Origin of the sequence: Acaryochloris sp. CCMEE 5410 (genome assembly GCF_000238775.2) — a bacterium.
Classification (GTDB): Bacteria; Cyanobacteriota; Cyanobacteriia; order Thermosynechococcales; family Thermosynechococcaceae; genus Acaryochloris.
In genome coordinates, this window is record NZ_AFEJ02000001.1 from 4,149,498 (window position 1) to 4,207,168 (window position 57,671).

Annotated in this window: 49 protein-coding genes and 3 pseudogenes (2 of these 52 cut by a window edge); 38 read left to right on the plus strand and 14 right to left on the minus strand. The window is 46.9% G+C overall.

Going from position 1 to position 57,671, the window contains the following annotated elements:
• From pstC to ON05_RS19145, 3 genes are all read right to left on the minus strand, one after another.
• A protein-coding gene (gene pstC / locus ON05_RS19135) for a phosphate ABC transporter permease subunit PstC (protein ID WP_010476660.1) crosses the window boundary here: on the minus strand, positions 1 to 293 show its 5' end (the start). The gene continues 559 nt to the left of window position 1, outside the view; the window shows 293 of its 852 coding nt (coding positions 1–293); the start codon lies at positions 291 to 293; the stop codon falls past the left edge of the window.
• Entirely contained in the window at positions 274 to 1,134 is an 861-nt protein-coding gene (locus ON05_RS19140; RefSeq protein WP_010476662.1) for a phosphate ABC transporter substrate-binding protein, read from the minus strand. The genes pstC and ON05_RS19140 overlap by 20 nt, the downstream gene beginning before the upstream one ends.
• A gap of 370 nt (positions 1,135 to 1,504) precedes the next feature.
• The gene (locus ON05_RS19145; protein WP_010476663.1) at positions 1,505 to 1,807 is read right to left on the minus strand and encodes a helix-turn-helix transcriptional regulator; all 303 of its coding nucleotides are present in this window, start codon (positions 1,805 to 1,807) and stop codon (positions 1,505 to 1,507) included.
• Positions 1,808 to 2,000: 193 nt separating this feature from the next.
• Here ON05_RS19145 and ON05_RS19150 point away from each other — a divergent pair, with 193 nt between their 5' ends.
• From ON05_RS19150 to ON05_RS19160, 3 genes are all read left to right on the plus strand, one after another.
• A complete protein-coding gene (locus ON05_RS19150; RefSeq protein WP_010476664.1) occupies positions 2,001 to 2,519 on the plus strand; it encodes an exonuclease domain-containing protein in 519 nt (172 codons plus the stop codon).
• 208 nt (positions 2,520 to 2,727) lie between these two features.
• A complete protein-coding gene (locus tag ON05_RS19155; protein ID WP_010476665.1) occupies positions 2,728 to 3,348 on the plus strand; it encodes a hypothetical protein in 621 nt (206 codons plus the stop codon).
• A 5-nt stretch (positions 3,349 to 3,353) separates the two neighbouring features.
• Positions 3,354 to 3,746 carry a hypothetical protein gene (locus tag ON05_RS19160; protein ID WP_010476666.1) on the plus strand — a complete coding sequence of 131 codons (393 nt, stop codon included), beginning with the start codon at positions 3,354 to 3,356 and terminating at the stop codon, positions 3,744 to 3,746.
• Between the two features lie 105 nt (positions 3,747 to 3,851).
• Here ON05_RS19160 and ON05_RS19165 read toward each other — a convergent pair whose 3' ends face one another.
• Positions 3,852 to 4,895: a transposase gene (locus tag ON05_RS19165; protein ID WP_262561514.1), complete on the minus strand. Its 1,044-nt coding sequence runs from the start codon at positions 4,893 to 4,895 to the stop codon at positions 3,852 to 3,854.
• A gap of 371 nt (positions 4,896 to 5,266) precedes the next feature.
• On the opposite strand from ON05_RS19165, the gene ON05_RS19170 reads away from it, so the two are divergent.
• Positions 5,267 to 5,692, plus strand: a complete 426-nt coding sequence (locus ON05_RS19170; protein ID WP_010481400.1) for an endonuclease domain-containing protein — start codon at positions 5,267 to 5,269, stop codon at positions 5,690 to 5,692.
• A 224-nt stretch (positions 5,693 to 5,916) separates the two neighbouring features.
• A complete protein-coding gene (locus ON05_RS19175; protein WP_262561977.1) occupies positions 5,917 to 7,731 on the plus strand; it encodes a leucine-rich repeat domain-containing protein in 1,815 nt (604 codons plus the stop codon).
• Positions 7,732 to 7,893: 162 nt separating this feature from the next.
• On the opposite strand, the gene ON05_RS19180 is transcribed toward ON05_RS19175, so the two are convergent.
• Positions 7,894 to 13,005, minus strand: coding sequence for a caspase family protein (locus ON05_RS19180; RefSeq protein WP_010481403.1), 5,112 nt, complete (start codon positions 13,003 to 13,005; stop codon positions 7,894 to 7,896).
• A gap of 432 nt (positions 13,006 to 13,437) precedes the next feature.
• On the opposite strand from ON05_RS19180, the gene ON05_RS19185 reads away from it, so the two are divergent.
• Together ON05_RS19185 and ON05_RS19190 are read left to right on the plus strand one after the other, a co-directional pair.
• Positions 13,438 to 14,685, plus strand: a complete 1,248-nt coding sequence (locus tag ON05_RS19185; protein ID WP_010481404.1) for a diguanylate cyclase domain-containing protein — start codon at positions 13,438 to 13,440, stop codon at positions 14,683 to 14,685.
• A 141-nt stretch (positions 14,686 to 14,826) separates the two neighbouring features.
• Positions 14,827 to 15,876 carry a neutral/alkaline non-lysosomal ceramidase N-terminal domain-containing protein gene (locus tag ON05_RS19190; protein ID WP_010481406.1) on the plus strand — a complete coding sequence of 350 codons (1,050 nt, stop codon included), beginning with the start codon at positions 14,827 to 14,829 and terminating at the stop codon, positions 15,874 to 15,876.
• Here the strand turns inward: ON05_RS19190 and ON05_RS19195 are convergent.
• Positions 15,857 to 17,097, minus strand: a pseudogene (locus tag ON05_RS19195) (ISAs1 family transposase). The gene ON05_RS19190 and the pseudogene ON05_RS19195 overlap by 20 nt on opposite strands.
• Positions 17,098 to 17,152: 55 nt before the next feature.
• Here ON05_RS19195 and ON05_RS19200 point away from each other — a divergent pair.
• The 4 genes from ON05_RS19200 (at position 17,153) to ON05_RS19215 (ending at position 21,516) form a co-directional block, all read left to right on the plus strand.
• Complete coding sequence (locus ON05_RS19200; protein WP_039780173.1) at positions 17,153 to 17,767, plus strand: neutral/alkaline non-lysosomal ceramidase N-terminal domain-containing protein; 615 nt, start codon at positions 17,153 to 17,155, stop codon at positions 17,765 to 17,767.
• A 222-nt stretch (positions 17,768 to 17,989) separates the two neighbouring features.
• A complete protein-coding gene (locus ON05_RS19205) occupies positions 17,990 to 18,910 on the plus strand; it encodes a transposase (protein ID WP_262561451.1) in 921 nt (306 codons plus the stop codon).
• Between the two features lie 125 nt (positions 18,911 to 19,035).
• Positions 19,036 to 19,473: a neutral ceramidase gene (locus ON05_RS19210; protein WP_010472519.1), complete on the plus strand. Its 438-nt coding sequence runs from the start codon at positions 19,036 to 19,038 to the stop codon at positions 19,471 to 19,473.
• Between the two features lie 477 nt (positions 19,474 to 19,950).
• Positions 19,951 to 21,516: an alkaline phosphatase gene (locus tag ON05_RS19215; protein WP_010472516.1), complete on the plus strand. Its 1,566-nt coding sequence runs from the start codon at positions 19,951 to 19,953 to the stop codon at positions 21,514 to 21,516.
• A 12-nt stretch (positions 21,517 to 21,528) separates the two neighbouring features.
• On the opposite strand, the gene ON05_RS19220 is transcribed toward ON05_RS19215, so the two are convergent.
• Entirely contained in the window at positions 21,529 to 21,834 is a 306-nt protein-coding gene (locus ON05_RS19220; protein WP_010472514.1) for a DUF962 domain-containing protein, read from the minus strand.
• A gap of 574 nt (positions 21,835 to 22,408) precedes the next feature.
• Between ON05_RS19220 and ON05_RS19225 the strand changes: the two genes are divergently transcribed.
• The 11 genes from ON05_RS19225 (at position 22,409) to ON05_RS19275 (ending at position 35,201) form a co-directional block, all read left to right on the plus strand.
• A complete protein-coding gene (locus ON05_RS19225; protein WP_010472512.1) occupies positions 22,409 to 23,575 on the plus strand; it encodes a hypothetical protein in 1,167 nt (388 codons plus the stop codon).
• Between the two features lie 51 nt (positions 23,576 to 23,626).
• Entirely contained in the window at positions 23,627 to 24,595 is a 969-nt protein-coding gene (locus ON05_RS19230) for a hypothetical protein (RefSeq protein ID WP_010472510.1), read from the plus strand.
• Positions 24,596 to 24,652: 57 nt separating this feature from the next.
• Entirely contained in the window at positions 24,653 to 25,939 is a 1,287-nt protein-coding gene (locus ON05_RS19235) for a hypothetical protein (protein ID WP_010472508.1), read from the plus strand.
• A gap of 37 nt (positions 25,940 to 25,976) precedes the next feature.
• Positions 25,977 to 27,911, plus strand: coding sequence for a hypothetical protein (locus tag ON05_RS19240; protein WP_010472506.1), 1,935 nt, complete (start codon positions 25,977 to 25,979; stop codon positions 27,909 to 27,911).
• An 86-nt stretch (positions 27,912 to 27,997) separates the two neighbouring features.
• Positions 27,998 to 28,519 (plus strand): hypothetical protein, encoded by a 522-nt coding sequence (locus ON05_RS19245; RefSeq protein ID WP_139025700.1) that lies wholly within the window; start codon positions 27,998 to 28,000, stop codon positions 28,517 to 28,519.
• Positions 28,520 to 28,580: 61 nt separating this feature from the next.
• Positions 28,581 to 29,666, plus strand: a complete 1,086-nt coding sequence (locus ON05_RS19250; protein ID WP_010472502.1) for a hypothetical protein — start codon at positions 28,581 to 28,583, stop codon at positions 29,664 to 29,666.
• 34 nt (positions 29,667 to 29,700) lie between these two features.
• Positions 29,701 to 30,669, plus strand: coding sequence for a hypothetical protein (locus tag ON05_RS19255; RefSeq protein ID WP_010472500.1), 969 nt, complete (start codon positions 29,701 to 29,703; stop codon positions 30,667 to 30,669).
• Positions 30,623 to 31,609 carry a DUF4438 domain-containing protein gene (locus ON05_RS19260; protein WP_139025698.1) on the plus strand — a complete coding sequence of 329 codons (987 nt, stop codon included), beginning with the start codon at positions 30,623 to 30,625 and terminating at the stop codon, positions 31,607 to 31,609. The genes ON05_RS19255 and ON05_RS19260 overlap by 47 nt, the downstream gene beginning before the upstream one ends.
• A 723-nt stretch (positions 31,610 to 32,332) precedes the next feature.
• Complete coding sequence (locus ON05_RS19265; RefSeq protein WP_010472495.1) at positions 32,333 to 32,788, plus strand: hypothetical protein; 456 nt, start codon at positions 32,333 to 32,335, stop codon at positions 32,786 to 32,788.
• Between the two features lie 216 nt (positions 32,789 to 33,004).
• Positions 33,005 to 33,871, plus strand: a complete 867-nt coding sequence (locus ON05_RS19270; RefSeq protein WP_010472493.1) for a serine protease — start codon at positions 33,005 to 33,007, stop codon at positions 33,869 to 33,871.
• Between the two features lie 241 nt (positions 33,872 to 34,112).
• Entirely contained in the window at positions 34,113 to 35,201 is a 1,089-nt protein-coding gene (locus tag ON05_RS19275) for an ISAs1 family transposase (RefSeq protein WP_262561039.1), read from the plus strand.
• Between the two features lie 215 nt (positions 35,202 to 35,416).
• Here the strand turns inward: ON05_RS19275 and ON05_RS19280 are convergent.
• Positions 35,417 to 36,246, minus strand: a pseudogene (locus tag ON05_RS19280) (IS1 family transposase).
• Positions 36,247 to 36,300: 54 nt separating this feature from the next.
• Between ON05_RS19280 and ON05_RS19285 the strand changes: the two are divergent.
• From ON05_RS19285 to ON05_RS19300, 4 genes are all read left to right on the plus strand, one after another.
• Complete coding sequence (locus ON05_RS19285; RefSeq protein WP_010481907.1) at positions 36,301 to 37,017, plus strand: hypothetical protein; 717 nt, start codon at positions 36,301 to 36,303, stop codon at positions 37,015 to 37,017.
• Between the two features lie 478 nt (positions 37,018 to 37,495).
• Complete coding sequence (locus tag ON05_RS19290; protein ID WP_010481908.1) at positions 37,496 to 37,978, plus strand: response regulator transcription factor; 483 nt, start codon at positions 37,496 to 37,498, stop codon at positions 37,976 to 37,978.
• A gap of 167 nt (positions 37,979 to 38,145) precedes the next feature.
• Positions 38,146 to 38,637, plus strand: a complete 492-nt coding sequence (locus ON05_RS19295) for a hypothetical protein (protein WP_010481909.1) — start codon at positions 38,146 to 38,148, stop codon at positions 38,635 to 38,637.
• Between the two features lie 230 nt (positions 38,638 to 38,867).
• Positions 38,868 to 39,722 (plus strand): FecR domain-containing protein, encoded by an 855-nt coding sequence (locus ON05_RS19300; protein ID WP_236619198.1) that lies wholly within the window; start codon positions 38,868 to 38,870, stop codon positions 39,720 to 39,722.
• On the opposite strand, the gene ON05_RS19305 is transcribed toward ON05_RS19300, so the two are convergent.
• Positions 39,719 to 40,972: a serine hydrolase gene (locus ON05_RS19305; RefSeq protein WP_010481913.1), complete on the minus strand. Its 1,254-nt coding sequence runs from the start codon at positions 40,970 to 40,972 to the stop codon at positions 39,719 to 39,721. The two genes, ON05_RS19300 and ON05_RS19305, sit on opposite strands and share 4 nt — an antisense overlap.
• A 100-nt stretch (positions 40,973 to 41,072) precedes the next feature.
• Here ON05_RS19305 and ON05_RS19310 point away from each other — a divergent pair, with 100 nt between their 5' ends.
• Positions 41,073 to 41,864: a hypothetical protein gene (locus tag ON05_RS19310; RefSeq protein WP_010481914.1), complete on the plus strand. Its 792-nt coding sequence runs from the start codon at positions 41,073 to 41,075 to the stop codon at positions 41,862 to 41,864.
• A gap of 21 nt (positions 41,865 to 41,885) precedes the next feature.
• On the opposite strand, the gene ON05_RS19315 is transcribed toward ON05_RS19310, so the two are convergent.
• Entirely contained in the window at positions 41,886 to 42,554 is a 669-nt protein-coding gene (locus ON05_RS19315; protein WP_010481916.1) for a hypothetical protein, read from the minus strand.
• Between the two features lie 662 nt (positions 42,555 to 43,216).
• Here ON05_RS19315 and ON05_RS19320 point away from each other — a divergent pair.
• Together ON05_RS19320 and ON05_RS19325 are read left to right on the plus strand one after the other, a co-directional pair.
• Positions 43,217 to 44,266, plus strand: a complete 1,050-nt coding sequence (locus ON05_RS19320; RefSeq protein WP_262561980.1) for a transposase — start codon at positions 43,217 to 43,219, stop codon at positions 44,264 to 44,266.
• Positions 44,267 to 44,718: 452 nt separating this feature from the next.
• Positions 44,719 to 46,419 (plus strand): DUF4157 domain-containing protein, encoded by a 1,701-nt coding sequence (locus ON05_RS19325; RefSeq protein ID WP_262561981.1) that lies wholly within the window; start codon positions 44,719 to 44,721, stop codon positions 46,417 to 46,419.
• Positions 46,420 to 46,498: 79 nt separating this feature from the next.
• Here ON05_RS19325 and ON05_RS19330 read toward each other — a convergent pair.
• Positions 46,499 to 47,510, minus strand: a pseudogene (locus tag ON05_RS19330) (IS630 family transposase).
• Positions 47,511 to 47,923: 413 nt separating this feature from the next.
• On the opposite strand from ON05_RS19330, the gene ON05_RS19335 reads away from it, so the two are divergent.
• From ON05_RS19335 to nrtS, 3 genes are all read left to right on the plus strand, one after another.
• Positions 47,924 to 48,973, plus strand: a complete 1,050-nt coding sequence (locus tag ON05_RS19335; RefSeq protein WP_050857536.1) for a saccharopine dehydrogenase-like oxidoreductase — start codon at positions 47,924 to 47,926, stop codon at positions 48,971 to 48,973.
• Positions 48,974 to 49,575: 602 nt separating this feature from the next.
• The gene (aqpZ, locus tag ON05_RS19340) at positions 49,576 to 50,373 is read left to right on the plus strand and encodes an aquaporin Z (protein ID WP_262561983.1); all 798 of its coding nucleotides are present in this window, start codon (positions 49,576 to 49,578) and stop codon (positions 50,371 to 50,373) included.
• A 63-nt stretch (positions 50,374 to 50,436) separates the two neighbouring features.
• Positions 50,437 to 50,667: a nitrate/nitrite transporter NrtS gene (gene nrtS / locus ON05_RS19345; RefSeq protein ID WP_010479999.1), complete on the plus strand. Its 231-nt coding sequence runs from the start codon at positions 50,437 to 50,439 to the stop codon at positions 50,665 to 50,667.
• Positions 50,668 to 50,672: 5 nt separating this feature from the next.
• Here nrtS and rsmI read toward each other — a convergent pair whose 3' ends face one another.
• From rsmI to ON05_RS19360, 3 genes are all read right to left on the minus strand, one after another.
• Positions 50,673 to 51,530: a 16S rRNA (cytidine(1402)-2'-O)-methyltransferase gene (gene rsmI, locus ON05_RS19350; RefSeq protein WP_010479998.1), complete on the minus strand. Its 858-nt coding sequence runs from the start codon at positions 51,528 to 51,530 to the stop codon at positions 50,673 to 50,675.
• Between the two features lie 267 nt (positions 51,531 to 51,797).
• Positions 51,798 to 52,415 (minus strand): hypothetical protein, encoded by a 618-nt coding sequence (locus ON05_RS19355; protein ID WP_010479993.1) that lies wholly within the window; start codon positions 52,413 to 52,415, stop codon positions 51,798 to 51,800.
• Between the two features lie 336 nt (positions 52,416 to 52,751).
• A complete protein-coding gene (locus ON05_RS19360) occupies positions 52,752 to 53,087 on the minus strand; it encodes a hypothetical protein (RefSeq protein ID WP_010479991.1) in 336 nt (111 codons plus the stop codon).
• Positions 53,088 to 53,231: 144 nt separating this feature from the next.
• Here ON05_RS19360 and ON05_RS19365 point away from each other — a divergent pair, with 144 nt between their 5' ends.
• The 6 genes from ON05_RS19365 to ON05_RS19390 form a co-directional block, all read left to right on the plus strand.
• Positions 53,232 to 53,897 (plus strand): TVP38/TMEM64 family protein, encoded by a 666-nt coding sequence (locus ON05_RS19365; RefSeq protein ID WP_010479989.1) that lies wholly within the window; start codon positions 53,232 to 53,234, stop codon positions 53,895 to 53,897.
• Positions 53,898 to 53,974: 77 nt separating this feature from the next.
• The gene (gene fabD / locus ON05_RS19370) at positions 53,975 to 54,856 is read left to right on the plus strand and encodes an ACP S-malonyltransferase (RefSeq protein WP_010479988.1); all 882 of its coding nucleotides are present in this window, start codon (positions 53,975 to 53,977) and stop codon (positions 54,854 to 54,856) included.
• A 76-nt stretch (positions 54,857 to 54,932) separates the two neighbouring features.
• Positions 54,933 to 55,571, plus strand: coding sequence for a 1-acyl-sn-glycerol-3-phosphate acyltransferase (locus ON05_RS19375; RefSeq protein WP_010479987.1), 639 nt, complete (start codon positions 54,933 to 54,935; stop codon positions 55,569 to 55,571).
• A 4-nt stretch (positions 55,572 to 55,575) separates the two neighbouring features.
• Positions 55,576 to 55,983 (plus strand): hypothetical protein, encoded by a 408-nt coding sequence (locus ON05_RS19380; RefSeq protein ID WP_010479986.1) that lies wholly within the window; start codon positions 55,576 to 55,578, stop codon positions 55,981 to 55,983.
• 84 nt (positions 55,984 to 56,067) lie between these two features.
• A complete protein-coding gene (gene def, locus ON05_RS19385) occupies positions 56,068 to 56,598 on the plus strand; it encodes a peptide deformylase (RefSeq protein WP_010479983.1) in 531 nt (176 codons plus the stop codon).
• A 332-nt stretch (positions 56,599 to 56,930) separates the two neighbouring features.
• Positions 56,931 to 57,671, plus strand: the 5' portion of a protein-coding gene (locus tag ON05_RS19390) for an undecaprenyl-phosphate glucose phosphotransferase (RefSeq protein ID WP_262561988.1). It continues 630 nt past the right edge of the window; the window shows 741 of its 1,371 coding nt (coding positions 1–741); the start codon lies at positions 56,931 to 56,933; its stop codon lies off the right edge, out of view.

Here is a 57,671-nt window from a genome sequence, read left to right on the forward strand (position 1 = left end):
GCCGGGGCATAGTACTGACAAAATACCGCTGATAAAAGACCTAGAGGGGTTGCCACCAATACCGCGCCAACGGTGACTCCCAATGTTCCCATCACCATCGGGGTGAGATTGTAGGCCTGTTCGCTAGGGTGCCAACCTGGATCTCGCCAAAACTGATCGAGAGAAATAGAGCGCAGAATCGGTAGCGTTTCCCAGATAAGAAAGCCCAGAATCAATAGCAAAATTGCCCCGGAACACAGCGCCAGGATTTGCAAGAGAACCCTCCAGCTTGCTTCACTCTTGAACTGGAACAAGGGACTGCTCCTGAACAATATCCTTGACCTGGGAGGATTGAGCAAAATCAATAAATTTTTGCTGTTGAGGATTAAGAGGTCCTTGAGTCACCAAGTTAAGGGGACGTGATAGAGGGAACGAACCATCCCGCACGGTTTGAGCAGTAGCTTTCACACCTTCTAGGGGCAAAACTTTAATGGGCGTGCCCTGCTCGACATTCACCTTCGCTGCACCGACAGAAACATAGCCAATGGCCAGCGGGTTACCTGCCACGGTTTTGATGCCTTGCTCGTTATCGCCAATGACTACATCCGCTTTAATCTGCGAGGACTTGAGCTGGAAGTGCTGGGTAAATACTTCTAATGTGGAGCGACCTTCAGCTTTATTGACGACGGTAATGGCTTGGGATTTACCGCCAGCGTCCTGCCAATTGTTGAGCTTGTCCGTGTAGATGTCGGTAATTTGCTGGCGGGTCAGGCTTTGAATGGGGTTATCCCGATGGACAATCACGACGACGCCATCTTTGGCGATGGTATGGAAGTTGAGGCCCTGGTCTGCTGGCTTAGCGGCTCGGGACACCATGCCAATATCGGCGACCTGTTGGCGCACATCGGCAATGCCGCGAGAAGACCCACCCGTTTGCACGTCAATCCGCACCTGGGGGTTTTGGGCTTCATAACGTTTGGCGATTTCGGAGGCGACGGGGGCAACGGTACTGGACCCAGTAATCACCAGTTTTTGAGGGGCGCTACCGGAGCTAGACGCTTGTAAACTGCTGCAGGCTTGCAACCCTAGGCATAAGCCCAAAAACGCACCTGCGATGGCTCGACCAGACATAACGGTTCCTGCTAATGACTCCATAAAAATTCGGTGACCCCTGGGTGTAAGGGCCGCATAAAAGTTTGAATAGGTCGTAGAGGAACGACCTAGGATAACGAACTTAATAACACCGGAAAATATAGTTGAACATGGCTCTAGCTCCTAACTTCCACAGCCTAAACACCACTGATAGCCCCCTAAATCCCTCACTGGTGAAGGACTTGTCTGCTCGACCCACACAGGATCTGTGACAAAGTTGAACCTCAGCAGATCTAGAGGTCTCACGATCTAGATTCATTAGCCTAGACATAGGCTCAAAGTCCTCCAGAATGGGGGATTTAGGAGGCGAGTGCAAAAGCCGATGTTGCCAAAAGAGATGGCAGAAATCTCGGTATCAATCACTTTTCATTCCCTAAATAGAAAAGGAGGTAAATGAGAATTCGCAACAGCCCAAATTCAATCCTTCTTGGGACACCTGACTTTGGACATCCGGTACCAAGGCATAAAGGACGGCTTTGCCATCGCGAGTGGCTTGCACAAATCCAGCCTGCCGCAGCACTTTTAAATGGTGGGACAGGAGACTTTGCTCGACGTTCAACACGGCATTGATTTCATTGACGTGTTGAGGGCCATTCATCAATAGCTTCAGAATTGAGAGCCGAGTGGCGTCTGCTAAGGTTTTGAGCTTGTTGGCACAAGATTGAGATGTTTTCATGCTCACCTTGCTTCTGGTCAACCTAGGGTGTAGGTATTTATAGTAATTTTTATCTGTGTTGAATATATCTTGATATCAATTTTGATTCATTAATCATAGATTAAAGTTTCCTGAATCTTGCTGATCCTGGAAAAGCTGCGGGTAGAACTTGGATAGGCTATCTTGGACAGGTTTATGGTGAACTGGAACGGTTATGAGTTTTGTGGTGGTCGACGTGGAGTCGGATGGTCCTATCCCCGGCGACTATTCGATGGTTTGTTTTGGGGCTGTGATTGTAGAGCCAACGTTGTCCAAAACGTTTTATGGCCAGTTAAAGCCAAGTTCTGAACAGTGGGTTCCAGAAGCGTTAGCGGTCAGTGGCTTCAGCCGAGAAGATGTCCTTGGCTTTGAGGAACCAGCCATAGTGATGCAGGCGTTTGCGGATTGGATTGCCGAGAATAGTAAGGGGCGTCCGTTTTTTATTTCGGACAATAACGGCTTTGACTGGCAGTTTATCAATTGGTATTTTCACCATTTCCTGGGCAATAATCCCTTTGGCCATACATCTTCCAATCTTGGCTCTCTGTACAAAGGGCTGGTCAAGGACACCTTCACGAATTTCAAGCACTTACGGAAAACGGCGCATACTCACCATCCGGTGGATGACGCTCGGGGTAATGCAGAGGCGCTATTGCTGATGAAGGAACAGGGCTTAAAAATTAGTCTGAGATAAAAAGGTCTTATAGGAATCTAATATCATTTATAAGATTTCGTGAGACTGCAATTCTTGCCAGTTCTAATTCAGCTTAAAGGTGATTCTCATTACTCACTTCAGATTAATGTATATGATTTTTTTAGAGAAAAATTTTTAATTTAGATCGAATGATTGTATGGGGTATCTTGAAGAAGAGCAATAAAAAATTGGGATAGTCGTTACGCAAGTGAACACAGAGCATAATCAAAAGACTCAGGAATTTCGATCTGCTACTGAATTTCCAACATCTATTCAAGAGCTTGATATTAAAGAGGCTGATCGAGTTTATTGCGAAATAAGGCAATATCTTGTCAGCACTAATCGTAGTCAAGGACAACTACGACGTTACAACGAAAGCTACAGACAGGACATAAGTAAATATCGAGATAACATATCTGATCTTCAGAAAACTCGCGATAATCTCCAACTTGCAATTAATCAGCTCACTGCCGAAAAGAAAGAATTACTAAATGACAAATCTGAAGCTATTGAGTTGCTAGAGCAAGAAGTAACAAATTTATCTGGTAATCTTGATACATTATCTGAAGCTTTTGAAGGAATTATCGATTTCGATGATCCGAATGTCCAATGGGCCTCAACAAGCTTTATGACAAGGGTATGGAATTTTCTAAAGTCTGTTCGCCTAATTGTTCGAGGGTGGAATATAGAAGATCAACTTCCCTCTACTGCAGACCATGAGAGTTTACCCCCTAGTCGAGAAAATATTGCTATGGAGGAAAGAGAGAACCCAAGAATGTATACTGACCCTGCTTCTATAAATAGAGCACTGAGAGATGATACAGGCTGATAGTTATGGGTAAAAAGAAAATCAATTCTCTTTTAAAGCGTCTAAAAGAGAATCATCAGAAAGATATAGAGAACTCTGCATATATTTATAGTGTTGCTCAAGGTGCTGTCAATCAAATAGATACAGTAGCTCATAAGCAAAAAAGTGGGATTACACCATCTTGCAAGTTATTGCCATCAATAATTGATAAAGAAGAACTTGTTCGAAGATATAAGAATTATAATGGCTGTAGAAAAGCAGCAAAAACGCTAGGCATAAAGTTTAAGAAAACACCTTCATGGAATAAGTTGATTTGTGCTTTTTCTTATGCGGAGATATTTAAAGAAATCTGCAGGGATTATAGTAACAACAATCCGGATCCATTATTAAGTGGAATAACTATAGAAATACAATTTTGAATCATATTCTAATAACTTATCTATATTTTCCCTGCCTCTGCTAGTTTTCGCTGTATTTCCAGAGATGGAATGCTGACTGCCTGACAGATCTTTGTATTCCATAGCTCATAAAGCTTTGCACTGTAGAGAGCGGATACGAGAGAACCAGATTTTGTTGTAGTGTTTCTTTTGAGCTTTTTTAGAGGCAAAACACGGTTGCGGATCCTTGGTGAATAAGGGGACTGGCATCAACAACTCCCGTCCTTTATGGACCACCCCCTTGAGCCACCGCAATCCAATCTTGAGATAGCTAATGCCTCTGTGCCAATGGGGATCAACCTGTTGGCGTAGCCCTTTAATATGAACAGCCATCCCCTGAGCCGTGCTGTATAGCAGTGCCACAGCAGCAATCAGGTACAGCCTCTCCAGAGCATCAGCACAGCGAATTTTCGACTCTTCAAGCTCAAACACACCAGATTTACTATCGAGGAATAATTCTTCCACCCGAAACCTCAAGGCGTATTGCCACAAGGTTTGTAACGAGGGTGATTCATCTGTAATCACTGCCCATGGTTCTTTTACGCCTCGGATATTCGCCAGTACCAAATTGCACCGATAGAGGCCATCATCCCAAAGCCCGACATTACGGTAGAGGAGAGCTTCTCCTTTGGATGGCCATAACCTACGGACTTCTCTTGGACATTGACGGGGGCCATGGAGAAGGACATCACATGGGATACGCAGACAGTAATGCCAACGGCTCTGCTGTAACCAGCTCATCAGTTGATGGTTCGCGAACCCACGATCTGCTAACAACATGACATCTGGATGCTGCCGTAATAACCAACGGGCCTGACGCAATAGCGGTTGATATTCCTCAAAAGCAACCGCCGCACTCTTGTGCTCTAATACTTTCCATAACAACGGTACTGCTCTGCCACAGCAGACAACGGATACATGAATCATGCAGTATTCATTCCATAAAACCGTGGTATCCATCGCTAGGTAAAGGCGATGGGTTCGCCAGTTCTTAAGCGCTAGAAGGACCAAAGGGACATACAGTTTGTGGACATCAATGAGCGGATTGCACAGAAAGCGTTGCCAGCGACGCTCGACACTTTGGGCTTTTTTGCTCGGCAGGGGACATAGGATTCCCAAGCAGATAAGCATAATCGTTCACTGCAGATTAAGGCGCTCACCATCCATCCCAGGGTCATGAGATGACGCAAATCTCGATAATGGCTGTGTTGACGTAAAAAGGAGAACAGTTGACGATAAATTTGGGTGGAGCCTGACATTTGAGTAACGCTGATTTGTGCTTAAATCTAGCTTCACATGTCGCTCCACTCTTTTCTCAAAGACTATGAAAATAAAGGCTTTGAGATACTTCTGTCAGGCAGTCAGGATGGAATGATATGGCGAACGTTAGAGGCTGTTTTAAAAGCCCAGTTAATTCTGCATTAGCCCCCTAAATTCCCCATTCTGGGGGACTTTGAGGCTTATTATTATTCTAGAGGTGAGACAGAGGTAGGGGTAACAAGATGCGAGAGAAAAGAGCGCAACACCACCGTATTCGTGGTACGACCCCAGCAGTCGTTGCCGCCGCACAACGACTGAGTCTCAATCTGACGCCTGCCGAACAAAAACTGTGGAAAGCACTGCAAAAACGTCAACTCAACGGTCTAAAATTCCGCTGTCAACACGCCATCAGCTCGTTTATTGTCGACTTTTACTGTCCCCAATGTCGATTAGTGATTGAGCTAGACGGCGACATTCACAATCAGCAGGTGGAGTATGATGAAGCCCGTACCGAGCAGCTTCATCAGCTTGGTTACCGAGTGATCCGATGCCAGAACTCAAACGTTATTCACCACCTGGATCATGTACTTCAGCAAATCCGACAGGCGAGTGAGCAAAGCATTGAACTACAGTCAAAGTCCCCCAGGATGGGGGATTTAGGGGGCTAATGTAGCATGATTGAGGCTATTGACTAGAAAGGCATCGGATTTAGTTGTGAGGAGTCATACTCTCCTTACAACCCTGTCCATGGCTAACTTACAAGAGTTTTGTCCTGTACTCAAGGATCAGAGTAATAAAATCAGTCTTTGGGTCCTTTCTCTCTTGGTTTATTATGTCGGTACCAGATTTAATCCATACCCTGGAACAGACAACCCGGAAAAGACTCAAACAAATGTCTGTTGAGGACTTTAATCAAAGCCTGAATGACACCTATCACCATTTGCAGCGTCAGCCCAATGCTTATGCACTGAATGATGAACATCAAATCGTTGGACTGAGTTTGCAAGGAGTGGATGGCCATGAATTAGTGGACGCATCCATCGAGCAATATCCCCATCTCTCCGCCTTGTATTTATTCGATATTGTCTCGCCAGAAATCGTCCCATTTGCCAGTCTCCCAGGGCTCTCCACCATTGCCCTGTCGGGACAAGACGTGACGGCTACCTCCTATCTTCAGCAAGCCACAAATCTCACCACGGTTTATTTAAAAACCACCCATATTTCGGATTACTCCTTCTTGTCGGACCTCAAGAACCTAACCCACCTAGACTTAAGCAACAATCAGATTGCTGATATTTCCTTTATCCAAGACCTTAAACAACTCACTAGCCTCGGCTTAGCAGCAAACAAAATTGTTGATATCTCAGGACTAAAAGACCTGACGACACTGAACAGCCTGAATTTACGCTCCAATGCAATAGACGATTATTCCGTGTTGCTCAATTTCAAAGAACTTAGCCAACTAACGGTTAGCGTTCGCGAAGCAACCGGTCTTGCCTTTCTACAAGATCTTAGGGGTCTTACCTATCTAGATCTCAGTTACAACCACTGGATTTCTGATATTTCGGTTTTACGCCATCTCCCAAAGCTCACCCATCTAGATTTAGGGTCTAATCAGATTTCTGATATTGCAGTTTTGTCAGACCTGCCACAACTCACGCACCTGTCTTTAAGTGCCAATAAAATTTCTGATCTTTCAGTCTTACAAACCCTCCAGGGACTTGAAAGTCTGGATATCAGCGCTAACGAGATTGCTGATATTGCCATCCTACAAAATCTCCAAGGGCTGACCCAACTGGATATCAGCTCCAATGACGTGTCTGACATTTCCGCTTTGCAGGATCTCACGACGCTCACCCAACTGAATGTCAGTTCAAATGAGGTTATTGACTATTCTGTTTTACAAGGTCTAACCGAACTCACCAACCTAGATGTCAGTGATAATCAGCTGTCTGAGATCTCAGACTTACAGGGACTGCACGCACTCACCAGTCTGAACCTCAGCTATAACCAGCTGTCTGATATTTCAGTCTTACAGGACCTCAAGCAACTGGCTACTCTGAACTTAAGCTACAACCCAGTCTCTGATATTGCAGTACTGCAAAACTTCAAGGATCTCACCACCCTGAATTTAAGTTTCACTCAGATTACCGACCTGTCTACTCTGCAAGGCCTTAAAGGGCTAACCAGTTTAGATTTACATAGCAATCAGATTAGGGATATCTCAGCATTACAAGACCTGAAGGGACTCTACCGGCTGAATGTCAGTGATAATCAGCTGTCCGATATTTCTGCATTGAGAAACCTCAAGGGCCTCTTCAGTCTGAATTTAAGCATTAACCAAATTTCAGATATTGCAGCCCTACAAGATCTCACAAGACTAACCAGTTTGAATGCCAGTCATAATCGGCTGTCTGATATTTCAGTTTTGCAGGGACTCACCAGGCTGAACAGTCTAGATTTAGGAGCCAACCAGATTGCTGATATCTCAGTCCTGCAAAATATCCCAGGACTCTTTAGTCTGGATTTGCGATTTTCCGATGTTTCCGTGTTTCAGGACTTCAAGGGACTGACCAGTCTGAATCTCAGTTCTAATCAAATTTCCAGCGTTCCCGAATGGCTGAGTGAACAGGGGCTTCCCATTCAAACGGAGGATGAAGATGCTTTATTCTGCATTAACCTGTGTGGTAATCCCATTCCAAAGTGACCTGGATCAGGGTCAGACCATCCGTGACTTCCCGCCTTTGCGATCCTGGGTTGCCAGGGCGGTTCATTCAGTCAGTGCTGGCCGAACGCTGGCCAGATCGCCGTTGTACGCATCTTGGTGGATTTTCATGGTGTCCTGTGCCTAAACCTTGGGTCAGTGACATCATGGAGAACACTGCCGTTGCGAGGGCAGTCGCTTAGCAGCCGTTGTGAGATAGCTGGCGAGATGACGGCACCCCTTCGCTAATAAAATGTCCAGATCGATATGAGCACTCTGGAGAGTCTCGCCGGTGCTCACCCATATTTGCTTACCCAGCAAATTTATTTGTGCCACAGAGCCTAACCCATCCAGCGTCTTGAGCAGTCTGCCTTGATCTACCTGCCACACCTTAACCGACTGATCCGCACCGCCCGAGACCAAAATCGGCTGATCGGGAAGAAACGCCAAACTTGTCACCCCATTTTGATGGCCCGTCAGGGTTTGCACTAACGTCCCATCTCGCCACAGCTTGATCGTGTTGTCCCAACTGGCCGACGCTAACAGATTGCCTTCAGAATTGAACTGGACTTGGGAGATGGCTAAGCTATGCCCCGTTAGGGTTTTGACTGGGGTGCCGTCCAGCTGCCACAGCTTCACCGTCTCATCATCACTGCCCGACGCTAAATAACGAGGTCCCATGCTAACGCTCGTAATGGGGCCATCGTGAGCTTGGATAGTTTTGACAGGTTTTCCCGTGGTGGCATCCCATAGGCGAAGGGTTTGGTCATCACTACCCGAGACCAGGGTTTTGCCATTCGGACTGAAAGCGAGACTATTAATTTTGCCTGTATGGCCGGAGAGGGTGCGTTGCACTGTCCCCTCATGGATATCCCACACCTGAATGGTTGGGTCATGCCCGGATACTAGCTGTTGGCTATCGGCACTAAATCGGAGGGCATATGTGGGCGTTTCGCTTTTGAGGGTTTTGAACAGGACTTTGCCCATTTGTGGATCGGGTCGCCAGAGCTGAATCACCCCGTCTAGACTGGCCGTAGCTAAGATCTGCTGGTCTGGACTAATGGCCATGGCCAGGATGGGTGATGTGTCTTCAGGAATGGATGGGGTGGCCCAAATTCGGACCTGTTTATCGATACTGGCTGAGATTAAGGTGTTGCCATTGGGATGAAAGGCAGCATCTAGGGTTGGAGCGCCATGTCCTTTCAGCGTGGATAAGAGTTTACCTGTGGCAACTTGCCATAGACGGAGGCTGTGATCGGCATGGGTGGAGACTAAGGTGTTGCCATCCGGGCCAAAGGCAACGCTAGTCACGACAACATTGTCTGTTTCCAACGTATGCAGTAGCTGGCCCGACAGAGACCATAACTGAATCGTACCGTCTTCCATAGAAGCAGCGAGGGTCTGACTATCTGAACTGATAGCGATATCGGTGACGGCGGTAGCCTGTTTGGGCAAAGTACGGAGCGTTTTCCCCTTCGCCACATCCCAAATCCGTACGGTTTTATCTTCACTGGCAGATACAAGTACATTGCCAGCGAATTCAACGGCATTGACCCAACCCTGGTGTCCAGTCAAGGTTTTTACAAGTTGGCTTGTACGGGTATCCCAGATTTTAATTACGGATTCTCGGCCTGCGGTTGCCAACTGATGGCCTTGGGGATGAAAAGCTAAGCCTGTTCCCTGAGGGGAAGCCGCAAAGCTGGAAAGCTGCTTTTCTGTTTTGGGAGACCATCGTTGCACAGTTCCCTGAGTCGTAATCACGGCAATGGACTGGTCATCAGGACTAAAGGCAATATCATTGACTTGCTCGCCAATGTTCAGCGTATAAAGGTGCTGGCCGTTTGCCTGCCAAATCCGCACCGTTTGGTCATCACTACCCGACGCAATCCACTGCCCTGATGAACTGATGCTAACGGAGGTGACCCGTTGGGTATGGCCTTCTAGACGGTTTCGTTCATGGGTGTTTGCGATCGCATCTCCTAACGTCAAGGCAGTTTGGGTGCGGATTGCACCTAACGTATGGCCATCAATCCCCCATCCCCAGAGGTTTTTCATCTGTCTTGCAGCTTGGGTACTGGTGAGAAGCGCTTCGAGTTGTTGATGCGATCGCAACTGAGATTCAGCCAGGGCATTTAAGGCCCGAATCTCACTGAGCTGAGTCTGCTGCCGCTGGAGAAACGCCATGCCTGCCAGTCCCGTCGCCGCTAAACCCAGGACACTAATAACCCCCACTGCTACTCGTGCCCGTCGCAACCGTTGTTGGGCCTGTTTCTGCTCTTGCGCTTGGGCTGATAAACCCGCTTGAACAAAGGCTTGCACCTCCGCCGATAGCTCATCTGTGTACTTCACATACAGTTCCGCTGCGGCATCCAGGCGCACCCCGCGCAGCAAAAAATCGGGAGACCGTTGACTCTGCTGCCAATCCTCCGCCGCTTGCTCGATCTGACGTTGGGTTTGCAGACGGACCCGGTTTTCTTCCAACCACCAGCGCAAGGTGGACCAGTGACGAATCAGAATTTCATGGACGACTTCCACGGTGACATCCTGTTTAATCCACTCCAGCCAGTCGGGTTCAGGGGGTTCGGATGCCTTATCGCCTTTACTGTTTAAGATCTGGGCTGGAGCCAGATCCTCCTCTAAACTGACGATCACTAACTTGGCATCCGTCAGTACTTTGAGCGTTCGCTCCACTAATTCCGCTGGATGCTTGGGCACAATCAAGTCAGACTTTTTGATCCGCCGCCGGGTATCTTCTGTACCATCCCCCAACTGGGTCAAAGCCAGAAAAATCCACTGGGCACAGGCTTGAGCCTCTGTATCCAAACCGTCATATACCGCTTGGGCTTTGCGTTCTAACGCCCCTTTTAAGCCGCCAATTTGCTGCTGATAAATGGCTAAGGTCAGCGCTCCAGGCTGCCGCTGTTCCCAAAGCTGCTCTAGAACAAATTCCAGCAGTGGCAAATCTCCTGCGAGATTACTCAGTTCTTCCAGCAAGACCTCCACCAGTTCGGGTTCAACCGCTAAGCCCACTCGCTCTGCTGGATTGAGAATGACTTGGCGATAATTCTCCGCCGTCAGGGCAGGGGGCACTAGAATATTGGACTCTGGCAACCGCTGGGCTAAGGCAGGGTATTCCAAACAGGGCGCAATAAAATCGCTGCGGAGGGTGATGATCAGCTTAAAGCGATCGTCTGCATGGTCTATAGCTCCAAAGATGAGGTCTAAGAACTGCTGACGATCTTCGGAGGATGCGAGGGTAAATAATTCCTCAAACTGATCGATCACGAGGACAATGGTGGATTGAGGTTGCGATCGCAACCAGTAAACAAACCCCTCAGTCCCCTGATAGAGCATCCCTTCCAACTGCAGCCGCTGGTACTGCTGCTCCTTAGCAGTACCACTTTCGATTAAACGTTCCACGAGCGCTTGGGCTGGTTTGGCCCCTGGTCGGAGGCTTCGCACCCACCATTGGTCACTGTCTGGAATATGCTGTCCCTGCTGGAGCTGGGCCATCAACCCCGCCTGTACCACGGAGGATTTACCGCTGCCGGAAGCGCCCACAACAGCTAGAAAAGACCGCTCTCGCACCGTCTCAATCAGTTGCTGGGTCAAGGTTTCCCGTCCAAAGAAAAACGGGGCATCATCGGGACCAAAGGCCCGCAGCCCCATATAGGGGCAAATGCCTAAGTCAAAATCTGACGTGGTGCTACGCGCTCCCATCCCACCAGGCAAGACTTCAATCACGCCCTGCACCCCTGATAGCCAGGTCTGCAGCTGCACTTCACTTCCTGCTAGCTGCATCTGCAACTGAGCAATCCAGCTAGCGACAGGCATCCCCTCTTGGGTATTGGCTTGCGTTAGGGTCTCGTACAAAACATCTGCAAACTGTTCCGGCTGATCCGCTGGAGCCGCTGAGGCTAACAGACACTGGCCCTGATAATGGGTCTGCAAGTCTTCAATCCAATCCAGCAGATCCGTGGCTCCAGGACAATCCAGAATCACAATTTGCTGGGCCAAAGGCGACCGTCGCAGCATCTGCCGTAACCAGGACCGACTCATCGCCACCCCTTCCGGTAAGACCAGATGAGCCTCGCCCGTTTTCGTCAGTTCCGTTTTGCCCCGCAAGTAGAGGAGGGCGGTCGTCACCGTCGTTGGGACAGGTTGAACTGGATCCGCAACTTGCAAACAGGTTTGAATCGCGTCTCGCACGTCTTGCCAGGTTTGCTCCGCCTGGGGGAAATAGGTCAGCTCAAAGGCCCCCGCCCCGCGCAACACTTTTCCGAAGGCTAGAGCCGTGGGATTATCTGCCAACCCTGCCACCATCAGGGCTTGTCGAGGATAGGCATGGACGGGCAGCTCCGGCTGCAGACCCAACACCAGTTCCCCCACCCCTTCCACAATCCGCTTTGGTGTTTGCTGGGGATATTCGGCATCGAGCTGGGTTTCGCCTCGACCTCGCTTTTGCTGGTTGATCAGTCGAAGCTGCTGGTTGACCTTATCGATATAGCGCAGGGTTTGGTAGTAGACGTACTTATAGAGGGCATCGGCTTCAATCACCCCGTCGTCGTCTGCGGCATCTCCTAATAATCCTTGAATGAGGTAATAGGTAAACACCCCATGCTCTAGCTCGGGAAACTCCCAGGACTGTTGGTTCTGATCACAGGATAGAAGCGCATAAAACCCCTTACTCTGGGCCGCCCGCTGTCGTAACAGGGCCATCAGTTGGGGGGTTGGATTGGGTAATGGGTCTGGGGTTTCATCTTTACTCCCCAGCTGCATACTCATACCGCCGCTATGGCAAGCATCCAGCCACACCAATTGCTGACGAGCAGCACTATTGGCCAGGGTCGTGAGTAATTCCTGCACCGGCAGCCCCGTTTGGGGTAGCTGTTCCTTTTGGGTATCAGCGAGGCATAGAAAGGTTTGCTGAGTCGACGGGTCAACGACGCCATGACCTGAAAAATAAAACAGAAGGGTGTCTGGCGGTTGAGCCTGCTCGACAATTTGCTGCAAGCTCGTCCGAACGCCTGCCAAGTCGGGTGAGGAGTCAGATGCCTGGGGATGATCGTGATGCAAGACGATAGATTTTTGCGGAAATGCCGCTGTGGCAGTATTCAGGGCACCCCCCAATCCCTGACAGTCTAAGGCTGGGTAGGCCAGGTCCGATAGCTGGGCATCAGCATAATGATTGACTCCCACCAACACGACCCATAGCTTGGCTTCTCCCGATTCCAATGCTCGGGTTGATCGACTGGTTTTGACGCTAACAGGGGACATAACGGTGGTGTGCTTCACCCAGTTTTGATGTGTTTAAGGCTAGTGCCGAACTTGGCATGGGCTGCCTTCTCCAACTTATAGGGTTCAGCCTCAAGATTTATGCAAACAGCACGATTTTGATCGCATCGCGGCTGGCACCGGACGGCTGATGCATTGATAATGTTGCCCTAAAACGGTTGCGATCCAATTAGAGACTGCTCGCTAAAAAGGTGTAAAGAAATAAAAATTAGCAGAATCAAATGCTTATCTCACTTTTGGTTAACTTCTTGCAGAGAAATAAGCCTAGACCATTGGAGAATTGTAATTTTTAACTAGAATCATCATCCTTGATATAGAAGTGGACACTCTGAATTATCCCAACTCCATCCTGGTTTAATGATGTCCGGTACATTCCTAAATCGGCTGCTTCAGCGTTTGTACCAGCGGGTGATTATGATTATGATCATCTTGTTCAGTCTGGGGCTGGGAGTCGCTTTTGTGGGGACCTACTATCTCTCCATATATTGGGTAGATAGCCAAGCGGTGCAATATTCAAGCGTTGTTATTCAAACCTTAAATCAGGCCCGGCGGTTCTATAGCGAAGATGTCGTTGATCGCCTAGAGTCTATCAAGGATGTTCAAGTTATCCCTGAATATCATGCTGTCAGTGGCGGCATTCCCAACCCCGCCACCTTTACGATTGAACTGGGCGAATTGCTGAGTAACCAGTCCACAGGGACCATCTTCCGACTCTATAGCAACTTTCCGTTTCCCCATCGACAGGCCACAGGAGGCCCTCAAGATCAATTTGAACGGGCTGCACTGAACTATCTCCAAAAGCATCCCCAGGCCGCTTACTATCGCAAAGAGCGAGTGGGAGATCGTCTTTCATTTCGATATACAGAAGCTGTTTTGATGGAACCCAGTTGTGTCGCATGCCACAATACATTGCCCAGTAGCCCCAAAAAAGACTGGAAGGTTGGTCAGGTTCGAGGGATTGCCGAAATCACACAGCCTCTCGAACAGGGCCTACAAACGGCTCAGGGAGGTTTAAAGACTATCTATCTGGCCCTGACCATCATCATCACGTTGGCCATGATGGGGTTGGGGCTGGCTGTGGGTCGGTTCCGCACCCTTAATCAGGAACTAGAGAAGAAAGTTGCTGAAAGAACAGCTGCCCTTGAGCGATTAGCCACGGTGGATGAGCTGACTCAATTGGCCAACCGACGCCAATTTGATCAGCGTTTAGAGCAGGCCTGGAAAGTCGCTCGGAGACTGCAGCACCCTTTATCTTTAATTTTGTGTGATGTTGATTATTTCAAAAACTACAACGATACCTATGGTCATCCAGCCGGAGATGAATGCTTGCGGTCGATAGCCAAAGTCTTAGACAGGAGCATCAGACGTCCTGGAGAATTTTCTGCCCGGTATGGTGGTGAAGAGTTTGCCATTGTTTTACCCAATGTCAGTCGTATGGATGCCATCCAAATCGCAACGACGATTCAAACGGCCATTCACCAACTCCAAATTCCTCATCGCTCATCGTTAAGCCATGCTTCTGTCACACTAAGTCTGGGCATTGCTACGATGATTCCTAATGCTAATTATTCCCCTGAACAATTAATACAAGCAGCGGATGAAGCCCTATACCAAGCTAAGCATCAAGGGCGAGATCGATATGTTGTCTGGGATAACCCATAAGGGGCATTACCGCAGATGAAATTTATGATGCCGCTTATAGGTGAATCGGTTGAGTGTCTTGCTCAGAGTGTCGGACTCAAACCCTGAACTCTACAATATTGGCTAGACAGTCTGGCTAGCTTTTGCGATCGGATGTAGCTGATGCAACCCCACTTCAACCTCTCTAGACGTCAGTTTCTGAGTGCTGTCAGTATGGCCATGGGCTCAGTGATTCTCGATCACCTTTCTGGAGATCCGGCTCAAGCGGTTGAGTTGCCCGGTACTGAGTATCTCGTTGGCGTGGGCAAAAGCGATATTATCGATCCTGCCATTGGTCTGGGGATGCAAGGGATGGCGGATAAGCATCAGCGTACGACGGGGGTTGAATCCCGGCTCTATGCCAAAGCCTTTATTGTGGTTGATCCAGAGTCTGCGAAGCGGGTTGCGATCGCATCCACAGATCTCTGGTCTGGTACCCATATCGTCAAGCATGAAGTCTTGCAGCGCCTGCAAAAGATTTATGGACCTGACCTTTATCAACTGGATAATCTGCTCATCAGTGGAACCCATACCCACAGCGGACCGGGTGGTTATTCCCACTACTATCTGTACAACCATAGCCTGGGCGGACCCAACCAGATTGGCGGCTTTGATCGTCATAATTTTGAATGTATCGTCTCAGGGATTGTGGCAGCGATTCAGCAAGCCCATGACCAACTAGCCCCTGGCAAAATCTACGTCAACCAAGGACAAATCGAGGATTGCGGCAGACAACGCTCATCCGTAGCCTACCAGCAAAATCCGGAAGCAGAACGCAAACAGTACGGTCGCGACACCGACAATGAGATGCTGCTGCTGAAATTTGTCCATGTGAACGGTACTACCGAGATACCCATAGGTCTCTTGAACTGGTACGCCATCCATCCCACAGATCGTGGACAGTACAACACCCTAGTGACGGGGGATAACAAAGGATATGCGGCAGAGAAATTTGAAGCGGCGTCTCGCGAACCCATCATCGCGGCCTTTGCCAATGCCAACTGTGGTGATGTCTCCGGTAATGTCGCCTATGGCTCTATCCCAACAGGCGTCAACGATCGCGAGCGAATGCAAAAACATGGCCACCAGCAATATCAGCAGGCCCAAGCCTTATTTGATCAAGCCATAGAACCCCAGGGTAAGCGCAAGAAAATTATGTCTCTGAAAGGCTAGACTGTAAAGGAATAGAAGCGCCTAGAACTTTGAGCATATACGCTTCATCCATGCTCGCCCGTTTTAGTTTTTGACGGGTACTTTCTTAAAGGACGTTTCTTGATTCAGGAGGTTGATGCTCCAGCGCTTCAGGATGGCCATGTTTTCCGGCGCATGTCCTGTGCGGATACGGCTGGCATCTTCGCCAAAGGTCACATCTAAGACCCAGTGGAGTTGGTTCTCAATCGACCAATGCTGGCGGATGGCTTTGCCCAACTGCTGAGCAATGGGCGGTAGAGAACTGATGTAAAACATCACCTCATAGGTGGTTTTGTTCCACAAGTGGCGGGTCCGAGCGACCTTGACGATGCTTTGCAAGCCCTTCCACTGCGCCTGCTTGTACAGAGGACCCATTTGTTGAAGGGACACCGCCCAAACTTGTCGTTTCTCGCGACGATGGTGTCCGGCTTCCACCCGCACATCATAGCTGTACTCAATGCCCTTAAACTCATTCGCTTCCGCCGTTTCAAACCATTGCTCAACCTGCTCAAACAGCGTGGGATGATTCTCTTTGAGGGCCAGTACATAGTCTGCGCCTTTGGCCTGAATGCGACAGGCAATCTCGTGCTGAGTCCCCATCGCATCAATGGTGATAATGCACCCGGCAATGTCTAACAGCTCTAAGAGGGCTGGGATCGCCGTAATTTCATTGCTCTTGTCCTCGACTTTGACTTGTCCCAGAAATAACCGATATTCACTGGCCCAAGCACTGACCAGATGCAAGGCGGATTGGTCTTGATTGCGGTCATAGGAGCCCCTGAGTTGTTTGCCATCAATCGGGATCACTTGAGCACCGAGGGTCGTCACGACCTGATCCAACCAGTGATTGAAACTCTGCTCAAAGGCGGTGGGGCAAATACGCTCAAACACCCGTCGATAGGTGTCTGCTGTCGGTATTCCGGACGGTAGGCTCAGAAAACTCGACAACCAATCCTGATGGCTCAGACCATAGGTTTCAATATCTTCCCACCCCTGTGCGCCACCTAAACTTGCCAATAGTCCAATCACGACGATGCTGACAAACGGATGCTGGACACCTTGGCCTCCCCGTGGATCAGTCAACTCCTCAAAACACTCGGTCAGTTGTTGATAAGCCTGATCGCAATCCGTGGTTGGCAGTAGTGACGAGGATGAGTCAGTGGAAGCTGGTGAGGAAGGAGGCTTGCTGAATCCTGTAGCCATGGGGAAACCCTTTTAACAGAATGGAGTTCCATAGCATATTACAGCTTTATTTTTCTTGCGCTGCCCCTGCATAGAACCCCTGCAGGGCAGCATCGACTATCAGCATACATTTATCGATATGTCCCATATTGAGATTGCCGACCAGCCGGGGAAGCGGACCTGGCCCGCAGCGTTAGGACTCTCCTTTGCTGCTGGCAGTAGCGAAGATAGCGATCCACCTTTTCAATTTAGAGAAGGCATCACCGTCAGAACGATTACCAAGGCTGAGTCCGCAATTTTAGCGGCTTCTGGTGTGATTGCTGCGCTTGAGATGCCCGGTGCTGAACTCCCCAGCCACTTGGACCGCAAGCTTACCCGAGATTTTGTTGACGGCCATGCTCCCAAACCCATTGCCTTTGCCCCCGGTTTAGCAGATTCGGAAACGGACTACTACCCCATTACGCCAAAAGAAGTTCCCATTCAAATCCTTAAAATTGGCAATCTGGTTCTAACGGGTATTCCTGGTGAAATCACCACCATGGCTGGACGACGCTTACGGTCAACGGTCCAGGCTGCACTAAAAGCAGACTATCTTGCCCTTGCGACTTACGCTAATGCCTTCTCCCAATACATCACAACGTTTGAAGAGTACCAGGCCCAGCACTACGAAGGCGCATCCCTGACTGCCTGACAGAAGTATCTCAAAGCCTTTATTTTCATAGTCTTTGAGAAAAGAGTGGAGCGACATGTGAAGCTAGATTTAAGCACAAATCAGCGTTACTCAAATGTCAGGCTCCACCCAAATTTATCGTCAACTGTTCTCCTTTTTACGTCAACACAGCCATTATCGAGATTTGCGTCATCTCATGACCCTGGGATGGATGGTGAGCGCCTTAATCTGCAGTGAACGATTATGCTTATCTGCTTGGGAATCCTATGTCCCCTGCCGAGCAAAAAAGCCCAAAGTGTCGAGCGTCGCTGGCAACGCTTTCTGTGCAATCCGCTCATTGATGTCCACAAACTGTATGTCCCTTTGGTCCTTCTAGCGCTTAAGAACTGGCGAACCCATCGCCTTTACCTAGCGATGGATACCACGGTTTTATGGAATGAATACTGCATGATTCATGTATCCGTTGTCTGCTGTGGCAGAGCAGTACCGTTGTTATGGAAAGTATTAGAGCACAAGAGTGCGGCGGTTGCTTTTGAGGAATATCAACCGCTATTGCGTCAGGCCCGTTGGTTATTACGGCAGCATCCAGATGTCATGTTGTTAGCAGATCGTGGGTTCGCGAACCATCAACTGATGAGCTGGTTACAGCAGAGCCGTTGGCATTACTGTCTGCGTATCCCATGTGATGTCCTTCTCCATGGCCCCCGTCAATGTCCAAGAGAAGTCCGTAGGTTATGGCCATCCAAAGGAGAAGCTCTCCTCTACCGTAATGTCGGGCTTTGGGATGATGGCCTCTATCGGTGCAATTTGGTACTGGCGAATATCCGAGGCGTAAAAGAACCATGGGCAGTGATTACAGATGAATCACCCTCGTTACAAACCTTGTGGCAATACGCCTTGAGGTTTCGGGTGGAAGAATTATTCCTCGATAGTAAATCTGGTGTGTTTGAGCTTGAAGAGTCGAAAATTCGCTGTGCTGATGCTCTGGAGAGGCTGTACCTGATTGCTGCTGTGGCACTGCTATACAGCACGGCTCAGGGATGGCTGTTCATATTAAAGGGCTACGCCAACAGGTTGATCCCCATTGGCACAGAGGCATTAGCTATCTCAAGATTGGATTGCGGTGGCTCAAGGGGGTGGTCCATAAAGGACGGGAGTTGTTGATGCCAGTCCCCTTATTCACCAAGGATCCGCAACCGTGTTTTGCCTCTAAAAAAGCTCAAAAGAAACACTACAACAAAATCTGGTTCTCTCGTATCCGCTCTCTACAGTGCAAAGCTTTATGAGCTATGGAATACAAAGATCTGTCAGGCAGTCAGGGCGCATCCACATTATATGGGCCGTATACGTTGATGGCTTATCAGCAAGAGTTTCGCAAGTTGGCGTTAGCCATGAAGCGGGGACAACCTATCTCGCTGGGTTCAGTGCCTCCAGCTCCAGATCCTACAATAATATTGCCGAGAGTGACCTTTAGGAACTTAACCAAAGTGCGCCTCGCTCCAACCTTTCATCAGCATGAAACTTCTCCACCCCTAAAGCTGGCTGCCTTGAAGTTACCCCCAGAAATCGACGTGGCCTGGATGATGCCCAAAGACTATCGACAGACGGGGTTAGTGGTGAAGTTTGATGGGGCTAACGCCAAAATTTCCGTCAATTCCCTGGTGACGATCCATTCCGACCGCAGCATTGAAGTATCGCCTTACCGTCCCTTATGCTTTGGCCTGTAGCTGCTTCATCCAGCCCCGATTCAACCTCTCATTTCCCCCTCATCAAACTTTTAAGTGAGGCTAATAGCGGCTTGAGCAGTCATTTCTACGATAAGAGTTGAACAAAAGCCAAGCTCAATGCAATGCATTTATACTACATTTATATTACATAGCCCAGATGTCACTTATCGCTGTGATAGGTCCATACCTGCATTCAGAGGCTACGGGTTTGCTTTCTCTTACTAACTTTGGAATCTCAAGGCGATCAGGTGCCAAACAAGAACTTTGAGTCGACTTAGCTGAAGCATTATCAACTGAATCTTTGCAACGATTACTCTATGTATCAGTTCACAATGGCTGCGCTGCCAACCTTACCCATTCCAAGGCCCTCCCCTCACAACCCATGGCAGATCGTTTCCCGCATATTTAGAAATCTGAGAATTAGATGTCATGGCCTCCGACCCCAGTCCTGTAGTGCTTAACCCAACCGATATTTAAATGCTCAATCGACGACAATTTTTGTTGACGGTGGGGTCAGTCATGGGTCTTGTCGTTCTCAAGGATCAGTCCCCCCCGATCTTGGCTCAACCCCAATTTTCTGCCTATCCCTTTAGCCTAGGCGTTGCCTCCGGCGATCCTCAACCCAATAGCGTTGTCCTCTGGACACGGTTAGCCCCTAACCCTTTATCAGAGCAACCCATGCCTGCGGTTGCTATTCCTGTTCAGTGGCAGATTGCAACGGATGCCCAGATGACTGAGGTGATTCAACAGGGAACGACCCAGGCTACGCCACAATGGGGACATTCCGTTCATGTGGTGGTATCCAATTTATCTCCAGGCCAGTGGTATTGGTATCAATTCCAGGTGGGGTCAGAAACAAGCCCGATTGGTCGAACCCGAACGATGCCAGCCTTGGACGCAGACCCTGAGCAATTAAAGTTTGCCTTTGTATCTTGCCAGCATTATGAAAAAGGATACTTCACGGCCTATCAACATCTCGTTCAAGAAGATTTAGATCTGGTCTTTCACTTGGGGGACTATATCTACGAAGGCGGTCCCCACGCAGGTCGGCCCAGACAACATATAGGGCCTAACCCCGTCGATCTAGAGACGTATCGTTTACGTTATGCCCTGTACAAAAGTGACCCCCAGTTGCAAGCCGCCCATGCAGCGTTTCCCTTTATCTGCATCTGGGATGACCATGAAGTCGATGAGGATTATGCCCAAGACCAGTCCCAAAACTATGATGACCCCAATGTATTTCGCCAACGTCGATGGGCAGCCTACCAAGCCTATTACGAGCATCTGCCGTTACGGCCCACCGCTCAGCCTCAAAATGGCCAAGTCCAACTGTTTCGTCGCTTCCAGTTTGGCCAATTAGTGGAGTTTCATTGCTTAGATAATCGGCAATATCGGGACGATCAACCTTGCGCCACTGAGGGAATAGGAGGAGGCGCGATAGTCTCAGCCTGCCAAGACCGTCTAGCAGATGACCGCTCCATGCTGGGTAAACCACAAGAGGCATGGCTGATCCAGGGCCTACAAAACTCTTCCGCTCATTGGCAGGTGATTGCCCAACAACAGCTGATGGCAGAACTGAAGTTTGGCCTGGAAACAGTATCTGGGTATTGGACAGATGGCTGGGATGGCTATTATGCTTCACGCCAACGCATCTTGGATGTTGTTGAGCAACGCCCTCTGAAAAATGTGGTTGTGATTGGGGGAGACATCCATGCCTTTGGGGTTGCAGATCTAAAGACAAATTTTCAGGATCCTCAGTCCCCTATCATTGGGACTGAATTTGTGGGTACGTCCATTAGTTCTACGGGGCTACCCCAGGTGCTCTATTCCGTCAGTCAAAAAATCAATCCTCACATCAAATTTTTGGATACCCGCCATCGAGGCTATGTCCTTTGTCAGATCACGCGGGAGGTTTGGACCACCCACTTACGCATCGTTGACTCCGTTGAACAGTCTGAGTCCACTATTCGAACCCTGGCTTCTTTTCAAGTCAAAAATGGCAAACCTGGAGCCATCCCCATAGAAGCCATGGCAAACCCTTGATATGCGGCTCACTTAAAGCTCAATCTGGCCGGTTAGCATATCCTTCACCATGGCAAAATCACCTCGTAGGCTCCACAACGGATAATTGAAGGTGGCTGGCTTGTTCTTCTCAAAAAAGAAATGACCGATCCAGGCACAGCCATAGCCCAGCACGAGGGGCAGGGGTAGATAAAGCCAGTTCCTAAGGCTAATTACCGTCAGCAAGGATATTAGTCCCAAGGTTATACCTAGGAGGTGTAACCTCCGACAGATTAAATTTTGATGTTGAGATAGATAAAAAGGGTAAAACTCTTTAAAATTACAAAATTCTAGTTGCATGATTATTTATACTCTTTCCTGCCTTTGATCAAGGTAATTCTTCATATTGTATGAGAATCTATTTTTTGTTGCTTAACTATCACTTTTTCACCATTTACTTTAAGTGTTAACAAGGTTGATGATTATTTTCTTGACTAAGAATTATAAAGCGCGAATTTAGAGTCTAGGTATGAACTGTTATGCCGATTTCTGCAAAGAAATGAGTATGCCTGAAATGAGTAGATAGTCCAGTATTGCTTGAATCACAGATATCAAACATCTAAGAGTCAAGGTACTTCATTTAAGCTACTCTCTTTGAGATACGCAAGATATGTCACCAGAATAATGTGACTTGCTCCAATTTTTAACAGCACCTAGTGTTGATCTCAAGCAGATCGCTATTGATTACATTTTTTTAAAAGAGTCTGTAAATTTTAATACCTAAAGAGCTGAGAATTTATCCAGACAGTCGCTCAGTCAAAAAGTGTAGTGAGTTGGCTCGAAAGCTGACTTTCTCAGAAGTTCTTAGTGCTAACGATTAAAGGCATAGCAGTTATTGAGCCCTTGATTCCTATTCTTTGAAGGTAGGTACTCCATGAAACGATCATCTAAACGTCGTAAAGTTGTGGACGTTCCCACAGCAGAAATTCCTGATGCAAATAATAAAACACCAGCTAAAAAACGTCTAGATCGAGAAGAGGATCTTGCCCAAGGAATCTTTGGTTCACAAGTGTTTGAAACTCCATTTGATGATGATGATTGCGATGGAGTAGATGGCAGTGATGAACATCTCTATGAAGAAGATTTTGGTGATGAATATGACCCAGACTTTACAGAAGATTTCATGCAAATGAATCCTATGGATGAGTCTAGCGACACCTTGCTGGATGATTCTGATGATGCCTTTATTGATGAAGTTATTCAAAGTCTGACCAAGTCTTTTGCACTAGATTTAGGAAACGATATTGATAGGGTGGCTAATGTTCATCACCTGCTAGAACGCAGCATGGTTGAAGCATTAGATGCAGCAAATACCACAGCATTTTTTGAGCATGTTCTAAATGATATTGACCAAGTCGTCCCTCTTATAGACAAAAGAAACATTCAAACTGAACCTCGACGTCAGCATAAGCGCAAAGCAAGCGCAACAAATCGAAAGGCTGAGCATAACGGCCACCAACATCGACGACACAAGTTAGAACAACATGGACGAGGGCAAGCAGCAGCTTTGGAAGCCCCCTATCAGCCGCTCGTTTGTATTTTAAGAGAACTACGATCTATGTTCAGGCGCTATTCCCTGAGAGGGTTAGACGAACTAGATGCCCTTGAAGACACAGCCACTTTGTTTGCTGAATTGAATGTGGATGCAGCCTTACCTATCTTGACTGGTTTGACTGCGCGAGTGATGATTCGACCCAAGTTAGATCAACCGGGTCAGGAATTGAGTCCAGCTTTCTATGAGCGGTTACTCGAGTCTACGGAACAAGCAGTTACCACGCTCCTAGAGAGCGGGGCAGTGCAAGCCCTACCAGGTGTCGCCTACAACTTGGGACAATTAGCCATTCGCAAAGGACTATCGGCAAAAGCTTTGCCTAAGCTCCTGCGTCAGTCAGCCCTGCGAACAGCCGCTAGTCCCAAACTGATAAAGCTTTTATCCTCATCTAATCTAGGTGCCGTGACCCTAACCTCGGCAAGACCAAGTGACAGGCCCCTACAACTTCGGGTTAACGGGCCATTAGAAATTATTATTCGGACTCCCTGAGGGAGCTAGTTTTTTATCCCAGTTCCAACCACTGAAGGAAGGAGAAGAATCATGTACGCCACCGATGTCATGGACGACTTATTTTACGAAGAAGCAGAAGGTCTATCCGAGATGGACTACGATGACGACTTTGAAGATGAGTACGATGACTTTGAAGCCTATGATGACTTTGAAGATGAATATGATGACTTCGAAGCCTATGATGACTTTGAAGATGAGTACGATGACTTCGAAGCCTATGATGACTTTGAAGATGAGTACGATGACTTTGAAGCCTTCGATGACTTCGATGACTATGATGATGACTTCGATGCACTAGATTACGTCGTTGCTGATGCCCTGGGTGCCTATGACACAGATGAATTCCTGAAAAAACTGTGGAAGGGAATTAAAAAGGTGGGCAAAAAGGCTGTCAGGGTTGCTAAAAAGGCAGCGCCCATTATTGGTAAGGTTGCTCGAACAGCAGCCCCAATCCTGTCGAAACTACCTATTCCTCAAGCTCAAATTGCTGGCAGGATTGCTAGTATCTTAGGCAAACTTAGAGCTGATGGTGCGGATGAGTTTGAAGCCATTGATGCCCTTGCTGACTTTGCTGATTACACAGATGAGTTAGATCTTGCAGCACCTGTGATTGCGGGTCTGGCTATTCGCAAGGCAATGCCTGGTGTGGCTCGTTTACCAAGATCTAAGCGGCTCAAGCTGGTTAAAAAAGTGAAGCAATCGACTAAGATGTTGGGCCGTCGCCGAGGAGCCAAAGCGACAAAAGCAATGCCCAAGGTCGTTCAAGCAGCCAAGGTAGTCACCAAAAAAACGGGCCAACCTGTCACCAAGACGATTCCGAAAACGACGGCAAAAGTGGCAAAAAGCCCAACCACGACCCGTCGTCTGGCCAATAAAGTTAAGAAAGTGGCGAAGATGAAGCGCATGGTGAAGGGCACGAAAAAACCCTATCCCTATCGGATGATGGGAGGTAAGAATTACCGTTGCCACGTGTGCGGGAATGTCTCTGTCCGCTGCTAATCCAGCACTTGTCATCAAGCTGATGGAATCAAGCTGTTGACTAGAGGAATCAGGATCATGGAAGTTCGAGCATTTCTGCGCATGAAAATTCAGATGCTAGCGGCGCGGGCCGGGCGACTCGCTAGCATCACCCCCACCGCAGTTGGCATTCGTCCCCAAGATTGGTCCTATGCTCCTTCTCCGAATCATTTCAAAGCTGCTAACCAACGTCTTGCCAAAATTGACCGTGAAGTCATGAAACGCCTGAACCACGTCCAACAAACCTGGGCTACTGCTCCCATACCTCGTGTTCTTGCGGATATCGCTCTTGTGGAACGCGAGTTAGATCGGGCGCGGCGTGCCTTTGGCCTCTTCTTCGAGATCTTTGGGCAGCGGGGGTCAGCATTTGCTCCTTCTCTTGATGCCTATGATGCGATCGCAGCTGATTGCTATACGGCCATTCATCAAGCTGCTCCACGTTTGTTTCAGGGTTCTCTCCTGAAACCTGTCACTTATATGGAGCATGGTTATTCACCCGCCACCATGCGTCGGGGCGTCGTCCTCAGCCGTTTGCTGGGGGAACCCAATCCTTTTCCGATTATTCGGATTCCCTGGGATCGGGATAACCCCTGGCAGGCTGTTTTCCTCCATGAAGTCGCCCACAATCTCCAAGCGGATCTGGGAATATGGCAAGAAAATCGTCAAGCTGTTCTTCATCGGGTTTTGCGGGGCACAACCGATCCTGCCCTCACGCAAACCTATAGTCGCTGGCATAAAGAGATTTTTGCTGACTTAGCAGCATTATTACTGGGGGGACCCGCTGCTGCCTGGGGAATGGCCATCTTTCTCGCTAACCCATCCACCCGCACTTTAACCTATCGCCCTGGGGGAGCCCATCCCACTGCTTATCTCCGGGTTCTGATTTTAGCAGAAATGCTCCGGCGAATGCGCTTTGAAGCTGAATCCAACCACTTAAAGCGAGTTTGGCAAGGTCTCTATCAGCCTGCAACGTCGCGTCGCCTCCCCGCGCGCCTGTTGCAAACGGCGGATCGGTTAATTCCAAAAGTAGTAGACGAAATTGCCTATCAAACGCGCCAAAATTTAGGTCAGCGTGCCCTGGCAGATATTATCCCGTTTACAACTCAGGATCAAAAATGGATTAAGGCCGGGGCTAAAACGTTAGTAACAGGCAAAGTTCCCACTCATTTACCCCCTCGTCACTTGGTTAGTGCTTCGGCTTACGCCTTATCCTCTGGCAAGGTTGCCCCAAACAAGATTAGTCAATTGGTGACTGCTCATTTAGCAAATTCTAATGATCCACCTACACTAACCTCGATTGCAACCCAGGAAGCCTTAGCCGCCTAATACCCAATGCTTTAGCCATAGGAGATCAACGAAAGCCATGGTAGCTCAGTCCAGCCATTCTTACTACAACACTCGCCACAATGGCACGAGGCCCAGAGATGGTGCTAACTCTAAGCTAGCCTTAGATAACTTAATTCGTCGTGAATTGCGAGTAAGTGATCCAAATAATGCCCAAGAGGTGGCTGAAGCACTACTAGACCGTTATAAAGGGACTCCGCAAGCAGTTGCGATTGATCGCGAAGCTGAGGGGGTACCTTTTCTATTAACCCCTTCAACACCAGCCCCTATGGTTCGAGCTGAAACCTCTTCAGATGCTGAACTACAGCAGGCTATGAACGATGTGGAGCGAGATCTACAGGAATTAACGAGCAACGCCATCCTTAAAGATGTCACTCCAGAGTTAGAGGGCTGGGCGATGGCCATTCGTTCAGCGATGACCGAGGCATTTCACTCAGCCCGGTTTGCCCTTGACTCCAGCCAGCGAGACAAAACCTTTGGCATTCGTCGCACTTTAGGGGACTATGCCCGTATGGTGAGATTAGTAGGTGCACTAAGTTCACCCGTTGTTAATGTGAACTATCGCAACCTAGCCCAGAGTATTGATGAAGTGACTGCAGTGCTACTGGTAACTATGGGTGAGGCACTAGCAAATGTTAGCTTTAACCGGAGTCGCTATTTGCTCCAAGTTCCCTATAGCGAACTTCAGTCTCGCCGAGATTCAGTTCTCTATGCTTTGAGGAATTTTATTGGTTCTACTCAAGATGCGTATGCGCCAAATGAATGGCCTAGGGGGGTAGATGCCTATCGCCAACTTTACAAACATTTGGACGACCAGGGACAGGGGGATCTGCGGTCTTTATTAACCGAAAATGAATTGTCTCGCATTATGGACATGCTTATTCAGCGGGCCAGTCATGGCAATGTCGAAGGGTTACGCCATCTGGGGGCAACGGCCCAGCTCGAAATCCCGCGTCTGCGCCGCCTGGTATTGATTGCCAGTGGTCTAGTCGATCCCCAGTCTCCCCCACTGACAGCCTTTTTAGAAGCTTTGCAATTATTTATTGATGCATTTGAAGGAGCGGGTGGATTTCGCTTGTTGCGGTTAGCACGGCCCCCTATTTTGTTCTATGGCCTTTATGGCAACTCAGCCAATGAACAATCGGCTGAACAACGATTGGTCGATCTTGCTATCGAGCGTAATCGACTCGCCGAGCTACTGGACTGTTTTGCCCGATGTGGCTGCACGCCCGAAACCGTCAAGTGTCAAATTATTCTGGATAAAATTTTGTACGATCTTGACCGTGCCATTGATCTCTATGCACTGGGCACGGCCGAGAACGATGAACCAGAGTATCGAGCCGTTGCCTATAGCTACATGGTAGACACAGTTCTGCAAGGCATGAGTATTAACGGTGATACCTGTTTACCTCCATCTCCACTGAATCCTAATCCGGATGCGCTAATTAGTCGCATTAGCACTGCTCTCAGTAAAGTTCGTAATCTCCTATTTGAGCGAATTAACTCAATGAATCCCAGTAACGATACTAATGAATCGGTACCTGCGTTACCCGATGATGAACCGTTACCTGCGTTACCCGATGATGATCCACCAAACGGACCAAATTTTAGGAAGCTCGTCGACCAAGAATTATGTATTCAACAAGATACCGAAAGGCGCTGGAGAGATTTAATACAAACCATGGCCCCAGCTTGCATCCCATTTAGTGGAAGTAACGGCAATCTTGGTGTTTTTAATGTTATTGAAGCTGTGATTCGGAATGCCCGACAGAATGCCACGGGTAACGGAGAACCCTGTGTACTGAATTTCCCACTACCCGCTCAATATGAAGTAAGTCTGAGCGCTGTGGCAAATGCTGAAGCAAGTATTGATGGCAATCTTGATCGAATTCAACGAGAAATTAGCAACGATGAAGAGGAGTCTGGCCAGCCGATCGAGTCATCGACCTCTTAGTCAATTTTCAACATCTTCAGATTAAGAGGCACCACAATCACTTACCACCGATCCAGTTCAGAAGTGCGAGGTCAACTCCTATGGTTATGGCTAACTCAACTTCAATCCATACCAATCCAACACAGTTTACCGCTTTGCATAAACGCAATAGGGAAATAGTGCAGGCCATTGAAGGCGTTAGCAGTAGACTCGATGCTGTATGCACCAAGCTCGACACCATTGCTACCAAAATAGATCCGCCACAACCGCCCCAGCAAACGTTTATAGTCTCATTTGTCCTGATTTATCTTCAGGTTGTGGTTGGGGTCTATAGAAAGGATGCTCAGGCCCTGGGAGCAGCACTTTCAAGCATGAAGAATCTGCCCATGTACAACAGCTATCGTCAGGCAGTGGCCAAAAATCCTGCGCTTTTAAAACGTTTGGAGGCTCTCCTAGACTCCCCTACCCTGTCAACGCAAGCAGATTATGACAAGTATTGCTCACTGTGCCAAGAACTATATGTAGATACGATTCAGCAGTTGGTCGAAGTAGAGTCCACTGGTGAGTCAGCAAGAACGACAACCGCAAAAACTTCGACTCAGAAAAAGCGGGGGGCTAGAAAATCGTGAAGCCTGGACGTTGTCAGAAAAATTTTGTGAAAGCGAATCTGTTTGAAGAAGGACGCTTACCATGAGCTACCAAACCACTGAAACCATACAACGCTTGTGGGATGACTTCCTACGAGAAAGTTTAGCGGAAGTCCCACCCGAACAACGTCAGCAATTTGCTCAGCAATTTGAAGACCGATTTTCCGAGTTACTCCAAAATGCGGCCAACGGAGGGGGCGATGGCTTTTTGGACTTGGTTGGCTTTGGGGATAAAGGGGCTGTCGAGTTTGAAAACCTGCCTTATCCCTATGTACAGCCAGATTTTGATGATTCAGTGGTCCCTAGCCAACTCCATGCAGCAGCAGAGCTGTACTACATCTACCAACATGAGCGAATGAAGGTATTTAAGGTGGTGGATGTATTGCTCAAGCTATTCCGTCTGGGCAAAATGCGGATTCAGCGGGGTCCCGGCGCACGGGCTTTGTATTTGGTAGAAAAATGGAAGCCCCTGCGCTATGGTACACGCGATCGCATGATCGCTTACCGACGGGCTTTCAATTACGGTAGCTCTAAAGCTCCGGCAGGAGCAATAACCAATGTCAATTTCCATCGGCAATTAGTGGGATTCATCGTAGCCGTCGCTCAATACTTTAGAGATCTTCAGGTGAGTGAAGTCATCCGAGGCGGACCGATGATTAACCAACGCCCCTTCGGCAGCTCAGCCACCGTTCAGCGTTTAGGGATTGATCTGCGCTATGCCCTTGACCGTTCGACCTATGGCAATATCTTTGCTTTGACGATGGAAGTGGGGCATTACCTCAATTCAGTCTTGAAACTCCTGGATGCCCCCGATATCAAAAAAGCCTTTGATGCCAATACCAAATGGAATGTGATTGAAGTGGTGTCCAACCGCTATTTAGGGGGGACAGCTGAACCGTCCCAGCGAGCCAAGATGGCGGAAAGTGGTCGTCGTATCCTTCAGTTTGTAGCCGACAACAACTTTGAAACATCCGTTGATCCACATCTTTTTCAAACGGAGTTGCGTCCCATTGGTCCCCATGCTGAGGCTTGGTTAGCCGCTTACCGTACCACCCCAGAAGGACAGCGCTTCCCTGGCGTCCCGTCTGCGCTGCGGAGTACCCGCGATCGCAAGTCTTTACCGATTTGAGCTTTCTCTCCTCTATCGATGAGGATCGTCTGACATGGATACCTTGTTTCCCACCCTTTCCGTCACCCTCAGCCAAAAGCGCTGGATTTGTATTCTGGACCCAACGTTGATTTTGGGGAGTCCTGGTCTACAGGGACTGGCTCTAGCAAAGTATTTAGGCAATTTTGTTGAACTCTGGGTTGCTAGAGAACTCTGGCATATTTTGGATAATACTTACTTCTATCTAGAGCGATCTGAGACTGAGCTGCAAACCTTAACCGAGCCTGACCAACGCTTACAACATGCTTGGACCCCTCATCTTGATCAGGAGGCTATTCATGCTTGGGAACATATCCGACTGAAAACGGATTTAGCAGGACTCAAAATTTCTTGGTTGGGAGATGCAGTCGGTCAATCCTGCTTACCCACTTGGATTAAAGACGGTGTGGATCCTGAAGCAATCATCCAGCACTATGAATTCTTAGCTCAGTCCCTTGAACCTCAGCTTAGCTCTACTGACAGGAGTCAACCCTTTGCTTTGGCCTGCCGCGAAACAGTGGCTTTACTGGCAACCCTGGGAACAGGCATGATTTTGACCTGTGCACCGAAGCCTGATCACCCACCCTACATCGTGGACTGCCTGGAAACGTGGCAGATTCCCTGTCAACGTCGTCCCCTCAATGATCCGATTGCTGAGATCTCACGCCGCTATTGGCATCATCTGTTTGTCCATGCCGGACTGCCACAACTGCTGTGGTCTCCAAATTTACACTTGGCCGTTTTGCACTTGAATGTTCCTACGGCTTTCCATCCTAGCTTGAGGGCTACACCTTGGTCTGAAACTGAGATCGCTGCTGACGACTTCGAGTCTGAATGGGATGCTAGTCTTCCCCTACTTACATCTGAAATCAATCCTTGGCAATCGGCTCAAGGATATTGGTATTCACTCCAAACCTTACCTATGCCTTTACTGGAAGATGAAAACACGTCGCTCAGTTCGCAACCGAAACCAGCTACGGCTTAACCAAGAGGACTTGGTTATGTCTGTGGTGATGGGTCAAATTGCCCATCCCGTGGGTCGTGCCAATCCTTATCGGATTGGTCATGATGGAGTGCCTCGGATTCTGCCTGCTGGGGGGGGGATTTCTATCAACCAGCGGATTGGCGATCGCTGTGTGGGTCTTGCGGGTGATCATGTGGAGCCGGGGGTTTCGTTACACAATAATGATCGGGAAGTCACGGGCAGTCGTAAGGGGAATAATTTGGCGCTGATTACGTATGCCTGTGTGGGCAATCGTGCTCAGGTGATCAATGGTCCTTGTAAAGGGCAATGGGGTTTAGTAACGGGGAAGCATGGTGGGGTTGATCATGTGATGGTGGATTTTCCCACTCCAGTTTTAAAGCGGTTACGGATTGGCGATCGCATTCAGATCAATAGCATCGGAATGGGACTTCGGCTACCAGATTATCCTGACATAACTGTCATGAACTGCTCTCCGGCTCTTTTGAAGCAATGGCCATTGCAATTAAATGCAAAAGGCCTAAAAGTTCCTGTCACCCATGTTATTCCTTCAGGTTTGCTGGGTTCTGGATTGGGTAAGAATTCCTCCTGGAGGGGTGATGTAGATATTCAACTTTTTGATGACAAGGCTCGCAGTCGATTTCATCTCGATCAGTTACGATTTGGTGATTTAGTTGCAATTAGTTGTGGAAGTAGTCAATTTGGTCCTGCCCTTCGAGAAAACAAAACTATTATTGGGGTAATTGTGCATGGCGATAGCATTGTAAGTGGCCATGGTCCTGGTGTAACTCCACTGCTATCTGGTTCAGATAGGAAATTGCACCCTATTCGCGATCCTGAAGCAAATCTGGCATTGCTATTTGATTTGCAAATAGTATTTAAGTCAACACCTCATAAGTTCTATAAATCTACTCATGGCTTAAATAAAAATTACGAATATTAGAGCAAGATAGGAAAAACACTTATAAAGTATTCTAAATAAAATCACCAAAAATAATTCCAAGTCTGAACGACCAAATCAAAATATATAATGGTACTTTAATCGTTCTCTATTTAGAGCAATTACTTAATTTTAAGAAGCTTCAATCTGATTTAGCAAACAATAAAATAGCTTGCTAATAACGACAATAAATCATACATGAGACTTGAGAGAGAAATGGTGCATAAAAAGCATTTCTTAAAAATATTTATTGAATTTCAAGTCTTCAACTTTTCACAAATTATTCTTGATCTCAATACTTATACATTGAATTTATAATTTTCATCTAAATGTTCAATTAATTATTATTTATTGCATAGGACATAATTTAAATTTTTATCAGGGTATCAACTTCAGCCGGAAAACCTTATCCCTCAAGAATCTTACAGCAATAATTTTAAAGCCTAAACTGACGGATGTTCTATCTTTTTTTAGCTTGCAGCCTTCTCTCTAAGTGTCCCGATTTATGCTGGTAACCATTTATCAAAGTATTAAATGTGAAGAATAAGGTTATTTTTAGGCCATGTTTAATTGTGAAAAATGGATTACATAAAATTTTTTTATAAGAATTGACTGAGATACAATAAATTGATAATTTCTATTGAAAACTTGTCTAAATTAAAAAAACTTTGGATTACATTTTGAAGTAAAATCATTGTCCAATATATATAGGATAGGAGAGTAAAAATGGACAGTTTCCTAGATGAAGTAATTATGGATACCCTTCAGGACGAATCAGATTATTATGAACTCTTTGATAGAGGTAAAAAGAAAATAGCGAAATGCCCATCAAAACCTGTACGAGAAGGGAAATTTCTAATAGTCGAACAAGGGCTATGGTTTACACCAAAATATAAAGAGTATCCAAGCAACTTATGGCATCTTGCTGAAATAATTAAAACATTTATGCTGGGTGATCCATATTGGGAAGACAGAGGTCAGCCATCAGAAAGCGATATTAGATATGCGATAAAAAATCATCCAAGCAATAAGCATTTCAAAGCAAATAAACCAATGTTTATGCCAAGATTTGGAAAATCTAGGTGTAGAGGAAGGGGTTCAAATTATGGGCAAATATTTATTCCTTTTAAGGTAAAAATTCCTGTTTCCTGGCAAGATTGGCGCATGCAAAGAGTATGGTAAATAACAATTTAACAGAGTCTCATAGCAAGGATCTAGATGGTCATAACCTTTTTTTAAGGGTTTTAGAGTAAATGGAGGCAGGAGTTCAAAATAATTATTAACTAATAGTCAAGAGAATCTCGATCCACCTATGAGACCAGTAGCAAATTAAGAAATCAGCCTTTAGACGTCCTAATTAAAGACTGAATAAGCATGTCATTTCAGTAGGAGATAAATATGGTAAACCGGACTAGTGCTTCGGCAACCTTTTTGGACTACGGGTGGCAAGATATAGATGCGTTTCAGAAAGTATCTAATACGAAAATCTTGCCTTGGAAATGGATTTGCTCCATTCATGCAAGCTTTCCAAAGCCTGTATATAAGTTAACGATGCCTCACTCAAGGCAGCCAAAAACAGAGATATTTGGCTCGGGTGTGTTGATTAGTCCTCGTCATGTCCTAACAGTTGCTCATAATATCTTGGGATTAGACCCAAAGAATCTACTTATAAAAGCAGAACAAATTAAGGTGTCACCTGGTCGGAATGATGACAAGTTTATTTCTTACCCCTTTCGTACCATTAAACATCTAAAATTCTATTACAGGCAAGAGCTCAATGCATTAGCATTAGCAACGACGGCAAAAGGCGCTAGGTTTGATCTTGCTTTAATTGAGTTACGCAGATCACCTGGTAACAGAAAGAAATTAGGTTGGTGGAGTAAAAAAACAGGATCCTTCATCAAGAGTGTAACCCCTTCATTTCGTTCTTTGCTCAAAACGCGAAAGGTTAATATTGCTGGTTATCCTTTTTCAAAAGATCCAGATTTTACTAATCAATTAACTCCAGCGGGGCTACTATATCACGACTTTGATAGTGTTTATAATCTCTATCCCAATATGCTGACATACAATGCTTGGAGCGATGCCGGGATGAGTGGTGGACCAGTGTGGATCTATGATAAGCATTTAGGCAAACGCCATCTTATCGGAGTACATCAGGGGAGAGATTTACTCGACAGTGGAAAGGGTCAGGGGGTACTACTTCGCCCCAAATTTATTAAATGGTTACAAGAAAAAACAAACAATTCTATATCAGTGAGTTAAGAAGTCTGTTGGGGAAAGAAGCAAGCTGAAATAGATCTCCATAGAGGTGGCTTTTCTCCTGTAACTTGACTAACTTTTAAGCCTATTCATGCGGTCCTTTTACAGTTTGATAAAATTTTTAATGATTTTACAGATAAGACTTTCAGCTTATTCCGAACTCAGATTACTCAATAGGCAGGGTTGTTTTACGTTACTCCTAGAAAAAATAGGATGGTTCTACTGACCAACAGTAGAGAGACCGATGAGCCATCTAATCGATACTTTGAAGCAAGTCCCGGATTTCCGCAGTGCCCATGGCCGTATTCATCCGTTATGGCTGCTGTTGCTATTGATGGTGATGGGCATGCTTGCTGGATATCAAGGGTACCGTCCGTTAGAAACCTTTGTGAGCGATTATCGCCAGCCTTTAAGTGAGCTATTGGGGCTTGAGAGCCTCGAAGTTCCGTCTCACTGTACCTTTCGTCGAGTGATGAAGGGGCTTGACTTCCAAGCGTTGAGCCACCAATTTGAAGCATGGATGCTCTCGAAAGCCCAGACTCACTCTCCCGATAATTATGCAGCCTCCATTGATGGCAAACGGATTCGTCAGGGGCTGACAGATGCCAAGGGGAAGCAGCGTTTTGTGGGCTTGGTGAGTTTATTTGCGGTGGAAGCAGGCATCACCCTCAAGCTCGAAGCCCTCACTCAGGAGGATAATAGCGAAATCAAAGTCGTGCAGGCACTGTTGGAAACCCTTCAACTCGATGGCTTGCTGATTACCATGGATGCCTTACACGCCCAAAAAACACTTGAGAAGATTGTGGCCTCGGGTAACGACTATCTTGTGGCGGTCAAATCCAATCAGGGAAGACTTTACGACCACCTCCAGACTTACTTTGAGTGTCTTAAACCCATGGCTGAGCACATCCACTCCGCCCAAAGTAGAGGACGAGATGAACATCGGTGTATACAGGTTTATGAGCCTGTCGGCATAGCCTTACAGGAATGGGAGGCAATTCGCTCTGTGCTTTGTGTCCAACGATGGGGCACTCGCAAAGGAAAGGAGTATCACAATACGGCCTATTACATCAGTTCAGCTGCCACCTCACCCCAGCATTGGCAATCTCTGGTCCGAGAACATTGGGGCATTGAAAATCGGTTGCATTGGCCGAAGGATGTTGTTTTTGGCGAAGATGATTATCGACTCGAAGATGAACAAGCACTGCTCAATTGGTCAGTGCTTAGAACTATTGGGATTAATATCCTGCGGCTAAACGACTATCAATCCCTCAAAACCGCGATGACTAAGCTGGCTAATCGGGTCGATATTATTTTTTCGCTGCTAACTTAAAACAGCCCTGACTCAATAGGTGAGAATAAGATACTGTTCAAGTTATTTTATTCTTAATCCCATAAAGTCAAACCCTTTTTTTAGTTAGGTTTTATATGCCAATAAAAGTTTTCAAAAAGGTTGAATTATTTGCTTTTCTTTTAACTTCACTAGCATATTTTTATTTCGGACTTAGCCTAAAGGTTATTCCGACAAAGGAATATTCAGATTGTGCCTCAACAAAGTGTGGGATAGGTGACTAAGTCTTGCCATCCCCAGGAATGCTCCGTCAGTCCAGCTCGTTGGGCAGCCGTATTCTTGAATCGAGAGTGGCACCAGATCCAGTTGAAATAGGTCAGCACCAGTCTTAAGGTCACTGCACTCTGTTGCCAGACTTTGCCAAATTTGTTCTGTCGTCGATGCCATCGCCCAGTCTGTTGACGCACTATTCCATTGGTCCGCTCTAACCGTTGGGTCAGGGCTTTACTCACTTGATGGCTCACCTCATCGGGTAATTGTCGTGAATACCCTTCCCAGCCATCGGTTTGCCAATGGTGACAGGCAGTTTTGCCTTCAGTATTCTCAATTAATTCTTGAGCGAGTTCGTCGGTATGTTTGCCAATACGGCTACTGAGCACCAAGCCACTGTCTTTGGCTAGGCTTAATGCCACCCAGCAGTCCCCTACGTTCAATTCTTCTGGTTCACAGTGCTTTTGCTTTTTTTGACAAAGGACCACAACTCATCTGCATTGATGACGTTAGTCGAAACAGCTTGAACGTCTTGATTGTGAATCAGTTGGGCTTTATGGCTCGCTGAACGAATCACACTTACTCAAGTGTTATAGGCCACACCTGTGATGCGGGATAGGCCCCTCAGGCTAATGCCTTCAGCATGAGATTGAAGGATGGTCTGAATCGTTTGAGGAGAAATCTGACGGCGATAATAGAGGGTATCAAAGGTTTCACTGAAGGTTTGGTGGCAGTGGGGGCAACGGTAACGTTGGCTGCCTTTACTAGTTGTACCGTGTTTGTGGGTCTTGGGATGACCATATAGAGGACATTGCATCAGGGAATAGAAAAACTCAACTCCTTATAGGTTTAGCAAACCCACACTTTTTTGATGCACGACCAATATTCAAGCAAAACTTCTGGAAGTAATATTTTAAACCTTCCTTCTTTAGATTCAGCAATTATTGCAGCAGGTATAGGTTTAGCTGGAGTAGTAGGATCATCTGTTTTAGCAAATAACCAAGCTAAAATTAGTAATAGAAGAGAAAAATGGGAGATACTATTTAATTCTCTAGAATGGTTTGGTCGAGATCCCTTTTTAAGGAGCACTGCAATTTCTGTAGTTGAAACAAAATGGGAATATCATGATGATTTTCGTAAAAGGTGGGCTTCAATTTTTATTTCACAAGCAATATATATATTAAAGTCTAGTGCAAACAATAAAAATGGATCTGAATTGTCAATAGAAAAATTGAACTTGTATAGAGTAATGAATTTGCTAACAAATACTAAGGCCAGAACTGATATAAATGCTGTTAATGAAGAAAACTATTTTTCAGCAGACTTAACTTTACAAGAATTAAACTTTATGATTAATGCACTTAAAGAATATAAGGAAAATAATAATAATTTCTTACATATTGGGAATGAAGTTATTAATTCTTGGATACTGTTATTACAGTCATATATTCAAATGAGGTTCTCAAATCAAGCAATAGATGTAGCAGACCAACAAGTACTTAAAAGTGACTGGGAAGTGATACCAACAAGCATTCAGAATCTTCTACTTAGCCTAGCAGAAAAATATGAGCAATTAAATAAAAAGTAAATGGGAGTAGGCATTTTTTTCGGTATAGTAATTAGCCTACTCATCAATCGAGATGAATTTAGCATAGCAATTTAGGAAGAGATCAATAGATCTACAACATTACAGATTTTTACCTAATTAGCATCAATTCTGCTATCACCTCAAAGAACTACCTTATTTGCAGTATCCTAACTCACCAATAGCAAAATCAAGCGAGATCTAACTTTTATACCTGATATTAAATAGATAATAACTAAATCCTCTGTTCATGATATCTATAGTGAAAATAAGATAAATATTTAGATTAGTTGCTATTTATTCAATATTCTTGCGTAACATCATAGATTAGTACTGATAACTTAAAAAGCTATTTTTATAGAGTCTAGCTGAAATATTTTATTTTCTTTCATATGTATTGCTAGACACAAGTCTTAGGTTCTCTCCAATCGGTGTATATCTGCATAAATTTGTCATTCCTAACTGATCTTGGAGCAATGCCATGGTCGATCAATTTATGCCGAGTAAATCTGCTTATCTCCTAGATAGACTCAAATCTTCACATATTATTGGTGAATTCACAATCAAGAATAGTGACTATTTAGTGATTACTGATGAGACTTTTCAGTTCTCCAGTTCTTCAGATAATATTGACAAAAAATTACAAACTGAACTGAAAGTATCCAATTACAAAGTGGTTTGCCACTTTGTAATCAGTGGCAAGTCTTGTGCCATTGTTGAGATTAAAAATACAGAGTCAACATCAAACATCCCAAAACTACTAACAGAAAGGGAGTTACAAATTGTCTATCTTGTAGCTCAAGGCCAACAAAATAAGCAAATTGCCAATCAGCTTCGCATTAGCGAGTGGACCGTTTCTACCCATCTACGGCGTATCTTTGCCAAACTTAATGTAGATAGCCGCGCTGCAATGGTTTTTCGCTGTTCTGACTTATTACAAAACTTTCAAGAATTGCAGACTTAAAGTAATAGATAGACTAAATCAATTAGGTTTCAAATTCTGCTGCAAAAAATAACTCAGATATATTGAAAATAGCTAAAGTGCTTATGCCTGCTATTCCCTTGTGAAATCTTGCAGCGATTTCAATTATTTTCAAAAACAAAACATATTAAAAATTGATACTTAGATCAATGAACGCAAAGGAAGAGCAAGACATACTTATAAAGATTTTTGAAATTGATCAGTCCAGAATAAGTAACATCGATTCTACAAAATTCATCATCAAAGGATGGTCAGTCACAATTGCAACAGCAATATGTGGTTTTGTTCTGCAGGATAAAGATGAGCGAGTAATTTTTTTAGTGATTGGTATTGTAACAACTGTATTCCTAAGTATATTAGACTGCATCTACCGATATACTCAATTACTCCATGTAAATAGAGCAATAGGCATAGAAAATTACCTGCAACAATATCTCCCATTAGAACTAGAAAAGCAGCAAACCAATAAGCCTGAGAATTCAGCAACCCAGAGGCAAAGTAATTTGTATCGCGGCATATTACTAGCTAACTATGCTGGATTGGGAAGAAAATCTATAAGGAACTACAAAACAATTATTTTATTCCATGGAGCAATTATTATATTGCTGCTGGGTGGTTTGATTGCTATCTGCAATAGATGAAACCTTTCATGTCTTGATAAATTGGCATAGGAACTCTCCAAAACATCTAAACGTCTAGTCAGCTAAGTAGTCGTTCCTCCAATTAAATCCCTATATACTTCACAGATCTAAATTAGGGAATTGCCATATCTCAGCAGACAAGGCTAGCTTTTGAGTGGAATATTGAGGATTTAGAAATGGGGTTAAAGGGTAAGCGATGGCCTTCAGGAGCTTTTGCAAGCAGCATTCTTTTGGGAGTATTTTCCCAGCCTGTATGGGCAGGGACGAATTTAACCAGTGCAAAAGTCTATGCATTTGACTCCCAAGTTCAACTAGAAAAAGTGAAGCAAAAGCCACGCCTTGCCAAAGTCGGTGACGTGATGGTGCCGATGGATATTCTCAAAACGGGGTCGAGTGCTTGGGCCAAGCTGCTGTTTAATGAAGGCACCTTGTTTCGGGTTCATTCTAATGCCAAGTTCTTTTTTATCCCCAATACTCGGAGTTTTCAGCTCAAGCATGGATTAGTTTTATCGATGATTCAGCCGGGGCAGGGCATCACGACGGTGATTACGCCGACGGCCAAAATTGTCGCCTTTGGTACAGCCCTAACGGTTCGCCATGACTCCACCCAAAACTCAACCATCGTGAGTGCGTTAACTGAAAAAACCGGTCGGCCTATCTTTGTCTCCAATGATGATGGTGCAGGACAGATCAGATTGAAAGCAGGTGAGCAAGTAGAAATTAAAGAGAACGTCGTAGGGCCTGTCCAAACCTTTAGTCTGCCAGCGTTCTATCAAGCCTGTCCGATCAGTTCGGTGTTAGCACCTGACCAAGAACAACTCGTTGCCCAAGAACCCACGGATGTGCAAACCCCTTTGTTAGTGATTCGAGAGGAAACAGCAGAGGCTGTGGCGAGACAATCTGCATCGCCTGCCGCTTCTACGACTGAGTTGGCTGAACTGTGCGCCCCGGTTCCAGAGTTGCCAGAAGAAGAAAAACAGCGACCGAATGGTGGTCCTAGGATCGGTATTGGCGGTTGTATTCCTTTCCTCACCTGTGGAACAGGTCGACCTAACCCGGTCCGAGTCCCTGGACAAAGACCCTAATTGGGAGTCGCGGCTGGTTTGGCTTTGGGTTTGGACTTAAGGCTATCGATTAATCCGCTATATAGAGCTGTAAACTTTGCTTCTTCAAGGGGCTGATTGTTGTTCCAGGTGGCAGACACACAATAGGTTTTGCCGTCCTTGCTTTGCAGCTGGGTGGTGAAATTGAGAACTCCCGGTTCGGATCCACCTTTAAAGGAAATGGTCTGCCAATCTTGAGGACGAGCTAACCCCGGATTAATTTGGGTTACAGGCAAGTCGGCAACGTTTGCCATGATTTGACAGAGTTCTGTTGTGGTATGGAACCATTCAATTTCTGGAGATAGCACGCCTGATTCAAAATCGGTCACAGAGGGGAGTGGTGCTGACTCACTGAGCAGGGCTTGGCGTTGTTTGGTCTCGGTAGCCAGGAAGCGATCGCGCAATGATACATTTTTCGGATTCTTGAGAATAAACGCTTCTCGCGTCATCAGAAACGGTGTATTCCGAGGGGAAAGCTTTTCTAAAGCGGGTTTACCCACGAGCTGAATCAGATGGTCCGTAGCCGTATTATCACTTTGAGAAATCATCAACGCTGCCAGACTATAGACCGTTAAGGAAGATTTGGCAGGCCAGGTGTGCAAGAATCCAGACGGTAAGCTTTTTAACTGTGGCTGTAGCTTCACCACCGCATCCCAAGACTGTTGCTTGGCAGCAATCTGAGTCTTCAGCACATTTAGAACGGCTAGCTTAAAGGCAGAACCAACAGCGAGGGGCTGATCGGGGTTGTGGGACAGCTTGGGGGTTCCATTCTCAAGCACCAATACGCTGACTTTACCGGGTAAGGCTTTAAACGCAGAGGTCAGATCTTGAGAAGGTTTAGGATGCGCGCGTGGCGCTTGAAATAGTAAGCCAGAAATCAACCCTTGCTGATTGAGCACCAAGCGAGTGGGGACAATGCCTTTTTCAAATACCACCACAAAGCCAGTACCGTCCTCTCGTACCCCTTGGTAAGGGCCGAGTTGTTGTTTCATATTGCTAATAATGGTTTGCACCTGGGGTGCAGCCACCTGGGATAAAAAAGTGGGCGTAAACCAATTGGCTAGCACCACTGAACTGGTAAATAAGCGGGTGAGCATTCGCCCTTGAGGGGTGTGGGGAGCGGCCTGGGAAGCAGGGACTTGGGGATTGGCATACCCCCTGGGACTGACCAAAATTCCTGATGCCGTGAGGAACAGACTCAGCAATACAACCAATCGAGTGTGATGTTTCATATTAAACCTCTGGGTGCCGAAAAAATCTCTGATGACAGCAACGGATTCCAACTCCTGAAGTATAATCTTGCCCAACGAGTTGCTGAGAGTATCAAGGGTTATGGGTGTTGGAATTATTCTGGTGTGTGCTCTCTTCCTGCTGGTGATCTGGTTGGCCTTTCAGCCCAAGCAGGGCGAAACCGCAGCGAACTCCCCAGACCAGGACGACCCACCCTATATTCCCCCTCCGCCAAAGACCGGGAATTTCTCAGATGATTTTTCCAAGTTGCCCCCGGACTCACCAAATTTAGATAATCTATCTGATTCCCTAGAAGATCAGCCCCACCTAAACGATGCTGTCTCACCCCTTATCGCTGATCCGTCTCTTTTAAATCTCGACGGGATAAGCGGCGACGGAGATGATGCCTCTGGGCAAGGTCTCATCGTCATTAGTGATGATCTTCGACAGCAGGTCCAACAACTCGTGGCGGCAGGACGTGAGATTACCGCAGTTAAAAAGTTACGGCAACAGGGCATGGAGCTGGATGAAGCTCGACAATATCTGGATGCCTTACCCACCCCTCCTCCTACCGATGTATTGACTCCCTCATCGAGACCGCAAAATTACGAGCAGGTTGAAGCTGAAGTCCGGCGACGCCTGGCCCAGGACCAAAAAATCCAGGCTATCAAATATGTTCGTGAGCAATGGGGATATGGTCTCAAAGCGGCAAAAGCCTATGTTGAATCCTTAGAAGGAACGAGCAGCCCATCACAAAATTCAGACGATGTGGATGCAGAGGTTCGGCTACTGCTGTCGCAAAATCGCAAAATCGAAGCCATTAAATTGGTGCGTCTGCGATGGGGGTACGACCTCAAAGACGCTAAGGACTATGTGGAATCTTTAGGAAAATAGGTCTGGTTGATCAGCGATCGCCTAATCCAAAATTAATTCCCGTTGAGCAATCTGCTGACTGAGTAGCTCTTTATTCCCTTGAGTCACGACTAGACGGGCATCTCGCAGGGCTTGTGGGTTCGTCTCAATTTTATAGGTCACGTTTCCGTTGGTTGCTTCATAGGACAAAGCGTAGTATTCACCTGTGGTCTGGGCGGGTAAGACAATCTTCGACCCGGTCTTCTTCTCAATGCCCACGTAGCGGTAGTTTCTGTCAGTTTGGCTGGATTGATTCAAACAGATGAAAATCTGATAGTCGGGGGTATTCATACTCTCAAACAGATGATCATTGCCACAAAACTGTCGTGGATTCTGGGAGTTCGCGGCAACGGTCGGTGCTGGAGCAACCACACTATCTTCAGGGTCAAGATTGGGTGGAGGCTGACTCGAAGGATTGGCGACGGGAGGCAATTGAGTGGGTAAGGGCTGGCTAGGGTTCGCTGCTGAAGGGAGGTGTGACGGGCTGGTGGTAGGAGCGGGCGGCTTCCCGTCTAGTTCTGAGAGTCCAGGAGGTGCAGGAGTTGGGCTGCCTTGGCTCACAGATTCATTCGGTGTTTCCGGGGGTGGATCGCTCTCTTCTGCTGGTTGAGTACAGGCAGTGGTCAGTCCCAAGCTAATGATATAAACCCAAGACAGTAAAAACTTGTTCATACTAAATCTAGTTCGAAACCTATCTCTAACCTAACCTACGAAAAATGGGAAAAGACGTGCTCAATATTAAATTAAATTCGGTGCATGTACTATTAATTTCTCGTAGATATAAATTCGAAAAATATTAGGCGGTAGTATGCCTCTCTCCATTAATCCTTAACTGTTGGATGACGCTAGCCCAGTTAATCTTCTAGTGAAGCATAATCTCAATATCTGGGTGGAGAAGATTTAACTTGCTAATGATCAAGTTAAAGAGTGAAAATACTATTTTTATGTAGTCTGCAGCGATTATTGAATATCAGAAAAACGCTGTTGACTACAGCGATGAATGCCTTTAAGGACAACACGATAGTGCCGATATCCTTGGTAATGTTTGGGTGTAATAAATTAGACAGAATGTTTGATTTTTGTCTGGGAAAACCTTGATAAGATGGAATTTAGTACCGAATAAATTTGAAATGTAGTTACCGCAAACAAATTTCTTTTGAATCTCGTAGCTCGCTTGAATTGATGACTGAAATGTGACCTAATCTGAGGCAATGTTGGTTATGCGTACCTGACTGCCTGACAGAAGTATCTCAAAGCCTTTATTTTCATAGTCTTTGAGAAAAGAGTGGAGCGACATGTGAAGCTAGATTTAAGCACAAATCAGCGTTACTCAAATGTCAGGCTCCACCCAAATTTATCGTCAACTGTTCTCCTTTTTACGTCAACACAGCCATTATCGAGATTTGCGTCATCTCATGACCCTGGGATGGATGGTGAGCGCCTTAATCTGCAGTGAACGATTATGCTTATCTGCTTGGGAATCCTATGTCCCCTGCCGAGCAAAAAAAGCCCAAAGTGTCGAGCGTCGCTGGCAACGCTTTCTGTGCAATCCGCTCATTGATGTCCACAAACTGTATGTCCCTTTGGTCCTTCTAGCGCTTAAGAACTGGCGAACCCATCGCCTTTACCTAGCGATGGATACCACGGTTTTATGGAATGAATACTGCATGATTCATGTATCCGTTGTCTGCTGTGGCAGAGCAGTACCGTTGTTATGGAAAGTATTAGAGCACAAGAGTGCGGCGGTTGCTTTTGAGGAATATCAACCGCTATTGCGTCAGGCCCGTTGGTTATTACGGCAGCATCCAGATGTCATGTTGTTAGCAGATCGTGGGTTCGCGAACCATCAACTGATGAGCTGGTTACAGCAGAGCCGTTGGCATTACTGTCTGCGTATCCCATGTGATGTCCTTCTCCATGGCCCCCGTCAATGTCCAAGAGAAGTCCGTAGGTTATGGCCATCCAAAGGAGAAGCTCTCCTCTACCGTAATGTCGGGCTTTGGGATGATGGCCTCTATCGGTGCAATTTGGTACTGGCGAATATCCGAGGCGTAAAAGAACCATGGGCAGTGATTACAGATGAATCACCCTCGTTACAAACCTTGTGGCAATACGCCTTGAGGTTTCGGGTGGAAGAATTATTCCTCGATAGTAAATCTGGTGTGTTTGAGCTTGAAGAGTCGAAAATTCGCTGTGCTGATGCTCTGGAGAGGCTGTACCTGATTGCTGCTGTGGCACTGCTATACAGCACGGCTCAGGGGATGGCTGTTCATATTAAAGGGCTACGCCAACAGGTTGATCCCCATTGGCACAGAGGCATTAGCTATCTCAAGATTGGATTGCGGTGGCTCAAGGGGTGGTCCATAAAGGACGGGAGTTGTTGATGCCAGTCCCCTTATTCACCAAGGATCCGCAACCGTGTTTTGCCTCTAAAAAGCTCAAAAGAAACACTACAACAAAATCTGGTTCTCTCGTATCCGCTCTCTACAGTGCAAAGCTTTATGAGCTATGGAATACAAAGATCTGTCAGGCAGTCAGTATGCGTACTTATGCTTCTCGCTCAAAAAAGCCCACGGCGCAAGCACTGCCCAAACCTAAGCCGGGCTTAAAACCTCTATCGATTGAGGGATCTCTTATACAAGCAAAGTCGAATGAGGAGGGGTTGGCTGAATGGGAAGCACAGCGACAAAAATGGGCACGACTAGGATCCCCTTGGATGGACAAGGTTCCTGATCCATCTAAGGAGTTGGCCCAACCTTGGATTCAGCGAAAGCAGGGACTTGGACAGTTAAGTGGGCAGTATACACCGACACCACAGCAGGGCATGCTGCAGCCAATGGACGCCACTCAACTTCAACCCGACAATTTCCATAGAGAAAACCACACAGGGATGCCGGATCCATTGAAGTCAGGTTTGGAACAACTTTCGGGATTTGATTTATCGAATGTGCGGGTCCATCGGAGTTCTGCTAAACCAGCGCAGCTGAATGCTCTTGCCTATGCACAAGGTCAGGATATTCATCTAGGGCCCGGGGAAGAGCAGCATTTACCCCATGAAGGATGGCATGTTGTGCAGCAGATGCAAGGGCGTGTTAAGCCTACGCTACAAGCCCAGGGAGTATCAATTAATGAAGATGATGCATTAGAGCACGAAGCTGATGTAATGGGTGCCAAAGCTTTAGCGATGAAAGGCTGTGATCAAATCACAACTCGCTCACTGTCTACGACAGTGGGTGGGTTGCAGCGAAAAGAGAACACTATATTCCCTTTCCTTGCATCAGATCAGCTCTTCAAAGCAGGCTTCTCATCCAACGTCATCCAGTGTGATCGCGACACCCTCGCAGTTGTTTTGCCCACTGTAGCGAAAAAGATCTATAAGAACGCCCTCAAGGGTGACCCTCCGTTCAAGCCACAGAAAGGTAATTATGGCCGTGTGTCATGGTTTAAGGGGGAAGGAAACCCATGGATTGGTGGTGCTACGGGTGGTGGCAACGCTAGCAATACTAACGTAGTTGTCAATGTGACAATCGAAGGGGCAGTTCCACGCAAGCCAAACGATTACTTTGAGAGAACCATATCTGAATTGGAACAACAGTACGAGCTGAGCCGGGCAAGGAATGAGCACCAAGGGGTACTTTGGAGATTGTTAGGGCAATCCCTGGAAGCTGACCCCGTTGCCGAGGTTCCAATTCCCTACGATAAATACCTCAACTCCAAAGAAGATGGAACATTTATTACTGTAGGGGCAAGTGGCAGAGATAAGATTCGCCTGCCCGCTGATGGGGTTGAAAGGCTGCGAGTGGCAATTAGGGAAGACGACAAGAATGCTCCAGATGAACTGGCCCAAGAAGTTGAAGAGAAAGGCAAGCAGAAAGCAGAGTTCATAATTAAGGTTCTCGGGGAAGACACGAATAGGTATTTCCAGGTACAACAACTGCACAAAGAACTTGATAGGGTTGCCAACGAAATTTGGTGTGGTTTAGGTCTGGGCGACCGTGCTGGGGTATTTGGTGATTGGAGCGAAGGTATTGTTCGAGTGAGTGGCCCAGCTGGTCGAGTACGTCGTTTGCGAAAAGATCTTTGGAGAATAGCCAAGGATGCTAGAATCTCGCCAGAAGAGTTTGTGGTGAATGATAAGGGGCTCTCGAACAATCAGAAGAGATCATACACTGACGCTTACGAGCCAACAGAAGATTTAAGTGATCGTATAAAAGGATCAGTACTGCGCTCTCAAATCGCAGATTTCATGAAAGAACTAGTGACAGGAGAAAAGACCCTTGATAAAGCTGATTTTTTGGATCCTCCTGTACAAACGAAGATAAAAAATCATTTGGAGGCATTTGAGAATAATAAGAAGGAAACCAGGTGGGAGTGGAAAGAGACTAAGTCTGGAAAGCAGGCGAGTTGTTATTGGCGCGGTGAGATCTTGGAGATCCAGGCGCTAGCCGAAAACAAGGAAGTCAGCAAGAAAGATCGAGGACGTTATCCCTTGTGGAAAGTTGAACAAAACTACGGTGATGTGTTACCTAGCCTTTAGCAGAAGGCTCAAACTAAAGTAACGACACTAACGACACTGAGATTTTTAGTATCCACAACCTAGTGGTCCACCACAGTGATTATGACAGGATAGGTTGCGGATAGAGCCTGGTCAGTTTTGTTCGCGCATCATCCACTGTAAATAACCAATTAACCGTCGCTTTATCTCGGTTACGCCTTTGTTCCCATAAGGTGACCTCATGCCGGAGTTTTTCAATATCAGGAATTCGTCGATTTAAGCACTGCCTGGAAAGAGCCGAAAACCAAACTCAACCATATTGAGCCAACTACCATGTTTTGGTGTGTAGTGAAACTGAATGCGCCTGAGAATCCTCAAAGCTTCATCAGGTTTGACAGTTTTGTAGAGTGCAGCGGGAGTATGGGTGTTGAGATTGTCTAAGACAACGTGCACTTGTTGAGCATCAGGAAACAGACCATCCACCAGATACTGCATGCACACCCCAAAGTCCTCACTTTTTCGATGCTCAGTCACCTTCAAATGTCGCCAACTTTTGAGCGGCTGAAAAAAGCCAAATATACTACAAGTGCCCTTCCGCTCATATTCATGGTCGTAGCGTTGAGGACGACCGGGCTTCGGTGGACGGGGCACCCGGGTTTCGCCAATCAGTTGGCAAGGCCGTTCATCAAAACAAACAACAGGCTCATCAGGATCGTAGGGGTGGGCATACCAATCTAGAACGTTCTCCATCCGCCAAACAAAGTCTGCGCCTACAGTAGAAAACCACCACTGCTTTTTTAGCCAAGGCTTAAGCTGTTTTTTTCGAGCGTACGTCGCACAGTTTCATCCGATAGGCTTTCGACGACTTTGAGTTCAACCAGCCGTTCTGCCAATAGCTGCATGGTCCACCGGCAATAACTGGTAGGTGGGTCGCTACAAGCTGTCGCAATGAGCAAGGCCTCTGCTTTGCTATCGAGCTTCTTTTGGCCCCCTGGCCTGGGACGCTCATTGAGGGCAAATTCCACACCACCTTCAACAAATTTCTGGCGAGTACGATGCACGGTAGAGATGCCTGCATTGAGCATTTGAGTAATGGTGTCGTCTTTGTGTCCCTCATCTGCCAACATCAAAATCTAGGCTCGTTTCATTTTTCGCGCTGACAAGGTTCCACGTCGGGTGAGTTGCATCAGCTCACTGCGTTCTTCAGGTGTTAGCGTCACAATATATTTGTCAGGCATGATTAGTAGGCTAAAAACAGCTAGATGGTTTCTAGCTTACCTATCTAATTCAGTGTGGTCGAGCACTAATCAAACAACAAGAGATTTTGTCTAGTTGCGATATGTGACTATCTCTAACCTACCTCTAACAATCCAGTCAAAAAGAGCCATAGTTAAGTAGAGTTGGCTTAATTAAAGATTAACTAAGTTTCATTTTGTGAACTAACTTGAAAACCTTTTCCTGTATAGGTTTCGATCGAATTTTTCTTGCGAAATCTACAACAGCTTTTCAAGTTTTACCTACTTACCCGATAATGTTTGAGGTTGTTATGGATAGTCTGACAGGCGAGGTAAAGCACGTGACCAATTTAGCCAATCCACTGCAAACATCAAACCAGCCGATTCCCGTTGGTGTGTTAGGGTTTGGCGGACTTGGACAAGCCGCAGCTAGAGTTTTAGCTCCCAAACAGCAAATGAAGCTGGTCGCCGCTGCAGACCAAAAAGGCTTTGCCCTCAACCCCGAAGGATTGGATTTGCAACGTGCGATCGCAACCTACAAAACTCAAGGCTCTCTCGGTTACCTCGACCCAGGCGGCACCCTCAGCACCCAAAGCATTGCTGATCTGATTCAGCAGAGCCAAAACGTTGCCGGTTTTTTCCTGGCGTTGCCTAACCTGCCCAATACCTTTATGGCTTCCGTCGCCAAGCAGTTCATCGATCTTGGCTGGAAAGGCGTTTTAATTGATGCCATCAAACGAACCAGCGCGGTTGAGCAGCTTGTGGACCTCCGTTCTGAACTCGCAGAAGCAGGTATTACCTATGTCACAGGCTGTGGTGCCACCCCCGGTTTACTGACGGCGGCTGCTGCCTTAGCGGCCCAAAGCTACGCCGAAATTCATCAAGTCAAAATTACCTTTGGGGTCGGTATTGCTAACTGGGAAGCCTACCGGGCCACCATCCGCGAAGACATTGCCCATTTACCGGGCTACACCGTCGAAACAGCCAAAGCCATGACTGATGCTGAGGTAGAAGCCTTATTAGACACAACCAACGGCATCCTGAGTCTGGAAGATATGGAACATGCCGATGACATTATTTTAGAAATGGCCGGGATTTGTGGTCGAGATCGCGTTACCGTTGGCGGGGTTGTTGATACCCGTAATCCCAAAAAACCCCTTAGCACCAACGTACAGCTCACGGGTCGGACCTTTGAAGGTAAAATCTCGACCCATACCTTCACATTAGGGGATGAAACGAGCATGGCCGCCAATGTTTGTGGGCCTGCCTTTGGTTACCTCAAAGCAGGCATTGCCCTCCATCAACAAGGGCTTTGTGGACTCCTGACTTCTGCTCAGGTCATGCCCCATTTTGTGTCTTAACGGGCTTCTACAAAATTCATCCTTGTCTGAGAACTTTGCCCTAAGCCGGATAGGTTGTGGCTTTACTTTCTTAAGGGAACAGATGGTGAAGGATGCCCTAGAGGTGATCGCGAAAAGGTCACCACATTCTAGGTCAGCCATAGCTTTCTGATGGGGGTCTATTCACGATCAAAAATATTCTCAAAACGTTTTGTAGGCTACTTTTTAGAACTCTCTGAGCAACCATGATTTGCTGTGGCTATGGCCCATCATGAACACCGATGAGCAATGGATGCAATGCTCAGGATCAAACCCCTTTGGCTAATAGGTTGTAGCGACTCACTCCCTCGTATTCTGAATTACTTGCGTGCTATAGAAAATCACTTCTAGAAATATTGTCAAAATCTATAGATGTGTTTACAAATACCGTTTTGATATTCAGAATATGTTAGCGAGGATTGGTTTATTGATAACCATTCGGAATTGTTGATGCTCTTTCTTATCTCTCACCCGAGATTCACTAACCTTTGCTCATAAAACAAATACGTGAACCTGAAAAGAGTTGCCGAGCCGAGGGGGGTATGAAGTTTATGTTCCTCATGTTTTGAAGATGGAGTTCATCTATGTCGATTACAAAAAAAGGTTTTGCTGAATTTTTCGGCACGTTTTGGCTGACCTTTGGAGGCTGTGGTAGTGCTGTATTCGCTGCTGTCTTTACGGCAGGTGTAGAAATCGGTGAGGCCAAGTCTGCCTTTACTTTTCCCGCAGGTATTGGTTTTACAGGCGTTTCTCTCGCCTTCGGTTTGACCGTTCTGACCATGGCCTATGCCGTGGGTCATATTTCTGGTGGACATTTCAACCCAGCCGTCTCCTTTGGACTTTGGGCTGGCAAGCGATTCCCTGGATCTGAGCTATTGCCTTACATCGTTGCTCAAGTGGTGGGTGCGATTGCTGCGGCGGGTCTTTTGTATCTGATCGCTAGTGGTGCGGGTCCGATTGATGTTTCGGGTGGTAACCCACTTGCGACCAATGGATTCGGTGCTCACTCACCTGGTGGCTACAATCTGGTTGCTTGTTTGATCGCAGAAGTCTTGCTCACCATGATGTTCCTCTTGATCATCTTGGGTGCCACAGACAACCGTGCCCCTCAAGGGTTCGCTCCTGTTGCCATTGGTTTAGGTCTGACTCTCATTCACTTGATCAGTATTCCGATTACCAATACCTCCGTAAATCCTGCTCGTAGTACTGGCCCCGCATTGATTGTCGGTTTGGCAGGCAATATGGAGTTGTTTGCTCAGGTATGGCTATTCTGGGTTGCGCCAATTGCAGGTGCGATCGCAGCTGGTTTCATCTACAATGCCCTATTTGAAGAAGATACAACTTCTACCTCGGCACCTGAACGGAGTTTTGCAGAGCGATAATGAGAAAGAACATATATTGTTCCAATTTTCTCAACCGTTTCGCTGACTTGTAAAAAACGATCAATGTCTTTTTTGCGAGGCTATCTCGCGGCTCTAATAGATCCCACCTATCGGACTAATGCTTTGAAAGTGGCGGCCATAGTGGGGTCTATTTTATTGGCGATTAATCATGGCGCGGCCCTAACCCAAAACAAAATGACCCGCGCACGCTGGATCTCAGCAGTCCTCACCTATTGCGTCCCTTATATGGTGAGTGTTCATGGACAGTACGTCAGTCGCACTAAAAAACTGTAGTGGCGTTATTCCAAGTCGAGGGTGAGCTGGTAAATTTGACGACGAGACATAGCATGCTTTTCTGCTAATTGCCGACTCGCCCGCGATTTAGACCATCCCTGAGCCAATAGCGCTTGCAATTCTGTGCGTAGCTCTAGGTCTGTGGGCAGAGTTTGGCTCACCACTTTACCTGCCAAAACCACTGTAAATTCTCCTTTGGGTTCATGGGTTTGATAGTGGGTGATAGCTGTTTGCACCGATCCTCGCCAAAACTCCTCAAACCGTTTGGTTAATTCCCTTGCCAAGACAATCTGTCGCTCAGTACCAACCTGCTCTGCTAAATCTTGTAAGGTCTGGCGCAACCGATGGGGTGCTTCATACAGAACAACGGTGCGGGATTCCGTCGCGATTTCCTGCAACCGCTGTTGACGCGCTTTCCCCTTTGTAGGCAGAAACCCTTCAAAGCAAAAACGATCACAGGGTAATCCCGATGCTACCAGTGCTGCGATCGCAGCATTGGCACCAGGAATCGGTATCACTTCTATCCCAACCTCAACGCAAGCCTGCACGAGTTCCACCCCTGGATCAGAAATCCCTGGCATGCCTGCATCGCTCACGAGAGCTAAATCTTGCCCTGACTGTAGTCGCTGAATTAGTTCCGGTGTACGGGTTTGAGTGTTGTGCTGGTGATAGCTAAGTTGCGGGGTTTTGATCTGAAAGTGATGGAGCAGTTTGCCCGTATGGCGCGTATCCTCGGCTGCGATCGCAGCCACCGTTTGCAAAATCCGCACCGCCCGAAAACTCATATCTTCTAAATTCCCAATCGGCGTTGCCACAATATACAAGCTGCCATTTTGGGACGCATTGGTGTCAGAAGAGATCATGTGTTCATTCATCTAGAGCATTGGAGAGGCTGACTCAATTCCAAATCGATCGCTATCCATCTTCTCCCAAAAGCTGTACGCCACTCTCAAACTTCACCAGAAACGGGCTGTATCTGACGGATAACAATTGTGCCATGTCTCAACTGGCAGATAAGCTACCCATGCTTAATGGGTACGGTCAGCAATTGTCATGAATGTTACTGACATAACCATTGGCAGAATATAAGCAGTCGTAATGATTATATGGCTGTCTAACTTTAAGTCTCTTTACGCTGCCTTCCGAATGTTGAAACAATGATCAAACTTCTGAAATAACTGGTTTGGCTCTGCAACGCCAATGTCTTGTGCCCAGCTTTCGATAGAAAATAGAAATGCTTGCAGCTCTCGCTCCACACCCATCAATGCTTTCTCAAATTCAGGCTGTGAAACATCAATGTTAAACGCATCCCGCATTGGTTCAAGCCCACCATCTGACCAAATGCGAATAATAGTACCTTGACGCTCAACCCACGGACTTGGATCATGCCCTAACCAAGGTGAATAACCTGTTTGAAGGAAATCAATCCATTCACGCCATGTTTCTAGCCCACAACAACAACTTGGAGGAATAACTTTCGCTTCAGATACGATTTGTATACCACCGGGTAACACTAAGCTTTCGGCTTCCAAGATCTGCTCTAAAACAGTGTGTTTATTATTTGCAAGTTCTATTTGGTTGTATCGAGCCAATTGAGCAAACACCAAACCGATCTCTGGATATGTCATTTCTCCCCATAAACGGATCATCGACAAAGGCTTGAATTCTGGAACTGGCCAAGGACAAAGAAATTCACCTGCGTCATAAGGTGACTCCACGACCGCTTGCATTTGAATCGATGAATTCATAGGCGCTTACAGCTTTAAAAACCTGGCATCTCTCTACAACAATTGCAGGATGTGCTCATACCGAAACCTCAAATCAGATAATAACGCTGGCTATCTGCTACTCACCTAGATGATGCATGCAATGATCCCCGCAAAAGCCTCCTTCTCTTAATCGTGGTGCATTTGGTCGCAACAGCAATCGCCCTATTGGTCATGGGGAAGCTCGATACTGCTCAAATTATTTTCTATCAAGGGAATCCACTCTCAAACATTAGAGGCATCTTTCATCTGCAAGTCGTATCCATCTAACCCATATTTGCCGTCAAAATCCAGATTGTCTGTAAAGGCATGCTGACATCAAATTAACTTGCCCTCGTCAAGAAGAGCGAGAACCGCCGATTGGATATGATCTGCACTCAGATAGGGGATGAAGACTAGATCTGCCCCTGCGAGGTAAGCACCACTATGGGCCTCGCCAGTCATTCGCCAACGTTCAAGAAGCGTCGCGGCATTCTTGGGTGTCATGAATACTCGCTGATGAACGACGCCATTGGCAAGGGTAATGGCAACGTCTATGTTGCCATCTTCTGCGTCAACTCCATCAATGCCAACGATCGCTTCAACAGAATGGATGCGGTCATCTGCTGGAGTAAGGCGAAGCAAGAACCCTTCATTTGCTAGCAGGCGGGCCATCGTTACAGTCCGGTTATTTCTGTAGCGCTAACATCTGCTTCAAGGATATTACGATGTCAAAGGTCGGCTACATCTTTCCTACCCCCAACCGAAGGGTATAACGCTCAAACTCTCGTGTCTAAGCTGTCCTTATTTGTATGAACCATGAAACGAGCAAAATTCCTCACTCCCCGTAGGATCATCGTGCTCCTAACTGTGGTGTGTGTAGTGGCAACGGGCATTGCTCTATTGGCGTTGGGTAAGCTGGATACCGCTCAAATAAAGGGACTGGTCAACCGCGTAGGGATGTGGGGACCGATCTATTACATCCTGGCCTATGTCATTGCCACTCTCTTAGTGTTGCCTTCAACAGCCCTAAATCTTACGGGAGGGGGTTTATTCGGTCCTTGGCTAGGAACTCTTTGGACCAGTCTTGCCGCCATTATTGCCGCAGTTGTCGCCTTTTACTTTAGCCGCACTATTGGTCGCGAGCCGATAGCGAAACGATTGGCGGGACGCTGGCAAAAAATGGATGCAGAGGTCAAGCGTGGTGGCCTCTTCTATATGTTTGCGATTCGATTAGTGCCGATTATGCCCTATGGCCTGGTGAACTTTGCGGCGGGTCTCACCTCTATCCGCTTTCGTGATTTTCTAATCGGGACAATCTTGGGCACTATTCCTAGCGTCTTGCCTTTTGTTCTTATCGGCAGCTCCAGTGTGCAAGCCCTCAACTCTGGTAATGTTGCCCCTTTAATCGGTGCCTTAGCATTGACGGGAATCCTGGTGGCAGGATCAACCTATTGGCGACAAAAACGGCTCAAGCGGAGTTGATGCTCCTGAAAAAGTGTCGTGAACAATACCGTTCAGTGCAAAACTGGAGGATGGAGCTGACGCAATAATCTAGAAATATGACCAAAACAGCATGGGTATTTCCTGGGCAAGGGTCCCAGGCCATTGGCATGGGCCTCGACCTCCTCGACACCGAAATCGGCAAACAGCGGTTTGAAGCTGCAGCTAGCATTTTGGGCTGGTCCGTCCCCGAAGTGTGCGGGGAAGATGAAACCCGACTTTCCCAAACGAATTACACCCAACCCTGCTTATACGTGGTATCTGCTATTTTTGCCGATCTACTGACGGAGAAAGGACTGAAACCCGATTTGGTTGCGGGCCATAGCTTGGGAGAATATGTCGCCCTCTACTCTGCCCAAGTCTTCGACTTTGAATCCGGTTTAAAGCTCGTACAAAAGCGATCAACCCTGATGTCTCAAGCCTCCGATGGTAAAATGGCTGCTCTGATGGGGTTTGATCGCGATCAACTCAGTCAAACCGTCGAGAGTACGGATGGTGTGGTCTTGGCCAATGATAACCATGCCGGCCAAGTCGTCATTTCCGGTACCCCTGCCGCTGTGGATAGCGTCTTAGGCAGTATTAAAGTCAAGCGGGCAGTAGAGCTGAATGTCAGCGGTGCCTTCCATTCACCCCTAATGGCGGATGCAGCGGCTGAATACGAGTCAGTCCTCAATTCCATCGACTTTAAACCTGCCCAGGTGCCCGTTGTATCTAATGTAGAGCCAACGCCTTCGACAGACCCCGCCACCCTCCAAACTCGACTCATTCAGCAAATGACGGGTCCGGTACGCTGGCGGGAAACGGCGCTTGTCTTTGCCGATCAAGGGATTGAATCGGTTTTGGAAGTGGGTCCTGGTAAAGTCCTAACAGGTTTAGTCAAGCGCACTTGCAAAGAGATGGCGTTAACGAATATCAATAGCTTAGAAAGCTTGCCTGCTTAAGTTTAGTCAGGGGTTAACCCGCTGGGTCAACCCTAATTTGATATCGTCAATTGAGTTCTTGGCCGAGGTTCGCCCCATGCCACAACAGCGTGAGCCCACAATTAGCTTAGCCCTCTACCACCTGTTCAAATGGACGGTGGTAAGCCCCTCTTTGCATGTTTATTTTCGGGGGCAGATTCATCACGCAGAACGGGTGCCACAGCAAGGGCCATTAATCGTGGTGAGCAATCATGCGAGTGACTTTGATCCACCACTGTTATCCAACTGCATGCGTCGGCCTGTGGCATTTATGGCCAAGCAGGAACTCTTTGAGGTACCCGTCCTCTCTACCTTGATTCGGTGGTATGGTGCCTATCCGGTAAATCGTGGATCAGCCGATCGCAGTGCCATTCGAGCTGCCTTAGCTTCCTTAGATCAGGGATGGGCTGTGGGTCTGTTTTTGCAGGGCACCCGCACTGTAGACGGACGAATTACCAATCCCAAACAAGGAGCAGCCTTAATTGCTAGTAAGATTCAAGCGCCTTTGCTGCCGGTTTGCCTCTGGGGGACCGAAAAAATTATTCCCAAAGGCCAGAAATTTCCTCGTAGTGTACCATTGACGATTCGGATTGGCGAGCCTATTCCACCTCCTGCCAGCCGCGATCGCACGGCACTGGCCGAGGTGACTCAACACTGTGCCGATGTGATTAATGCCATGCATGATTTAGGCCGTTAACCCTATGGAGAAGTGCTCTAAATCGATTCAATGGGGATTGCTGCTAGGGATTACCCTCGCTATGGGAGCCTGTGGGTTGCCAGAAGTCTTCAATCAGTTTTCGCAAGAAGCCGATAATCAGTTTGGTGATCAACATTTCAAAACGGCAATTACTTTGATTGAGCTGCATAAAGTGCGTTATGGCGACTATCCCCAATCCTTAGCAGATTTGAAATATACCGGGGATTGGGATCAGCTCGCGACCCAATCTGTGAGTTATAAAAAGGTGGATAAGGGCTATATCCTCAATCTAGAAAGAGGTTGGGTTGGCAAAGCAGAGCTGGAATATCCGCCAGATTTTTGGCAAAACTTAGGAATTGTTGAGTCCAATGTTAAGGGGTTGCCGTCTCCTGAGCAGACACTGAAACCGTAACATTCACAATTATGTTTGGATACGACGGCCTCAAGTGAGCAGCGTTAAAATTGAACCACTTGTAAGCAGAAGGGATAGTTCGTCATGTCAGCGATGCAACGAGAGGTTCTCCAACTCGGTAATCCGAAACTGCGTCAGACGGCCTGCCCTGTGCAAAACCCAACCGATTTAGAGATTCAGGCTCTAATTGATGACTTAATTGGAACCATGGAGGCATCCAATGGCGTTGGCATTGCTGCTCCTCAAGTAGGCATTGATTTGCAAGTAGTCATAGTGGCCTCCCGTCCTACGCTCCGGTATCCCCATGCGCCTCACATGGATCCGATTGCCATGATTAATCCCCACATCACCCCTATCGGTGCAGACCGGGTGAAGGACTGGGAAGGCTGTTTGAGTGTACCGGGTATTCGAGGGTTAGTCCCTCGTGCTTCTACCATTTCTGTTGAGTACCAAGATCGCAACGGTCAGGCCCAAACAGAAATCTTTCAGGACTTTGTGGCACGCATTATTCAGCATGAATGCGACCATTTACAGGGCTATGTGTTTATTGACAGAGTTGAATCCACGCGGGAACTTATTACCGAAAATGAGTATCACAAGCTAGTACTGTCCTAGTTGTGGAGGCTCAAAGGTCATAAATAGTCAGTAATTTTATTCCAAAATATAATTTTTGGCGACCGTACGTTATACTCGTCCAAACTTAGTTATTTCCTAAATAATCTTCAGTTTTAAAGATTTTTGCCGTCTGCTTCAGAGCTGTGATGGAGTGATTTGTAACTCGTAATACCGAAGGTGATCACTATCACTTCTCTTTTGTCAGGAAAAATCAACAATGAAGTTGACAAAGCTACAAATGTAGTTTTGATAGCAGCATTCATCGTTCTGAGCTTTTAGAATTAGGCCATATTTGGCCAAGTTAACAAGTTTTGTTCTCCCCAAGATGATTTATGAGCCATAACTCCCACTGGACACTCCGAGCCAATACGTCAATCGTGACATTGGTGCAGCGCCTTCTGGATCCCACACTGGCAGTTCTGTTACTGGTGGTTTTGGCCCATTTTTATGCCATTGCATTTACCACTAGTCTGCAGCTCTTTGCCTTAACAGCATTTTTGCTGATTCTGCCGGTCTTTAAGTCAACAGGGATGTATCGTCCCTACCGCAGTTTGGCGGCAAGATTGCTCGCGATTCGATTGGTCCTGGGATGGTCCATTGTGATGGGGCTGATGCTTTTCATTGGCTTTGCCACTAAAACCTCCATGATTTTTTCAAGGGCATTGATCTTGACTTGGTCTTGCAGTGTGCCGGTCGTGTTGCTTGTGGTTCACTTCTTGGTTTGGGCGATGCTCCGCCAACTGCGCATGTCTGGGCGAAATTCTAAGTCTGCGGTGATTGCTGGGGTGAATCAAGTCAGCTTGGATTTAGCCGAACAGATTCGCGAATGTAAGGATTTAGGGATTCGGCTCAGTGGTTTCTTTGATGATCAGCCGCCAGCGGAGTTACCGGATGTGCCGGTAGTAGGGAAATTATCTGAGGTTCCCGATTATGTTCGTCGACATCATATTGATGTGGTCTATCTTGCCTGTGCTGCAGATGATGAGCCGCGCTTTGCAGAACTGATTGAGGCTCTACAAGATACGACGGCCTGTGTCTATTTCGTGCCTAGTCTATTGATGTACAGTCTGATG

Coding starts and splice junctions, on each gene's coding strand:
- ON05_RS19140 (WP_010476662.1), bottom strand. CDS start 1,134: ATGGAGTCATTAGCAGGAACCGTTATGTCTGGTCGAGCCATCGCAGGT.
- ON05_RS19145 (WP_010476663.1), bottom strand. CDS start 1,807: ATGAAAACATCTCAATCTTGTGCCAACAAGCTCAAAACCTTAGCAGAC.
- ON05_RS19150 (WP_010476664.1), top strand. CDS start 2,001: ATGAGTTTTGTGGTGGTCGACGTGGAGTCGGATGGTCCTATCCCCGGC.
- ON05_RS19160 (WP_010476666.1), top strand. CDS start 3,354: ATGGGTAAAAAGAAAATCAATTCTCTTTTAAAGCGTCTAAAAGAGAAT.
- ON05_RS19165 (WP_262561514.1), bottom strand. CDS start 4,895: ATGCTTATCTGCTTGGGAATCCTATGTCCCCTGCCGAGCAAAAAAGCC.
- ON05_RS19170 (WP_010481400.1), top strand. CDS start 5,267: ATGCGAGAGAAAAGAGCGCAACACCACCGTATTCGTGGTACGACCCCA.
- ON05_RS19175 (WP_262561977.1), top strand. CDS start 5,917: ATGTCTGTTGAGGACTTTAATCAAAGCCTGAATGACACCTATCACCAT.
- ON05_RS19180 (WP_010481403.1), bottom strand. CDS start 13,005: ATGTCCCCTGTTAGCGTCAAAACCAGTCGATCAACCCGAGCATTGGAA.
- ON05_RS19185 (WP_010481404.1), top strand. CDS start 13,438: ATGATTATGATCATCTTGTTCAGTCTGGGGCTGGGAGTCGCTTTTGTG.
- ON05_RS19190 (WP_010481406.1), top strand. CDS start 14,827: ATGCAACCCCACTTCAACCTCTCTAGACGTCAGTTTCTGAGTGCTGTC.
- ON05_RS19205 (WP_262561451.1), top strand. CDS start 17,990: ATGCTTATCTGCTTGGGAATCCTATGTCCCCTGCCGAGCAAAAAAGCC.
- ON05_RS19210 (WP_010472519.1), top strand. CDS start 19,036: ATGGAATACAAAGATCTGTCAGGCAGTCAGGGCGCATCCACATTATAT.
- ON05_RS19215 (WP_010472516.1), top strand. CDS start 19,951: ATGCTCAATCGACGACAATTTTTGTTGACGGTGGGGTCAGTCATGGGT.
- ON05_RS19220 (WP_010472514.1), bottom strand. CDS start 21,834: ATGCAACTAGAATTTTGTAATTTTAAAGAGTTTTACCCTTTTTATCTA.
- ON05_RS19225 (WP_010472512.1), top strand. CDS start 22,409: ATGAAACGATCATCTAAACGTCGTAAAGTTGTGGACGTTCCCACAGCA.
- ON05_RS19230 (WP_010472510.1), top strand. CDS start 23,627: ATGTACGCCACCGATGTCATGGACGACTTATTTTACGAAGAAGCAGAA.
- ON05_RS19235 (WP_010472508.1), top strand. CDS start 24,653: ATGGAAGTTCGAGCATTTCTGCGCATGAAAATTCAGATGCTAGCGGCG.
- ON05_RS19240 (WP_010472506.1), top strand. CDS start 25,977: ATGGTAGCTCAGTCCAGCCATTCTTACTACAACACTCGCCACAATGGC.
- ON05_RS19245 (WP_139025700.1), top strand. CDS start 27,998: ATGGCTAACTCAACTTCAATCCATACCAATCCAACACAGTTTACCGCT.
- ON05_RS19250 (WP_010472502.1), top strand. CDS start 28,581: ATGAGCTACCAAACCACTGAAACCATACAACGCTTGTGGGATGACTTC.
- ON05_RS19255 (WP_010472500.1), top strand. CDS start 29,701: ATGGATACCTTGTTTCCCACCCTTTCCGTCACCCTCAGCCAAAAGCGC.
- ON05_RS19260 (WP_139025698.1), top strand. CDS start 30,623: ATGAAAACACGTCGCTCAGTTCGCAACCGAAACCAGCTACGGCTTAAC.
- ON05_RS19265 (WP_010472495.1), top strand. CDS start 32,333: ATGGACAGTTTCCTAGATGAAGTAATTATGGATACCCTTCAGGACGAA.
- ON05_RS19270 (WP_010472493.1), top strand. CDS start 33,005: ATGGTAAACCGGACTAGTGCTTCGGCAACCTTTTTGGACTACGGGTGG.
- ON05_RS19275 (WP_262561039.1), top strand. CDS start 34,113: ATGAGCCATCTAATCGATACTTTGAAGCAAGTCCCGGATTTCCGCAGT.
- ON05_RS19285 (WP_010481907.1), top strand. CDS start 36,301: ATGCACGACCAATATTCAAGCAAAACTTCTGGAAGTAATATTTTAAAC.
- ON05_RS19290 (WP_010481908.1), top strand. CDS start 37,496: ATGGTCGATCAATTTATGCCGAGTAAATCTGCTTATCTCCTAGATAGA.
- ON05_RS19295 (WP_010481909.1), top strand. CDS start 38,146: ATGAACGCAAAGGAAGAGCAAGACATACTTATAAAGATTTTTGAAATT.
- ON05_RS19305 (WP_010481913.1), bottom strand. CDS start 40,972: ATGAAACATCACACTCGATTGGTTGTATTGCTGAGTCTGTTCCTCACG.
- ON05_RS19310 (WP_010481914.1), top strand. CDS start 41,073: ATGGGTGTTGGAATTATTCTGGTGTGTGCTCTCTTCCTGCTGGTGATC.
- ON05_RS19315 (WP_010481916.1), bottom strand. CDS start 42,554: ATGAACAAGTTTTTACTGTCTTGGGTTTATATCATTAGCTTGGGACTG.
- ON05_RS19320 (WP_262561980.1), top strand. CDS start 43,217: ATGTCAGGCTCCACCCAAATTTATCGTCAACTGTTCTCCTTTTTACGT.
- ON05_RS19325 (WP_262561981.1), top strand. CDS start 44,719: ATGGACGCCACTCAACTTCAACCCGACAATTTCCATAGAGAAAACCAC.
- ON05_RS19335 (WP_050857536.1), top strand. CDS start 47,924: ATGGATAGTCTGACAGGCGAGGTAAAGCACGTGACCAATTTAGCCAAT.
- aqpZ (WP_262561983.1), top strand. CDS start 49,576: ATGTCGATTACAAAAAAAGGTTTTGCTGAATTTTTCGGCACGTTTTGG.
- nrtS (WP_010479999.1), top strand. CDS start 50,437: ATGTCTTTTTTGCGAGGCTATCTCGCGGCTCTAATAGATCCCACCTAT.
- rsmI (WP_010479998.1), bottom strand. CDS start 51,530: ATGATCTCTTCTGACACCAATGCGTCCCAAAATGGCAGCTTGTATATT.
- ON05_RS19355 (WP_010479993.1), bottom strand. CDS start 52,415: ATGAATTCATCGATTCAAATGCAAGCGGTCGTGGAGTCACCTTATGAC.
- ON05_RS19360 (WP_010479991.1), bottom strand. CDS start 53,087: ATGGCCCGCCTGCTAGCAAATGAAGGGTTCTTGCTTCGCCTTACTCCA.
- ON05_RS19365 (WP_010479989.1), top strand. CDS start 53,232: ATGAAACGAGCAAAATTCCTCACTCCCCGTAGGATCATCGTGCTCCTA.
- fabD (WP_010479988.1), top strand. CDS start 53,975: ATGACCAAAACAGCATGGGTATTTCCTGGGCAAGGGTCCCAGGCCATT.
- ON05_RS19375 (WP_010479987.1), top strand. CDS start 54,933: ATGCCACAACAGCGTGAGCCCACAATTAGCTTAGCCCTCTACCACCTG.
- ON05_RS19380 (WP_010479986.1), top strand. CDS start 55,576: ATGGAGAAGTGCTCTAAATCGATTCAATGGGGATTGCTGCTAGGGATT.
- def (WP_010479983.1), top strand. CDS start 56,068: ATGTCAGCGATGCAACGAGAGGTTCTCCAACTCGGTAATCCGAAACTG.